This is a genomic window from Cupriavidus sp. 2SB, from assembly GCF_005503625.1.
Lineage (GTDB): Bacteria > Pseudomonadota > Gammaproteobacteria > Burkholderiales > Burkholderiaceae > Cupriavidus.
This window is the reverse complement of the sequence record NZ_SCMX01000027.1, coordinates 1-57,671: the sequence shown is the minus strand read 5'-3', so window position 1 is coordinate 57,671 and position 57,671 is coordinate 1. Positions and strand designations below refer to the sequence as shown.

The following is a 57,671-nucleotide window of genomic DNA, read 5'->3' as shown; positions in this document are numbered from 1 at the left end:
TTGCCATCGAACAGGATCTCGCCGCGATCGATCGGGATCAGGCCGGCAATCATGTTGATCAGCGTGCTTTTGCCGCAGCCGTTGGGACCGAACACCGAGACAATGCGGCCCTTCGGAATATCGAGATCGAAGTTCTCGTACAGCGGCCAGCCCGCGAAGTATTTGGTGAGTCCGCGAATGGTGATGTGTGTGCCCGGCGGCCCCGGCCGGAACGCCGGCACGGGAACGTCGACATGACGGGCAGGTGTCTGGATTGCGCTCATGATTTACCTCCCGCTCCAATGGACGATGCGTCGTTCCACAACAAGAAACACGATATTGAGCAGATAGCCCAGCGCACCTGCGGCCAGAATCGCGGCGTACATCGTCTTGACGTTCAGCACCTGCTGCGCGTCGATGATGGCGTGGCCCAGACCGTTCTCCGAGCCGATAAACATCTCGGCCACGATGACGATCACCAGTGCCATCGACACCGCCGAACGCAAACCCACAAAGCTCGGTTGCAGGCTTTCCCAGATCAGCACGTCGCGGAACACGCGCCAGCGCGAGGCGCCCATGACACGCGCCGCCATGACGCGCTGCTTGCGGGCGTTGATGACACCGTAGGCACTGTTGAACACCACGATCAGCATGGCGCCGAATGCTGCAATGGCAATCTTGTTGATATCGCTGACACCGAAGATCAGCAGGAACAGCGGGATCAGCGCGGACGACGGCGTGGATCGGAAGAAATCGATCACGAACTCCACACTGCGATAGGCACGCTCGTTGCTGCCCAGCAGCACGCCCAGCGGCATGCCCACCACGGCGGCAATCGCAAATGCCTGCAACGTGCGCAACACCGTGACCACAAAATCGGTCAGCAGCGGACCACCGGCCAGGCCGGTCATCAACGCGGCAATCGTGTCAGCAGGACTCGGCAGCAGAATGGCCTTGATCCAGCCCAGACGCACCACGGCATCCCAGATGATCAGCAACACCAGCGGGCCCACAGCGGGAAGCAAACGATCCGTGAAAGGCCGGCGCGGTGCGGCATCGGCTGACGCCGGCGGCGACCACGGCTGCTGGGCGATGCCCGCAGCGGGCACCTTGGAAGTGGAGGCTTCGGACATGACTTACCCCTTGTAGAGCATGGTGCTGACATCCACCTTGCGCGAGAAGATGCCCTTGTCCGAGAACAGGTTGTAGAACTGCTGGAAGTAGGCGACGTCGCTGGCCTTGAACTCGTCGTAGAACAGGTAGTCGGACATCGGCACCTCGGTCGTCAGCGGACCTTCGATGGCCGTATAGCCCTTGAGGAAGGGGCGTGCCTCCTGCGGCGACTGCTTCACGAGGTTCACACCGCGCCGATAGGCCGCCATGTAGCGCTTGGCGACATCGGGCTGCTTGGCGAGGAATTCGGCCGTCAGGCTGGCCGAGCCGCCATGCCATGGCGCCATCGGGTCACCGAGGATGTAGCGCGCCACCACACCAGCTTCCAGCGTGCGCGTCACGCCCTTGAGGCGCCCCACCGTGCCGGTGGGCTCCAGCGTGTAGATGCCATCGACCTGGCCAGCGGCCAGTGCCGCCACGTGCTGACCGATCGGCAGTTCGGTCACGCTCATCTGCCCTGCTCCCGCGCGTTCCAGCATGGTCTTGGCGAGCACCACGTTCTGCACGCCAGGGCCGCACGCCACGCGCTTGTCCTTGAACTCGGCCACGGACTTGATCGGACTGTCCTTGGCCACGATGAACTCTTCGAGCACGAACTTGGCGTTGGTGGGGTTCGTGCAGAAAATCTTGAGCAGGCCCGGTTGCGCGATCTCGCCCAGTGCCAGCGCCGCCGAGGCGGTGCCATTGGCGCTACCGTCGCAACGGCCAGCGATCATCGCCTCGATCACCTGTTGCGCGCTGGCGAACTTGAGCGGTTCCACATCGAGCCCGGCTTCCTTGAAATAGCCCTTTTCGATGGCTGCGAAGAACGGCAATGCCGACGCCACGGGCCAGAATCCGACGCGCAGTTTCGGGGTGCCCTGTGCGCGGACGATGGCCGGTGCGGACAGTGCAGCGGCAGCGGCGACAGACGTCTTGAGCAGGCGTCGGCGCGTGGCGGAAACCTCGGAACGGAAAGGGGGCAGCTTGGACATGGGCATTTCCTCGTGAATGTTCGACTCGCATCCAATCTTGAATACAAGATGGTTTATGCGAGTACAGCAAAGGCTGTGCCATGGAACATTCGCCGTCCGTCACGAACAGCCAAGGAAAACCAATCTCCTTGTAAATCAACCCACTAAATAAAAAACCTCCAGCAGTACTGGAGGTTTTTTACATGACATCGACCTCGTGCATCGCGCCGGCTTTGATGCACCGCCAAAGCGCGCGGCCCGACGCTGGTGCAGGGTTGCGCACCAACTAGCGCAAGCCGAGCTGCCTGATCAAGAGCAAGGTTGCAACGCTGATGGCTGCGGCGGCGCTCAGGTAGAAGCTTGGGGCGAGCGGGTTGCCGGTCACGCTGATCAGCCCGGTCACAATGAATGGCGCGAAACCACCGAACAGCGTGGCCGCGATGTTATAGCCGAGGGACATCCCCGTGGTACGGGTCGCCGTGGGGAACAACTCGGTCAGCAGCGCCGGCAGTACGCCGAAATACGCGCTGATGATGGCGCCGATGCAGAGCTGCACGCCGATCATCATGCCGAACGTCGGATATGCCGCCAGCAGCGCATAGGCCGGATACGCCAGCACCAGGAACAACAGCGCCGCGCCGAGCATGATGCCGGTGCGTCCCACGCGATCCGACCAATGGCCGAAGATGGGTGCCCCGATCAGTTGCATTACGCCCGTGGCGATGGTCGCGGCAAATGCCGCCGAGGGCGGGATGCCAAGCTGCTTCACAGCATAGGTCGGCATATAGAGAATCAGGTACGACGCCACCGTGCCGACCACCACCGCGCCTATCGCCAGCAGCAGACGCTCCGGTTGGTTGGAGAAGGTATCGGACAACGGACGCTGCGAGGTTTCCGTGGCCAGGAACTCAGGCGTTTCGTCGATGTTCCGTCGGATATAGAACGCCACCGGACCAATCAGCAGGCCAAAGAAAAACGGAATCCGCCAACCCCAATCGAGCATCTGCTCGGCTGTGAGTGCCGAAGTCAGGAACGCGCCAAAGCATGCGGCCAGCACCGTGGTCAATCCCTGGCTGGACGCCTGCCAGCTTGAGAAGAAGCCGCGTCGCGACGCGCCATGCTCGGCCAGAAAGGCCGTGGCACTACCAAACTCGCCGCCTGCAGAGAAGCCCTGGATCATGCGCGCGATCACGATGCCCACCGGCGCCAGCACACCAATCGAGGCATACGTCGGCATCACCGCGATCATCAGCGTGCCCACCATCATCAGCAGGATCGACAACGTGAGGGCTGCCTTGCGCCCCGCCTTGTCGGCATACACACCAAGCACGACAGCACCGAGCGGACGCATGAAGAACGACACACCGAACGTGCCAAGCGTCATCAACAAGGAAACGGTGTCGCTTTCCGCCGGAAAAAACAGCGTGGCAATGGTGACAGCAAAGAAACCGTAGACCACCAGATCGAACCATTCCAGCGCATTGCCGATGGAAGCCGCGGCAATCACACGCCATGAATGGGATGTCACGCGGGCAGGCGCAGGTTCAGGGGCGATGGCCGGAGATGTGGCGTGGTGCAAGGGGACTCCTTCGGTGCTGGGTATGGGCAATGCGTAGGAAGAGGCGAACCGCCCCTGCCACGAAAGGTCCCGATGGTATTCAATCCGCCTGCCAAAAAACAGTGAGATTCTGCGGCGTCATGCGCAGTTTTTGCGCTGCTTCAAAGGAATCCCGGGGAATCCGGCCCGGACGCTGGCGGGATTGCTGAGAAACGTCAAACCTCGCCACTTGTATCCTGCTCGTTGTCCTAGTTCTGCTGGGTCATACCCAACCAGTACCAGATCACCTGATTGCCCCCCGCGCTGGCTGCCGGTCCCGGCATGACCTCTCCGACCTCTACAAACTCCCTCCTGGCCGACAGGGCACGGGCCAACCACCATCCCGTGCGCGGACACGGTTGACCGGCATGAACCGGCAGCACCCTCTCCTGATTTGCCGAGTCAGTATCAGATTCCTCTGACGGCGTTGGCACCGCGGCGAGAACCGCCGGCACTTGTGACGCGTCGCTACCAGACTGCAACCAGGGCGGCGGCCAGATGCCCGGCGCATCGAAACGACGCATCCAGAGATTGCTGGTCTCATGTGTAAAGCGCGTTTCTCCCCCGATTGAACCAAACGCGAAGCCACCGACCTCCGGCGCGCGCACCGGTTCGAGTGCGCCATTGACCTTGACATACAACTCTGGATACGGATTGCGCTGGACCCACCCGAGTTCCGGCCAGTCACCCGCGCGGATGCCCAGGCCGTGCCGATTGGGCAGAAAGACAATGCGCGGATCGTCCAGTTGAGAGCGGAGTTGTTCCACGCCACCCAGTTGATCGACCCACTTCTTGTCGAGGAAGGTGTACCAGTTGATCGTCTTGAAGCCCGCCTTCAGAAACTCTTCGGCCAGCAGGAACGACATACGCGGAGCCGCATCCAGACCGAGAAAATCACGGGCGATGCCAAACTCCAAATGCTGATAGTTGTACTGTTCGTTGCTGCCTTGTACTCCCAGCCCGGCATAGCCATGCAAGGGCTGCACGGCATCGCAGATCTCGGTCAGGAAGCGCTCGAATGTCGACTTGCCACCGCCCTTGAGCCGTTCAATCGGCAGGAAGAAGCAGATGCTCGACATGGTTCGATGCACTTTTTGATACCAGTCCGCATCCGAATAAACCGAAATGAGTTCACTATCGGCATAAGAATCACCGGGTCCTGACATCCACTTCAACATCATGGCGGCATCCATTTGCTGCGTCACGATGTCCAGATAGTCGGCCGCTTCGCGTTGCCCCTCGTAGTCATACGAGGTATTACTGTTGCTATCGTGGACGATGCCCCAGCGCAGGTTATCCCCGTACAACTGGCAGTACCGCTCGATGACGTGTCGCATGCCGTACCGCTTGTCGGCGAGCGACTGCCCCATCTCGATAAAGAACACCCCCACCAGCCCCGCCTGGAGCACGTTTTTCTCGGGTTCATGGTGATCCCCGATGGTGAACTCCCAGCTTGCATCGTCGAATTGTTCGAAAAAATCCATGATATTCAGCTCCTCGTTTTCCGTTTAGTCCGGCCAGTACAGGTACTGCACCTGTACTTCACGTTCCGTCTCCCGCGCCGATCGGTTGCGCTGTACCTGCGCCGCCAGCTTTTCCGTGGCAGCGGCTGCGGCGCTGCCGGCCGCTATGGGCCGCAACACACGTGGGAATGGAATGATCCTGGCGGCCTGACCAGCCGCGTTGCGCGCCGCACCCAGGGCAAGGCCGATCTGCGCGTCGGCCGCCAGCAATCCCGTCGCGCCCACAGCAAACGTCATGGCCCCGGCGACCATAAATGGCGCAGCAAGCGTCATCTCCATCTGTTTTCTGAACTGTCGCTCGCGCCGGTCCAACTCATATGACGGAATGGGATAGATGGGTTTTATGACCGGTGTATCGGCTGGCATGGGCGCTGGCGTCAGAATGCGCCGAACTTCCTCGTGCTCCCGGTCAATTGCGTCGATCAGCAATTGGTATTCCGGGATAAATGCCAGGCTATTGCGCCGCTGCTCGACCTGTTCCATGACTCTGGACAGCGGCTTGTAGACGGGCTCGCGCTGGCTGGTTCGAATCCAGTCACGCGCCTTACGCCGCCGCATTGAGCAGACGCGGGGATCGAGCAGTCGCAGGGTGGTGGCATGCTTTGGGCCTGCAATTTGCCGGTAGGCCCTCAATTGGCCTTCCCTGAATCGATCGCCTGGAAACTTGATCTCGATGACGAACTCGAGATTGTCCTGTCGATACTTTTCAGCGCCTGTCCTATTGACGTCCTTGACCCGCAGCACATCCGGAATGCGCAGAAGCGGTTGAGACATGCCATTGACCCTCACCATCTTCCCCTCTCGGATTCTCGGGTCCAGCGTCCGCTCCAGTTCGTCCTTCGATACCAGTGCCTCTTCAGTCCGAAACTCGGTCGGCACGTCGATACCGTTCAAGGGCAGATAGCCGCGCCGGATTTCCGAATAGCGCGATAGCGGAAACATCGATGGTCTCCAGCTTTCGGTCTTGCTCATGATCGCCCTCGGTGGCGATTGGGTCATGTCGAAGCCGACCTCGCCGTGATACGGGAAGCGGAAATCGAAATTCCTGGCATCCTTGCGCACCCATCGCGTGACGGACCGTTGATACATCGCCACGCCGTTCTTGTTGCGTAACGGGTGTTGCTGCGCATAGCTGCACTTCTCGCACAGATACCAAAGGTCAATTGGGTCAGTGACCGGCAGGATTTCTCCCTGCGCTTTCGGTTTCGTCGTCGTATTGATGCCGGGAAGGGCAGGCTCTCCGGTTTTCTTCGGTTGTTTCGCCATAGGAGGTTCAGATAGTCTTTCTGGGTTTCACAAAATCCAGCGGATGGGCAGTGCCCTGATCCCAATAGCAACCCTCGACGATCTCCAGCAGATCCGGATTGGGTAACGGCTCTGCACGCACGGGCTGCGGATCATCGGTACGGACGACGCTCGTTTTTCCCGCGGCGTCCGATCTGCCAGTCAATGTGGCGCCATCCGGCGTGGTGATCTGATACGGGTAGTTCGCCAGCGGTTTGCCGGTATCCGCATCACGCAGCACGACGTACTCTTGATGCTTGCCTGTCACTGGCAAGGTCGGCAGTTCGCCGGCCGCTTTTTTGGGCCCCTCCCAATCCCTATCCGCCGCAAAGACAATCCACTGACCCGTGGTGATGTTCTGGATGCCTTCCTGGGTAATGCAGATCTCGGTGCCCTGGACATGCAGGCGAATGCCCTTGCGCGCCATCACCTCCACCCAGTCGTCTGTGGACGTGATTTGAATCACCTTTCTTGCGATCAACTCGATGGCGTCATCCTGTGCCTGGATCTGAACCTTGCCTCGCCGGGCGAACCATTTCATTCCGCCTCGGTGCACCATTACGCGCACGGTGTCCGCAACACTGGCGAACAGGCTCTTGCCGGTACTGACCGACAGGTGCTTACCCGTCGTAAGTTGCGTGTGGTCAGCGCTATGAATATGGGTAGATGTGCCAGCGGTGCAAACGACCCCTGCCGGGCTGGCTGCAACGACATGCGGAACGCTGAAATCCTGAAGCTCGCCGCCGCCTTCGATCTCGGCAATTTGCTGCTTGAGCGTCCTTGCGATGTCCTGCTGCTCGCCGGCTTGTGCCTGCGCGGCGTCAGCGCTCTCTGCGAGTGTCGTTGTCACATCCAGTGCCTGCTGCATCTGATGAACGATATCCCGCACGTTCATCATCTCGCCCTCTGCTTGGGCGCGCGAGAAAGTTGTCAGCAACAGGCCAAGCGCCGCCCGCACTGCGGCATGACCGTCGGTGCGGGCTTCCAGCCCTTCGCCGCGCTTTTCCTGCCTTCCGCTCTGATCAGAGACACGGCGGATATGCCCCAGATTGATTTGCGACAGCAGGTGGTCCGAGGAGAGTTGCGTCTGAATGCGCTGCTGCGTGTCGTCGAATAGCAGATGACCAGCGCGGCTACCGCCGACTTCCTTCGAGCGCATGCCGGATAGCACCGCCTCGTTGGGCAGCTCCCACGGCGGCATATTGAGTGCGTTGTAGGCGCGACCCACCACCACGGGACGATCCGGATCGTCGCTATAGAAGGCAACCATGACCTCCTGACCGATGCGCGGCACTTCCACGGCGCCGAAACCATTCCCGGCATTCGAGTAGTTGACCCGCATCCAGGGCGACGAATCGGCATCGAACGTTCCCACACGGTCCCACGGGAATTGCACCTTGATCCGTCCGTACTGGTCGGTCCAATGTTCCGCCGCCGACTCGGGTCCGACCACGGTAGCTGGCACCGGCCCTCTTGCGCGCGGCTTTTCAAGGGTGCGTTGAGGCCGGAACACCTCGGACGTGCGCTGCACCTCGAACTCGACATGACACAGCCACGAATCGGCAGCACCGGATTCTTCGCCCGTTTCACGTAATTCGGTGCGGCTTCGGGTCACAAGGTATTCGCCGTTATGACTGTCCATCGGATGACCCGCCAGCAGGAACGTCGTACCGGTGGTGACGCCTCGCAGATTGCCGCAGGCATTGGCTCGCTGCCCAAGACAGCGCTGCGCCTGCATGCGCATCCGGGCGCGCATCCCACCATCTTCATCGCCAGCGTTCAGATAATCGCCGGGCCATTCATAGCGCGGATAGCTGGCGCGCGACGTGTCACGCGGGGCGCCATCGCGCGTGGTCAGATCGGCCTTGGGACGCGTAAAGTCATAGTCGCTCGTTACCCACTCGCCGGATCGCAGCGTCTCCGTCAGCGCGAATCGGTTCAGATGTTCTTCATCGATACGCACACCCGGTGGGTACATGCGTAGCGTGTGGTAGGCAGCGCTGTCATTCCGCCGAAAAGCGCCCATGCCATCGACCAGTACCAGCCGGTGACGGTCGAGACCGTGCTCCCAATAGTGCGTGATTCCCCATTCCTGCATCAGCCGGACCACAAAGTCGTAGTCGGTCTCGCCGTATTGGCACTGATAGTCGCGAACGGGATAGATCTCGGAGAGACGGTACTCCACCGGAAAGATGTAGTCCGACAGCACTGCTTCGATAATCTGCGGTGCGGTACTGCCGTGAAAACGCCGATAGTGACTGGCGCGTTTGGCTATCACCAGCCACGGCTCGATACGAAACTGATAGGTGATGTGACGCTCGTCACTGTGGACGCGTCGTGCTTGCGTGACGACGCCACTCAAGTGGCGCGTTCCCGCGCCTATCCCGCCTGACAGCCCGGTTCCAATCCCGTCCAGCTCAATAGCGACGCCCAGTTCCGTACCAACGAGCGCCTGCAAATTCAAGCTGCTGGCAGCCGCTAGCGCCAATGGATTGTCCGGGGAACGCGCGGAGATGTCGTAGGCGTACTCCGCCCCGAGTGCTTCTTCACCCTCCAGGTGAACAAAGGTTAGACAAGGATCATCGATGGGAAGCTGCGGCAATGCCCGGCTTACGAGGCTTACCGTGCGGCGACGCGCCGCAAAAAAGGAGTACTGGTCGCGCGATACCATGAAAGACACGTCTCGGGTTGAACACAACCGCGAGACCAGCAAAGCTGTTTCATGGCTCGCGAGGCAGCAAGAAAGCTACCCGGCAAGCGACGTGTTTTCTATCACACAAATCCTAAAAAAGACGCGATCTGCGTGATCAAAAGATTGCGAGCCAACCGGCGAAATCCAACCGTTGCCCCGACGCCATCCGCTGATTTCCGAGTCGATGTCAGACGGATCGCAGACAGGTATCAGACCTCTCCGCCTGCCCCCGCCAGTTCGCGCCGCAACCGCATGGCCGCGCCGATCCCCCGAATGGGCTCGGGCGGAATCCAGTTGGGATGGCTGCCGGCCGCGATGTCATCGATGGCTGCGCTCGGCATGCCAGCCATGAACTCGGCCATGTAATGCCCGAGGTAAGTGCCCTTGGCCACGCCCACCCCGTTGCATCCCACCACGCTAAACAGGTTGTCCGATTCCCGGCGGAACACCGAATGGTGGTTCAGCGTCATGCTGATCAACCCGCCCCATGTATACGCAAATGGCTTGCGCGCCAGCATCGGAAAACGCGCTTCGAACGATTGGCGATGATGCGCGGCGGCGGCACGCAGGTCGGCATCGCTCGCATGCAGCGACGGACGGTAGTGGAACGTATTCCGCACGAAGATGCGGCGATCCGGTGTGTAACGCACCGTGGTACCCGCCGGATGCGCGGAAGTGCTGCCCCACGGCTGGACATCGGAAAAATGCGCGGCGTGCTCGGCATCGCTCAAGGGCTCGGTCAGGCTGGCATAGGTAAACAGCGTAGCCAGCCGGTTGCGCACGCGGCCAAATGCCTCGCTGAAGCTGCCCACTGTGAGGACGAGCTTGTCCGCGCGCAACGTGCCATCGGCAAACGCCAGCACATGTGGCGCACCATACTGGCAGGCCGTCACCGGACTTCCCGTGAACACGCTGACGTTCTCAGGCAACGCCGCCGCCAATCCCCGCACCAGCGACGCCGGATTCACAAGCACATTGCCCGGCGTATAGATCGCCGCCTTGTAGTAGTCAGTGCCAAGGCGCTGCGAGAGCGCCGCACCTTCCAGGAATTCATACGCGAATCCCGCGGCCTTCAGCCCGCCCGCAAATGTTTCGAGCGCGCTGATATGCGCGGATTCATGCGCCGACATGTACTTGCCGGCCTTCTGCCAGGCGCAGTCGATACCAAAGCGATCCTTGAGCCCACGCAGCCGGTCAATCGCGAACATGTTCAGCGCATGCAACTTGCGGCTCGACGCGGCATCCGCCTCGCCCCCATCCACGTTGTGCGGAATATCGATGATGAACCCGGCATTGCGCCCCGACGCGCCCTGCCCCACACCCAGCGCCTCCACCAACGCGATACGCGCCTGCGGATGCAACTCGGCCAGCCGACGCGCCAGCGCGACACCGGTAAATCCGGCGCCAATCACGGCGAAATCAAACCGATGCTGACCTGTCAGGCGCTGGCCGATGGAAGTGTGACTGGAAGGGGAAGTCTCGAACCAGCCAAGCTGGCCGTCGATGGCGGGGCGTTTGCGAATGGAATGCATGGACGGGATTTTAGCGCGGCGGCGTTTTTGTTTGATCTGATGGGACCGCCTTGCACGGACGATAGACCTATGATTTCAGCCGGTGCCACAACCTGCCTTCGAAATCGTCATGCGTCGTCGCTTCAAAATACTGCTTCTATCGTGTGCGTGTTGCGCGCTCTCGATCCTCTCACTGGGCGCGCACGCAGCCTGGATCGATTGCAACAAGCAGCCGTCGGAATCTGCAAAGGCAGCCTGCATCGCCGCAGATTTTCCCAAGCTTGAGCGCGAGATGGCCGAAGCTCGTAAAGCGGCATCGGAAAGCGTATTCGGCCCGGCCCTCGATCCATCCTCCGAGTGGCAATGGATGGAGAAGCGGAGCCACTGTGGGCAGGACGTCGCGTGTCTGGAGGCGCTCTACCAGGCGCGGATCGCCGAATTGCAGAGCTTTCAGTTCGCCGTGAAGACCGATCGTGCGGGTAACCGGATGGAGCCCTTGATCGACAACAGCTCAGGTGTACCCGATGCACCATTGCTGGAGGGCTGTACACCAGACCAGCAACTCTGCGTTCGCGTTTCGCCCAAGGCAGATCTCGACGAAGCATGGCAATGGGTCGAGATCCAATATGCGGGGACGAATCCCGCCACGTATCGGTTCAAGTTCCCCACCGCTTCAACGAGCAAAGGCGCAGTGTCGGCCTTGCCATGGGCTACCGTCCTTCGCACAGACAGCAAGGACAACAGCATCGTGGTGGGCTTGCGCGCCATCACGTCGGACATTTACGTGACGTGGGACAAGAGGGATCGCACCTGGCAAACGCATCTCTTCCGGATCACACGGCGCGGCACAACGTTCCAGTCCCGGGAAATCCTGACGCTTCCCAGCGCGGTCATACGAAGATTTCCCGACTGCAAATCGGATAGTGCCGAGGACCGGCGCAAGAAAGCCTGCCCGGACCATTACTTTTTTTCGACACTGACACTGGATCGCAATGTGGAATCCGGCTTTCCGCAACTGGTCTACGACACGGAAGCATCGAAGGATTCCGGCAGCCCCTTGCCAACAGAGAGTGCTACAGCGAAGGCAACCAATCAACGCGAAGGCGCCGACGCCAACGTCATCGACCCCGTCTGCAGCTTCACACGCACCTTCCGGCTAGACGATCGCGGAGTTTATGCGCCGGATTCGCCAATGCCCGATTGCAGCCGGTACATCGGACCCTAATCGCCTCCCACCGGATTTACTTGCCACCAAGCGCCCCCATTGCCTCCTGCATCGCCTCCCGTGCTGCAGCAACTTGATTCACCACGACTTCGATAGCGCACCGATCCCGCGCCAGTTCATCGCGTTGTACCGCCACCTGCTCGCGCACCCGCATCGGAGCAGGTCCACCCTCCGACAAGCGCGCCGCCACCCCCTGCTCCGGATCGAGGCAGCGCGTTACCGCTTCAGCATCCACGCCCACGGCACGGCCAGTCACTTCCAGCGCAGCGCGGTCCACCATGTCGCTGTCGATTTCGCAGGCGGGGATGTGTCGATCGAGTGCTTCGCGCACGACTGCGCCCACTACATGATGGGCTTCGCGGAACGACATGCCGGCGTCACGCACGAGCATGTCGGCGAGATCGGTGGCGGATGAGAAATCGCGCCGCGCCTTTGTCAGCATGTTCACGCGCTGCGGTTCGGCATGCTCCAGCACCAGTTTCAACAAGCTGGCGCAGCGCCTGCCTTCTTCCACAGCGTCCCAGAATCCGCGCATGCTTTCGCGGTTGCCGTCGCCGGAATGCGTGAAATGGGTGCCTTTCAGCGCGCCGAGTGCGCCGGTCAGCAGGCCCAGCATGTGGCCTCCCTTGCCTTTCAGGTATTCGAGAACAACCGGGTTTTTCTTCTGCGGCATGATGCTCGATGTTCCCGCCACGCTGTCGGGGAAATCGATCAGGCCGAATTCCGGCGTGGCCCAGACATAGAGGTCTTGCGCGACGCGGCCCCAGGTGACTGCGGCAATCGTGATCGCGGAGAGAATCTCCCAGGCAAAGTCGCGCGAGGCCACGGCGTCGAGCGCGTTCGGGGCGGGACGCGAGAACCCTAGCCAGCGGGCCGTGGCATGGCGATCGATCGGAAACGCCGTACCGGCCAGTGCGCCGGCGCCGAGCGGGCAGGCATCGAGCAATTCCAGCGCCCGGTGCAGGCGGGCGATGTCACGACCGAGCGCTTCGCCAATACCGCAGAGGTAATAGCCATAGGTGATCGGCTGCGCCGCCTGCAAATGCGTGTAGCCGGGCATCACGGTATCGGCATGGGCGGCGGCCTTGTCCAATATCGTTTCGCGTGTGTCGAGCATCGTCGACAAGAGTTCGAGCACGGCGTCACGGGCACGCAGTCGATCGAGCGTCGCGAGGATATCGTTGCGGCTGCGGGCTACGTGCAGGCGTCCGCCTGCATCGGCACCTGCTACTTCCATCAGTCGAGCCTCGTAGTTGAAGTAGGCGTCCTCGCGTTGCGGATCGAGTGCCACGGCCTCCGGACCTTCCTCCGTCATACGGTGCAATGCGCAGGCGAGTGTCGCCGCCACGTCCGACGGGATCAGCCCGGCGCCGCTCAGCATCAGCAAATGCGCCGCGTTGATATCCGTGAGATAGCGGAAGCCCGGTGCGAAGTCGCGGTCAAGGCGCGGCTGGTAGATGAATTGGCACACCTCGGGGGCGGTGGGCTGGGTCAGGCGGCGGCTGACTTTCGATTCCATGGGGCGATTTCCTGTTCGTCTTGTGCGATGGAAACCAGTATCGGAATCGGCAGCCCATACCGTCAAATCACAATATCGCGGGTGACCATACGGATTTGATATACCATCGGCCCATCATTGCCGAACGATTGCCGAACGCCCCCACCCCACAAACGGTATGAAATTCAAGGAAATCGACGCCTTTCGCGCAGTCATGCGCTCGGGCTCCATGACCGCCGCCGCGAGCGAGCTCTATACGTCGCAGCCCAATGTCAGCCGTCTGATTGCGCAGCTCGAATACACCACCGGCCTGACGTTGTTCACGCGAAGCGCGGGTCGCCTGACCCCTACCGAGGAAGGACTCGCGTTCCTGCGCGAAGTGGATCGCGCCTTCGTCGGCCTCGATGCGCTCAAGGATGCGGCGCGCAACATTCGGCAGTTCGGCAAGGGAAGGCTGCGGATTGCCACGGTGCCTTCGCTGGCGATGACGGTGCTGCCCACCGTGTTGCAGCACTTCCACGCCGATCATCCCGATGTCTACGTGGCGATGGAAACCGGCAGCACGCAACTGGTGGCCGACTGGGTGGGGAGCCGCTATTGCGACCTCGGCCTGGTGTCCTACCTGCCACCTGCGGCCGTGACCGAAGCCCAGCCCATTGCCGATGTGGCGGGCTGCTGCGTGATGCCGCACGGGCATCGGCTCGCCAGTCTCGACGTGATCACCCCGGCCGATCTGGCCGGGGAATCCTTTATCTCGATGACCCATGGCGACGGCCTGCGTGCGTCCATCGACGCCGCCTTTGCCGATGACGACCGGCGCATCATGCACTTCGAGACGCCTTATGGCGCCACCATCTGCCGGATGGTCGCGCTAGGCATGGGGGTGGGCATCGTCAATCCGCTGGTGGCGCGGATGCATGGCAACGACCTCGTCATTCGCCCCTTTGCGCCCCGCATTCCGTTTGTCAGCTACCTGTTGCTGGCGCGCAACCGGCCTGCCAACGTGCTGGTGGAGCGATTCAACGCGCGGATGATCGAAGTCCTCGCCACGGAAACCGGCGCGCTGCCGGGCTGAAACCTGTGTTGATCCTCCCCCCATACGGTTTTCGTATGGACGCCTGACAGACTCGTATTTGCGCAAGTCGGGGCGGCTCCGCATACTCGTCCGAACGATTCAGACGAGTCTCCCCATGACGCATAACAGGGCCGAAGGCCCGCTCCCCCCTCACCGGAGGCCCGACTGATGGCCGGCGCCTCCACTTCCGCCCTGCCGGTCTTCGACGTTGCCGTAGTTGGCGGTGGCCTGGTCGGCTCGGCCATCGCCTACGGACTGCGCGACCGCGTCGGCTCCATCGCCGTGCTCGACGAGGGCGACGTTGCGCTGCGTGCCTCGCGCGGCAATTTCGGGTTGGTCTGGCTGCAGAGCAAGGGCTTCGGCATGGGTGCGTACAGCCGCTGGACGCTTGGTTCCACGCGTCTCTGGCCTGGACTCGCAGACCGTTTGCAGAAGGAAACCGGCATCGATGTGGCGCTCGAACAGAAAGGCGGCCTGACGCCCCTGATGGGCGACTACGAAGTGGAAGCGCGCCTGGCCTGGGTCCAAAAACTCATGGCCCAGCCCGGCGTGGAGCCGTACGAGTGGAAGCTGCTCGACCATCATCAAGCCGCATCGCTCGTGCCCGGACTCGGCCCAGACGTGACCGGCGCCATCTGGACGCCGCACGACGGCATCGTCAATCCGCTCAAGCTGCTTCGCGCCTTTCATACGGCGTTTAGCCGGGGCGATGTCCAGTACCTGCCTTTCCACGGCGTGACCGCCATATCGCAGTCGTCATCGGGCGAGTTCTCGCTGAGCACCCCGAATGGCACGGTGCGCGCCCGCAAGATCGTGCTGGCCTCGGGTCTGCGCAATGGCGAACTGGGTGCGATGGTCGGCATCGACCTGCCCATGGCGCCGCAGCGCGGTCAGATCCTCGTGCTCGAACGTACGCGCCGTCTGCTCGATACACCACTGGTGACCCTGCGCCAGAACGACGAAGGTAGCTGGCTGGTTGGCGATTCGCAGGAGGATGCGGGCTACGCCGACCAGATCACCACGCTGCCGATCCTGGCTACGCTGGCCGACCGTGCCGTGCGTACGTTGCCCGCCCTGCGTGATGTCCGCGCGGTGCGAGCGTGGTCGGCGCTGCGCGTACGCGCACAGGATGGCTTTCCGGTCTACGAGCAGTCCACCAGCCATCCCGGCGCGTTCATCGTCACCTGCCATAGCGGCGTGACGCTGGCCGCCGCCCATGCAGAGACCCTCGCCCCGATGATCGCCGCTGGCGCGCTGCCGCGGGAGCTGGACATTTTTTCGACCCGGAGATTCCATGTTCAGAAGACTTGACGCCACCGCCGCGCAGACCGCCGGCCGCACGGTGCGCGTCACCGTGGATGGCGCCACGCTGGAATGCCGCGAGACCGATACCGTCGCCGCCGCACTGTTCGCCGCCAACGTTGCGGCCTGCCGCGACACCGCCGTATCGGGCGCTGCGCGCGGACCCTTCTGCATGATGGGCGTCTGCTACGACTGCCTCGTCAGCATCGATGGCCGTCCCAACCAGCAAGCCTGCATGACCCGCGTGCGCGATGGCATGCGCGTGGAACGCCAACTCGGCGCACGCGAGGTGGCCGTATGACCATGACGAACCTGCCTCCGCTCGAAACATCTGACATGCTCGAACGCGACCTGCTCGTGGTCGGTGCCGGACCCGCCGGTCTCGCTGCGGCCACGCGTGCCGCCGAACTGGGACTGAGCACGATCCTGCTCGATGAACAACCCGCACCGGGTGGCCAGATCTATCGCGCCATCAGCACGACGCCAGTGCAGGAGCGCAACATTCTCGGTGCCGATTACTGGCACGGGCTCGACTTGCTAACGCCATTCCAGCGTAGCGGCGCGCAATATCTTGCTTCGGCCACGGTGTGGTCGATCAATCCTCGCGAGCCGCAAGCCGATGGTCTGGGCTTCGAAGTGGCTTACTCGGTGACCGGTGCCAGTGCCGATCCACAAGCCGGTCTGCTCCACTGCCGCCACATCATTCTGGCAACTGGCGCGCAGGAGCGCCCCTTCCCGATTCCGGGATGGACGCTGCCCGGCGTGATTACCGCAGGTGCCGCGCAGATCCTGCTGAAGACATCCGGCGTGGTGCCCGAAGGCCGCACGGTGCTGGCCGGTGGCGGCCCGCTGCTCTACCTGCTGGCGTATCAGTACCTCAATGCCGGCGTGAAGATCGAGACCATCCTCGAAACCACGCCGTCCGGCCAGTGGATGCAGGCGCTGCCGCACGCGTGGGGTTTCCTGCGCTCGGCCTATCTCGGCAAAGGGCTGAAGATGCTGCGCGCGGTGCGCAAGGCCGTGCCGATCATCAGCGGCGTCAGTGCGCTGGAAGCCGTGGCCGGTGCCAACGGACAGGTCGCCGAACTGCGGTACACGGCAGACGGCCAGCCTCGCACGATCGCAGTCGATCAGTTGCTGCTGCATCAGGGCGTGGTGCCCAACACGAATCTGTCGCGCGCCATTGGCGCGGAACATGCGTGGAACGAGCGGCAGGACTGCTGGGAGCCTGCCGTCGATGCATGGGGCGCCACATCGGTGCCGCACCTGACCATCGCCGGCGATGGTGCGGGCATTGCGGGTGCGATGGCTGCAGAGCATCGCGGTCGACTCGCCGCCATCCAGGCCGCCGCATCGCTGGGCCGCCTGGACAGCGCAGCACGCGACCGCGAGGCCGCGCCGCATCGGCTCGCCCTCGCCCGCGCTACGCGTGGCCGCGAATTCTTCGAAGTGTTGTATCGCCCGCAGCCGCAATTTCGGCGACCGGTGGGCAACACCATCGTCTGCCGCTGCGAAGAGGCGACCGCCGAGCAAGTGCGAGAAGCCGCTCGCATGGGTTGCCAGGGGCCGAACCAGCTCAAGGCATTCCTGCGCTGCGGCATGGGCCCCTGCCAGGGCCGGTTCTGCGGACTGACGGTGACCGAACTAATCGCCGATGAGCAACAGCGCCATCCGCGCGACGTTGGTTACTACCGCCTGCGTTTCCCGACCAAGCCGGTGACGCTTGGCGAGATCGCAACGTTGCCGCAAACGCAGGCATCGCGCGAAGCCGTAGTACGTTTCAAAAAATAAAGGACGGAGACTGAAGCGAGACCCGGACGGTGACAGCCAGGCACAAGACCTGACGCAGCGCCCGGGCATCTCACCCACCATCCAGCACAGCGACACCCCCGAGAGGACTCTCCCACTTATCTGCAATCTGCATCGAGGATCAACCATGTCGTTTTACAAGATCGTTCCCGCTGTTGCACTGGCGTTGTTTGCCACGCAGGCCCTGTCGCAGGAACTGCCCCCTGCCCCCATCCGCATGCTGGTCGGCTTTGCGCCGGGCGGCGGTAACGATGCCATCGCACGCACCGTCGCCACGCAGTTCCAGATCAACACCAAGACGACGATGGTGGTGGAGAACAAGCCCGGCGGCGGCAGCACTATCGCCACGGCCGAAATGGCGCGCGCCAAGCCCGATGGTTCGGTGCTGCTGCTGGGCTCGGTAGGCGGACAAGCCATCGCGCCATCCGTCTACAGCAAGCTGCCCTACGACCCGGTCAAGGGGGTGCAGCCCGTGTCGCTCGTGGCGAAATCCGCCAACGCGCTGGTCGTCAACGCCGCGCTGCCGGTCAAGAACGTGCAGGAGTTGCTGGCCTATGCCAAGGCCCATCCCGGCGAACTGAACGTGGCCTCGCCGGGTAACGGCACGATCTCGCACCTGTCCGCCGAACTGTTCAAGAGCATGGCTGGGGTCTTCATCACCCACATCCCGTATCGCGGTGACGCCCCGGCGATGCAGGACGTGATGGCCGGCCAGGCCCAGATGACCTTTGCGAGCCTGCCGTCCGCCAAAGCCGGTGTGGATAGCGGCAAGGTACGCATCCTGGCCGTGACCAGCGCCAAGCGCGTGGCGACGATGCCGAACGTGCCCACCGTGGCGGAATCCGGCGTACCGGGCTATGAAGTGGTGTCGTGGTACGGCGTGTTCACCACAGGGGGCACCCCCATGCCCACGGTCAACCGACTGGCGCAGGAGATTGCCGCCGTACTCGCGCAACCCAACATCCGCGAGACCATCACCAAGCAGGGCATGGAACCTAGCGCGCTGGGGCCGAACGAGTTCTCCCAGATGGTGAACAAGGATTCGCAGAAATGGGAAAAGGTGGTGAAGACCGTCGGCATCAAGCTCGACTGACCTGCCTGTGAGAAGGAATCTGTGAAGTCGAATTCGTGAAGCCGAATTTGTGAAGCGGTACTGCACGGGCGCCTTGGTGGCGCCCGCTTTTTTTTATCGATTCAATGCACCGTATCGCCGCGAATCAGCAGTACTGGCTTGGCCGACTTGGCCACCACGCCTTCGGACACGCTGCCCATGATCATGCGTCGCACACCGCGTCGACCGTGTGTGCCCATCACCACCAGTTCGGCAGGCCATTGCTCGGCATGGCTGACGATGGTGCCCGAGATGTCGCCCGGCGACACCGGCTTCTCGGCCAGTTCCGTCAAGGCACGCACCCCGGCGTTTTCGAAGCGGCGCGCGGCGCGGGCCAGGGCCTGTTGACCTACCTCAAGCATGCCGCGCAGCACCTCTTGCGGGTTGACGTAGGCCGGCTCGAAGAAAAATTCGCTGTCATCCACCACGAACAGGATCTTGACCTCCGCGCCCAGTTCCTTGGCCAGGCCCACAGCCTGGAAGATGGCCTGCTCGGACGACGGACCACCGTCTATGGCGATCAGAATGCGCTTGTACATGGAGCAATCCTCACTGTGATGTTGTCGTGTTGAAGACAGCATAGGCGCGCACAGCGCGCAGCGATTGACATGAATCAAGTCATCGCGCAATCGCAGAATCTTTATTTTCAGCAAGTGCAACATAACGGACGCAACCGCGTCATCGGCTAGGATATGCGACGGAGACACTCTTTCGACGCCATGCCAATGACTGTTGCCACGACCGCCACGCAATCCATTCCCGCTAACGCTACCCGCAAGACTCCCCGCTCAAGGGCGTCTTCCGTCGTGTCCCTGCGCCAGCTCGGCGCGGCATTGGTGCTCTGCGGCGCCGCGAGTGCCTGGGCCCAGCAGACGCCGCCGGCCCCGCTGTGGCTCGTCGATGGACACCCATCGCAGGCCGCACAGGCTGCCATCAAGACGCTGGCCGGTGCCAGTGCCGACGGCCTCGAACCGGCTGACTACGGCGCCGAGGCGCTGCAGCGCACGCTGACGCAGGCAATCAACGGCCCCGCGCCGTCGCCCGAGGCCATGCAGCGCTTCGATGCATCGCTGACCACGGCGATGACCCGCTACCTGTCCGATCTGCACGTGGGCCGGGTCGATCCGCGCAAGGTCCATGCAAATTTTGCAAAGACCGCGCCCGCGCCGTTCGACGCCGAAGCCTATCTGCGGCAGGCGATCGCCGCGAACCGGCTTGTCGAAGGTTTGCGAGAGGCGGCGCCATCGTTCCCACTCTACGGCACGTTGCGCGATGCGCTGGCGCGCTACCGCACATTGGCCAAGCTGCCTGACTGGGAAACCGCGCTACCGCCTCTGCCCGGCAGCAAGCTCAAGGCGGGCGATACCTACAAGGGGCTGCCGCAGTTGTCGCAACGGCTGGAAGCGCTCGGAGACTTGCCGAAGGACACGCCCGTGCCTGCACGCTACGAAGGCGCGATCGTCGATGCGGTAAAGGCTTTCCAGACGCGCCATGCGCTCGAAGCCGATGGTGTGATCGGCGCGGGCACGCTGGCACAACTCAACGTTTCTCCCGCGGCACGCGTGCAACAGATCGAACTGACGATGGAACGCGCGCGATGGACCCCGCTTGCCGAGGGTCCGCGCATGATCGTGGTCAATGTTCCTGAATTCATGCTGCGCGCTTATGAATATCAACCTGAGAGCGGCGGCAAGCTCGACATCAAGCTTGAGATGAAGGTGATCGTCGGCAAGGCGCTGGACACCCGCACGCCGCTGTTTGCCGAGGACATGCGCTACATCGAGTTCAGCCCGTACTGGAACGTGCCGTCGTCAATCGCCAAGAAGGAAATCATTCCGAAGCTGCAACGCGATCCGAGCTATCTGACTCGGCAAGGTTTCGAGTTTGTGACTGGCAGCACGGCCAGCACCACCGTGAGTCCGGCGAGTCTGGACGCCGTGCTCAATGGGCAGTCGCGCATCCGCCAGCGACCGGGGCCGCTCAATGCGCTGGGCGACATCAAGTTCGTTTTTCCGAACAACCAGGCCATCTATCTGCACCATACGCCGTCGCCGCAACTGTTCAAGCGAGACCGACGCGATTTCAGCCATGGCTGCATCCGCGTGGAGGCACCCGTCGAACTGGCGAAGTTCGCGATGCAGGGCATGCCCGAATGGACGGAGCCGCGCATCCGTGAGGCAATGACGGCTGGCAAATCGAAGACCGTGGCACTCCAGCATCCCATTCCCGTGGTGCTGGCGTATGGCACGGCCATCGCTCGCGCCGACGGACGGGTACACTTCGTCCCTGACATCTACGGTCAGGACAAACTGCTGGACCAGGCGCTGCGGCAACGCGCTGGGGCCAGACCTGCCGCACGGCCCTCCTGAATGCCGCACCCGTTGTAAAAGTTTCCATGTCCGAATCCAGCTTCAACCCGCGTCGCCGTTTTTTGCATTGCGCCAGCGCCATCGCGCTCGGCGCAGGGCTCTCCACCCTGGCGCCACGCAACGCGCTGGCAGCAATCGGGCCCGACGCCCGGTCGCTGTCGTTTGATCACACGCACACTGGCGAGCATCTCGCGCTCGTCTTCGCCCGCGGCGATGACGTCCTGCCGCAAGCGCAGCAGTCGCTGAATCATTTCCTGCGCGATCACTACTCCGGCACCGTCGGCCAGATCGATCCCACGCTGTTCGGCGTACTATTCGCCCTGCGCCAGGAACTGAAAACCGACACCCCGTTCCAGGTCATCTCGGGTTACCGCTGCCCCGCCACGAACGACCGCCTGCGTCGTACACGCGCGGGTGGCGTCGCAAAACGAAGCCTGCACATGGATGGCATGGCCATCGACATCCGTTTGCCCGGTGTAGCGCTCGCAGACCTGCGCGACGCCGCCGAATCGCTTCAGGCGGGCGGCGTGGGCTTCTACAAGTCGGATAATTTTGTGCACATCGATACGGGACGGGTACGGCGCTGGGGGTGAAATGGGCAATGGCTGGATGACAGTTCGATGAAACAAATGTCGAGCTAAACATCCAACCAAGTGCATCAAAGTACATATTTCCGCAACATTGTTTGATCAAACTGCGTCCTTTTCGACGGCCATTGCCGTCTTTTAAGGACCCAGCATGTCTTTCTCCACCCCCGGAATGCCCTCGGCCATCGCGGTCGCCTGTTTTGCCCTGCTGCTCGGCGCCTGTGGCGGCGATGACAACAACACTACGCAGAGCAGTGGCACGACGACCACGCCGCTGGCCGTGCCTGCCGCGCCGGCAGATCCGGCTTTCGTGGATAGCGCGCCCGTCAAAGCTTCGGTGACCCCGTTTGTGGACGACATCGCGTCGAACCAGCGCGGTGTAGCGAAGTACGCCACGCTGGAGACGAATTCCGGTGTGCGGCTGATGGAAGGATTCCTGAACGTGTGGGAGCCGCTGACGCGTATCGTCGATGCCGCGCAGACGGCGCCGGCTGACGGCGCGTTCCCGGCGGTGGTGGCTTCGTCATGGACGGGCTTGCCAGGCGATGGCACCCCGGGCGGCACGGTGGTCAACGCTGCCATCCACAACGCGAACGTCCAGTACGTGATCGACGCCACCACGGCACGCACGGCTGCGCAGGCCGAGGCTGCCTACTACGACGACCGCCGCGGCAAGAACTACAGCGTGACCGATGGCATGGGTCCGCTCACTGCTGCATGGCGCGCCGCCGCCCAGCAGACCACCACGATCACGAGCATCCCGGCTGACGCCACAACCATCAAGTACGACGATGGCGGCAACAACGTCGGTGTGGCCGGCTCTGCCAATGCCACGTTCGGCGATGTGATCACGATGGTCAACAAGGTTGGCGACAATGCCTCGACCGAGCCGAACAAGCGCTTCTACAAGTACGCACGTCCGTACCGCTGGAGCAGCAGCGTGGTGGTGGCGCCGACCCTGGTGCCGGCTATCAGCCCGACTCCCAACAACGACGGCGGCTTTGTCAGCGGCCATACCGCCGAAGCGCTGCGCAATGCCGTGGTCATGGCCTACCTGGTGCCGGAACGCTTCCAGGAAATGCTCACGCGCGGCATGGAACTCGGTGAGAACCGCATCCTCGCCGGCATGCATTCGCCGCTCGACGTTATCGGCGGCCGTATGCTCGGCATTGCTTCGGCTGCCGCCAACCTGTACATCCCGGCCAACGCCGCGCTGAAGGCCAGCGCTTATACGCAGGCCCACACGGCGCTGATGGCCGCTACGGGCACCACGCCGGCCACCTTCCGCACGTTCGCGCAGTCGGGCACGGCGGCCAATGACCGCTTCACCGACTACGCCACCAACAAGGCCAACTTCAATCGCCGCATGACGTTCGGCTTCCCGCAGATCGGCTCGGCCACGCTGGAGCCGGTCGTACCCAAGGGGGCGGAAGTCATGCTGGAAACCCGTTTCCCGTACCTGAGCGCCGATCAACGCCGCGTGGTGCTGAAGACCACTGAGATTGCTTCGGGTTATCCGGTCATGGACGATGCCGAAGGCTGGGGCCGCCTGAACCTGTTCGCTGCTGGCGATGGTTACGGCGCCTTCAACGGCAATGTCGTGGTGACGATGGATGCCACGCTCGGCGGCTTCCACGCGGCCGACCTCTGGCGCAACAACATCGGCGGCTCGGGCAAGTTCACGCTCAAGGGCACCGGCAACCTGAAGCTCGGCGGCACCAACACGTATTCCGGCGGCACGCAGGTGGCAGGCGGCGCGCTCGAAGCGGCTTCGGTGAATGCCTTCGGCACGGGCGATGTCTACCTCGCCGCCGGCTCCGTCATCATCAACGCCCCGGCCAGCGTGGCCATCGCCGGCAAGTACACCCAACTGGCAAACACCACGCTCGACCTGCGCGTGGGCCCCAACGGCCAGGGCCGCATGACCGTGGCTGGCCTGACGACGATTGCTGGCGGCACGCTGCGCGTGGCGTTCGTCAACGGGTATGCGCCGAAGGCCGGCGATACCGTCGCCATCATGACGGGCAGCAGCATCAAGGGCCAGTTCACCGCCGTGGCCGTCGACGGCTACAAGGTCACGCCGATCTACACCGCCAATGGTGTGCAGGTACGTATCGACGGTTGATCAGGCCGTCAGCGTACATACGTAGAAAAAAGCGCGCGGTGCTCAGCCGCGCGCTTCCCGCCTTACTGCCTGCGGCGGCAAGCCGAATCCGCGCACGAATGCTTCGCGCAGGTGTCGGCGATCCCGGAAGCCGGTTTCCTTTGCCACCACGTCCAGTGGATGACGACTCTGCTCGATCATCAGCCGCGCCGCCTCCAGCCGCAGTTTTTCGATAGCCTTGGCGGGCGGCTGTCCTGTCTCGGCCGTAAACACGCGGCTGAACTGGCGTGGACTCAGATGCACCGATTCGGCCAGATCCTCCACAGTCAATGGCCGATGCAGGTTCTTGCGCGCGAATTCGAGCGCACTCTGGATACGGTCGGACTTCGGCGCAAGCTCCAGCAACTCCGAGTGCTGCGACTGCCCGCCTGACCGGCGCTGGTACATCACCAGCTTGTGCGCCACCGAGCGCGCCATCTCGGCACCGAAATCCTTCTCCACCATCGCCAGTGCCAGATCCAGACCGGCGGTCATCCCGGCCGAGGTCCAGATCGGCCCATCGACGATGTGGATGCGGTCCTCCTCCACGCGAACGTCGGGGTGCAGCCGCTGCAAATCGCGCGCAAAGGCCCAATGCGTGGTGGCACGGCGTCCAGCCAGAAGGCCGGATTCCGCCAGCACGAACGCGCCCGTGCAGATCGACGCCACACGACGCGCCTTGCCCGCCACCTTCCCCACGAACTCGCGCATCGGCTCGGTACTCTGGGTGGCAACGGGATCGCCCACACCGGCCACGATCCAGGTGTCCACGGCCAGGCGCATGCTGGCGGGCCGCGTCTCCACGGCCATGCCCAGCGATGACCGCAACATGCCGCCCTGCATCGAGTAGTTCTCGATCCGGTACACCGGCTCGCCAAGCGACAAATTGGTGTACTCGAAGACGGCTTGCGCGGCCAGCGTCATGACCTGGAAGCCATCCGGTAACAGAAATCCAACGCGATGCATGACGAGCCTCCAGAGCGCCAAAGATCGGCAATGACCGAAAACATGACTATATACGTCATTTCGGTCACGCGCTTCCCGCCCTACCATGCTTCACATGGATGCCACGCATCCGAACCACCTGAAACCCCAAGCATGGAGTCTCGATCATGACGCAGCAAACCAGCACGCAACACCTGGGCACCGCACTTGTTACCGGCGCATCGTCGGGCATCGGCGCCATCTACGCCGACCGACTTGCCCGCCGCGGCTATGACCTGATCCTGGTGGCCCGCAGCCGCGACAAGCTCGACGCCCTCGCACGCCGCATTTCCGACGAGACCGGCCGCGCCGTGGAAGTGCTGCCCGCCGACCTCAACGACCGCGCCTCGCTTGCCACCGTCGAAGACAAGCTGCGTACCGACGCCAGCATCACGCTGCTCGTCAACAATGCCGGCATCGGCACACATACGCCGTTGCTTGACAGCGACGTGGAACAGATGACGCGCATGATCGAACTGAACGTGACGGCGTTGACGCGCCTGACCTACGCCGCCGCGCCGGGCTTCGTCGCACGCGGCAAGGGCGCGTTCATCAACATCGCGTCGATTGTCGGCATCGCGCCGGAAGTCTTGAACGGCGTCTATGGTGCGAGCAAGGCGTACGTCCAGGCATTCAGCCAGTCACTGCATCACGAACTCGCCAGCAAGGGTGTGCGCGTGCAGGCCGTGCTGCCGGGCGCAACGGCGACGGACTTCTGGGAAACCGGCGGCCTGCCGGTGGAACACCTCGACCAATCAATCGTGATGCCTGCGGCCGATATGGTAGATGCGGCGCTGGTTGGCTTCGAACGTGGTGAACTCATCACGATCCCGTCGCTGCACGCGATCGAGCACTGGCAAGCTTATGAGGCAGCGCGTCAGGCAATGTCCGGGGTGCTGTCGCAAAACACCCCGGCGCCGCGCTACCTCGCGTGAACCTCGCCGGCATACGGCTCAACTGCTTGACGCCGATGATCGCCTCTCCCGCTTGCGGGAGAGGCGATCATCGCAACCCTTACTCCCGCTCCTTCCCCTCCGCCCTCTCCAGCATCGCTTCACCAATCTCCGTTTTGCCCAGCGCCACCAGCGCCTCGCCCGGCCCGCGGATATCCCTTGCCTCCTTGTGCTGACCAAGCTTGGATTTGCCTTCCATCCGCGTGATCTCGATTTCGATGCCGACGATGGACTTGACCATCGTGTCGATGAAATCGCTCGGGGCGTCCGACATGCGCCACGGTTTTGGCTGCGTCGCTTCGTGAGTACGGGTCAGTCGCGCCACCACGCCGCGCACGTGGCGTTCGTCGTCGTGGATCGTGATGCGGCCATGGGCATGGACGACCTGGTAGTTCCAGGTGGGCACCTGCTTATGTGCCTCGTGCTTGCTCGGATACCAGTTGGGCGAGATATAGGCGTCGCCGGCGCGAAAGATCACCAGGACCTCGGCGCCGTTCGTCACGTCCTGCCAGACCGGATTGGCGCGCGCCACGTGGGCCTTGAGCAGGCCGTGGGTGCCATGGCTGGGTTCAAGTTCGAACGGGATGTGGTTCGCGTCGAGACCACCCTTGCCGTGGGTGACCAGCGTGCCGAACGGATGGCTGGCGATCAGCGCGTGCATCGCCTCGAGCGTGGGGATTTCAAAATGGGCGGGGATATACATGACGAATGGCGGGTCGTGGCCTGTGTGTTCTCGGGGACAGGAGACATTCTGCAAGCAAACTGGCATGTCGCACAGGGCCAGTTTGTGGCAGTTTTGCCGGACCACTTCCTCCCACCCTGGTCGCCATCCGGCCCCATCGCCTATCTTGAAAGACACCCCCGCGATGGAGCCGCCCCATGCCGACCCGCCGCCACTTCGTTTGCGCCCTGCCCGCTGCGTGGCTGTCGCTGACTATCTCGCCGGTCCGCGCGCAGACCACGGCTTTGTCGGCGGCACTGGGAAAGCCAGACACCGTGCTGGTCCTGCGCCACGCCCGCGCACCGGGTGTCGGCGATCCTGATCAGTTCAAGCTGGGCGACTGCGCGACGCAGCGCAATCTCGACGCGCAGGGGCGCAGCCAGGCCAGGCTGTCTGGCGAGCGCCTGAAATCGGCAAGATTCCGGCCCACGCTAGTCGCCAGCAGCGCGTGGTGCCGCTGTCAGGACACCGCACGGCTGATGGACCTCGGCCCGGTACACACCGAGCCGCTTCTGAACTCGTTTTTCAATGCCGACCGCGCCACGCGCGATGCGCAGATGCAAAAGCTGTCGCGCTACGTCGATGGACTCGATCCGCGCGGCGGACCCTACCTGTTCGTCACGCATCAGGTGGTCATCACCGCCCTCACGCGGCACGACGCCGAGAGCGCCGGGGGCGTGTTGATCGAACTGCCATCCAAAGGCGGCGCACGAAAGGCCACGGTGTTTCCCGCGCTCACATCGGGTTCGTGAAACGCATCGCCGCCGTCAGGTCGACTCCCGCTCCACAATCCTGAATCCCACATCCACCACGGGTGTGGCCACCGTCTCTCCACGGCAGCGCGTCAGCACCAGATTCGCCGCAAGCTGGCCGATGGCCGCGCCGTCGATCTGCACGGTGGTGAGCGCTGGCGCCATGTCCGCCGCAAAATCGGCATCGCCGAAACCACAGATTGCAAGGTCTTGCGGCACACGCATGCCGCGTGCGCGGGCTTCTTCCATCACGCCTTGCGCGAGTTGGTCGGAGCTGCAGAAGACCGCTTCGATCCTTGGGTCCTGTGCCAGCAGTTCGCGCAGCGCCTGGCGCCCCAGTCCGAGACTGCTGGGCGATGGCACTCGCACGGTGGGCACATCATGGCCGAGCGTCGAGACAAAGCCTTCGCGGCGCACGGCCGCGCGATGATCGTCGCCAGTGGCAATGCCGAAGCGCCGCCACCCCTTCCCCAGAAAATAGCCAGCCACCGCACTGCCCACCTTGAGATGCGAAAAGCCCACGGCCATATCCACGGGCCGATCGCTCAGGTCCCAGGTCTCGACCACGGGAATACCGGAACGCCGCAGCAGGTCGCGCGATGTCTGCGAATGCACCAGGCCCGTCACCACAATGCCATCGGGTCGTCGGCTGATCATGGTGCCCAGCAGCGCTTCCTCGCGCGCATGGTCGTATCCCGTCTGGCCCAGGATCAACTGATAGCCAGCCGTATCGAGCGCATCGGTCAGCGCCTTGACCGTGGGAATGAACTGCGCCACGGCGATGTTGGGGACGAGCGCCGCCACGGTCAGGCTGCGGCGGGACTTCAGGCCACCCGCCAGCAGATTGGGGATGTAGCCGGTTGCCGCCACTGCTTCCTGCACGCGGGCGATGGTCTTGGCCGACACCAATCCGGGATTGCTGAGCGCGCGTGACGCGGTGATCAGCGAGACCCCGGCCTCGCGTGCCACGTCGTGCAGCGTGACGGACTTGCCGCTGGATGTTTCAGACATGCCTGTTCAGCGGGTCTTCCGACCCGGTTTGCGCGCCACTTCCAATCCGGGCGTCGCGGGTAAACGATGAGGCCAAGTGCCGCGATAGCGATTGACCGATGAAAATGACAACGTTAGCATTCTCCGGACCTGCTGTCTTCCCGGTATGGGATCTGAATGGCAGATCGAGAGATTTACCGTATTTTGTGCGCTGCACCAGCACCCAAACGCCACCGAGTCGCCACACACGAAACGGCGGCGCCGCAGTATAGCAACGCACACTGGCCGATTTCCGGCCCTTTTTTGACAACGATGTCATACGATGTCGGAAGTCTCAGACATCGCGCTGATTGATTACAGGAAGCAGATATCCCATGACCGCATTGCCCGCCGCCGACGCCATCACATCCATTCGCCTGTCGTCCTGCTACCTGCCGCTGGCCACGCCGATCAGCGATGCCAAGGTGCTGACGGGCCGTCAGAAGCCGATGACCGAGGTAGCCATTCTCTTCGCCGAGATCCGCACGGCGAATGGCCATGAGGGGCTGGGCTTCAGCTATTCCAAGCGTGCCGGTGGCCCGGGCCAGTTCGCGCATGCGCGCGAGATTGCTCCGACGCTGATTGGCGAAGACCCGAGCGATATTGCCAAGCTCTGGGACAAGCTGTGCTGGGCTGGCGCCTCGGTGGGCCGTAGCGGACTCTCCACGCAGGCCATCGGCGCGTTCGACGTGGCGTTGTGGGATCTCAAGGCCAAGCGCGCGGGCCTGTCGCTGGCCAAGCTGCTGGGTTCGCACCGCGATTCCGTGCGGTGCTACAACACCTCGGGCGGCTTCCTGCACACGCCGCTCGATCAATTGCTGGTCAACGCCGCGGCGTCCGTGGAGCGTGGCATCGGCGGTATCAAGCTCAAGGTCGGCCAGCCCGATGGAAAGATCGATATCCAGCGCGTGTCCGCCGTGCGCGAGAAGCTTGGCGATGCGGTGCCGCTGATGGTCGATGCCAACCAGCAATGGGATCGTCCCACCGCGCAGCGCATGTGCCGCACCTTTGAAGCATTCAATCTCGTCTGGATCGAGGAACCGCTCGACGCCTACGACCATGAAGGCCATGCCGCCCTCGCCCAGCAGTTCGACACGCCGATCGCCACGGGCGAGATGCTGACGAGCGCCGCCGAGCACTGGGACCTGATCCGCCATCGCGCCGCCGACTACCTCATGCCCGACGCGCCGCGCGTGGGCGGCATCACGCCGTTCCTGAAGGTCTGCGCACTGGCCGACCACGCGGGCCTGATGATCGCACCCCACTTCGCCATGGAACTGCACGTCCATCTGGCCGCAGCCTATCCGCGCGAGCCTTGGGTCGAGCACTTCGACTGGCTGGAACCGCTGTTCAACGAGCGCCTCGAGATCGGCAATGGCCGGATCAAGGTGCCCACCCGCCCCGGCCTGGGGCTGACTGTCAGCGAACAGGCCCGCGCCTGGACGCGCGAGCAGGCCGAGTTCAACGCATAAGCCAACACCACAAGAGGAGACAACCCATGAAGAAACTTCTGGTATCGCTGCTGCTGGGCGCCACAATGGCCGGCGCCCACGCCGCATGGCCCGAGAAGCCGGTCACGATGATCGTCCCGTTCCCGCCGGGGGGTTCCACCGACAACGTCGCGCGCATCCTGAGCGCGAAGTTCCAGCAGACGTTCGGCGGCAGCTTCGTGGTGGACAACCGCCCCGGCGCAGCCGGCATGATCGGTGCCGCCGCCGCCAAGCGCGCGCCGGCCGACGGTTACACGCTGTTCGTCTCGTCGCTGGGCCCGTTCGTGATCGGTCCGCACCTGACCAAGACCGCTGGCTACGATCCGACCAAGGATTTCGATTACATCAGCGTGGCTGTGCAAGCGCCCAACGTCCTGGCCGTGCCCGTGGCATCGCCACACAAGTCCCTGCAGGACGTGATCAATTTCGAGAAGGCCAATCCGGGCAAGATGACCTTCGCCTCGGCTGGCAATGGCACCAGCGATCATCTGACCGCCGAACTGTTCTGGCAGCAGACCAATACCACCGGCACCCATGTGCCGTACAAGGGCGGCGCACCGGCGCTGAACGACCTGCTCGGCGGCCAAGTGGATGCCACCTTCATGAACATCAACACGGCCGTGCCGCATCTGAAAGGCGGCAAGTTGCGCGCGCTGGCCATCACCAGCAGCAAGCGCTCCCCGATCCTGCCGGATGTGCCCACCATGGAAGAACTCGGCTACAAGGGCGTGACCGTTTACTCGTGGCAAGCCATCGCCGCTCCCAAGGGCCTGCCCGCCGATATCAAGGCCAAGCTGCACAGCGCCACAGTGGCTGCGTTGAACGATCCGGCGGTCAAGCCCAAGCTGCTCGAACTGGGCTTTGAAGTGGTGGCCAACACGCCGGAGCAGTTCACGGCGTTCCAGGCGTCGGAGTTCGCGCGCTGGAAGAAGGTGATCCAGACCGGCAACATCACGGCGGATTGATTGGTTGATGGATTGACGCCGCTGGATTGAGCGGCGGCAACGCGGACGCGGCTGGCGGATGCCGACGCGTCTGCGGCGTTGCGGCATGGCGCTGCAACGCCTCCGCCAGTGGCTTGCCATTCCACACATCTGATTCGGACCTCGCGCCGTACAGGTGTCGCTGAAGTGCTGTCACCGTCTCCATGAGCGAGGCATCGCCCGTCGAGGCTGCCCAGACGTCGAGCGGCATGCCATGTGCCGCACGGGTCCAATCACCGAGTGCCAGATAGGCCGCTGCTGCATCGCTTGCCGCACAGGCCCTTAGCACCGAAGCCAGCCGAAACTCGGCACTTTCTGCGCGACGGCGCGAACGTTCGGCCTGCCACTGGCGCCATCGCGCCAGCATCGGACGACCATGCCGATACGCCAGCATGGCCACCATCGCGGCCAACAGCACACACACGCATCCAATCACGATTCGCCAGAACGAGCCGCCTTCGCCCAGCCACCCGAAAGCGGAGCCATCCGGCGCCAGCGCTCCGTCCGCGTGCCCCGACGATACCTCCACCTTGATGGCCGCCGCTTGCGAAGTCGCGGGGCGGCCCGTGGCCGGGTCCAGCCAATCGACCGTCACGGGTGGCAGCACATAGCTGCCGGTGCGTTCGAAGACATAGGTGATGGTGTCCACGCGCGTACCGCCCGGACCCGCCGTGGTTCTGGCGTTGTCCGATAGGCGCGGATCGGCCTGAAAAACGCGCACACCCGATGGCGCCGGCGCATGCGGCGGCTGGATCAGCATCGCCTGCGTCTGTGGCGCGAAGGTCGTGACGGTACGCACCAGCGCATCGCCCTTGCGCAGGGCCACCGAGCCCTTGTCGAGCGCGTGGTCCAGTGCCTGCGTCACCACCAGCCGTGATACCGGGACCAGCGGCTGCTTCGGCCCGACTGCGTTCACAGTGCCGCCAGCGCCCGCGCGTATGCGGGTTGGCGGAAAGCTGACGCTGCCTTCGCGCGGTGCGCCGTTGTCGTCCGCATAGGTGAACTGCACCGTCGTGGCTGGCAGCTCGAAATCGCCATCCTGTTCGGCCGTGAATGCGTAGGACTTGCGGATGCCCGCATAGGCCACACCGTTGATGGTTTCCGTGCTGTTCAGCGCGCGCTCGTCGGGCATCGTGACCACCGCGCCTGGCACCTGCAACACCGGGAAGGCCGGCGCCGACATGAAGAAGTTGGGCGCGAGGATGGTGACATCGATGCTGACCTGCTGGCCCACGCGCACGGGTTGCTGCGCGCCGACCTCGACGCGGATGATGGGTTCGGCAGCGGCAAGCGCCACGATGGGCAGCAGGCATGCGATCACGATCAGGAGCAGCGCGGCGAGATGTCGTTGCATCACGGTTTCGGCTCAGGGGCGGGCTGCCCGCGTTGCAAGGCGAACTTGCGTTGCAGCAGATCAGTCGGCGTGACCTGGATGGCGCGCATCCACATTTCGGCGTCCTGCGCCGGGCCAATGCGCATGGACTTTCCACCGTGCTGCGGCGGAGGCTTCTCGGCATCGAGCTTGACCGCATCCGGCGGGATGTCGGGGGGTTCCTCCTGATCGTCGGGATCGGGCTTGTCCTTTGGTTTCTGCTGATTCAGCAGCGTCTCCATCAGCGCCAGATTGGCTGTGGCAGCCGGCCACTGGGGCTGGCGTTTGAGCGCCTGTCGATAACGCGCCGCCGCCTGTGCGTACTGACCCAGCCGTGCGAGCGCATTGCCCTGGTTGTATAGGGCTTGCGGAGAATCGACCCGTGCAAAGCTCTGCACCGCCTCAGCGTATTGGCCGGCGCGGTACTGGGCGATGCCACGCCACATGGCATCGTCGAACAGCTTCGCAGCGTGCGCGAAATCGCCTCGCTCGAAGGCCAGGCGGCCTTGCTGATCGTGCGTGAGCCACAGGTCTGCGAAATGCCACTGGCGCCTGGCTTCGGCAGCCTCTTGCGCGTGGAGGCCCTGCTGCGGCGCAGCCAGTACAACGGCGAGAAGCAACCCGGTGATCCAGCGGACAGTCCAGCCTTTGCGGAACCAGAGCATCGCCAGCAGCGTGATCGGCAGCATCAGCCACCAGCCCTCATCGGCCCAGCGCGTACGGTCGCCAGCCTGCACACGCTCCAGATGCGCCACCACATGGCGCTGTACCCAGGCCACGTCATCGTCGCTGCCCGGTGTAAACGTGGCCACGGGTATCCCGCTGTCATCGCCGAAGCGCTTGAACGCCGCCACGTCCAGCCGTGCGAACATCGGCGCGCCATCCTGTTCGACAACACTCCCCTCGCCTCCCCCGACATTGCGCAGCGGGCCGCCCTGCTCCGTGCCGATGGCCAGCAACACCGGCTGGCTGCGACCGCTGCCGGCCTGCGCACGGAAGGCTGACGCAGCGGCAGGGTCCACCTGATCGGTGATGAAGAGGATGGTCCCAGGCACGGGTTCGCGCGCCAGATCGGCGTCGATGGTGCGCAGCGCCTGAGCCATGTCTCGTCCCGGCACTGGCATGATGCGGGTCTGCAAGGCATCCACAAAGGTCTGCAGCAGTTGGGCATCGTCCGTCAGCGGAAGCACCAGATGCGTCGAACCCGCGTATGCATAGAGCGACGTACGGCCACCGTCACGGCGCTTGAGCAGCGCCTTGATCTTGAGTTTGGTGCGCTCCAGCCGCGTAGGCGTTACGTCCTCGGCATCCATGCTGCGCGACAGGTCCACGGCAATCGCCAGCGGCGCGCGATCATCAAGGAACGGCGGCCTTTCCTGCTTCCAGCTCGGGCCCGCCAACGCCACCGCGCCAAGCACGAGCAGTAGCGCAACGAGATGCACGGGCCGCCATGTCACCCGGTGACGCTCGCCGATCATCAGGGCATCGAGCAGGTGCGGCGCGATGGTCTTGCGCCAGCGCCTGCGCACATCGCCACGACGTTGCACCGTCCACACCAGCAGCACGGCGGGTACGCACACCAGCAGCCACCAGGGACGCAGGAAATGAAAGTGCGAGAGCGTATCGAGCATGGCTGGCATCATTCCAGCGCGCGACGCGGGCGCGATGCCCACATCGAGTATCCGAACATCAGCGCCTGATAGAGCAGCACCAGCGCCAGCGCGCCGCCCAGCGGCCACATGAACAGTTCGCGTCGCGGGCGCCATGACAGCGTTTTCTGCCGATGCGGCGTGATTTGATCGAGCGTTGCATAGATGGTCTCCAGCGCCGCCTGATCGGCACCGAAGAAATACCGCCCGCCCGTCTGCGCGGCCACGCGCTGCAACACGCCGAGATCGACCTTTTCCTCGCCAGTCGCATTGGGGTCGCCAATGCCGATGGTATGCACCACCACCTTGCGTGCTTTCGCGATATCCCCGGCGCGCTCCGGCGGCATGCGGCTGGCGGTGTCGTTGCCATCGGTCAGCACGATCAGCACTTTTTCAGGGGCGTCGCTGTGCTCGAACATCTTGATGCCCAGCCCGATGGCGTCGCCCAGTGCGGTGCTTGGTCCCGCCATGCCCGGCAGCAGATCACCGATCAGCGTCTGCACCAGCCGGTGGTCCATCGTGAACGGCGCCAAGGGATATGGCGCGTCACCAAACACGATCAGGCCGATGCGGTCACCGGGCCGCCTGCTCACGAATCCGCTCACCACTTGCCGCACCGCCGCCACGCGCGGAATCAGCGCTCCGGACGGATCACGAAAATCCTTCGTATCCATGGATTGCGAGAGATCCAGCGCGATCAGCAAATCGCGCGCCGGCTGCACCTTCTCGATGGGCGCCTCCAGAAACTGCGGCCGGGCCAATGCGGTAATGACCAGCACCCACGCCATCGGCGCCAGCACCCATTGCAGCCGGTTGCGACGCGGCACCACCGCGCCACTGGCGGGGGTCAGGCCGGCGGCACGCGCCACCTCGCCAAAGAACGGCAGGCGCACCGACGGGCTTTCCTCGCGATACGGCGGCAGCCACCACCACAGCAGCCATGGCAGCGGCAGCAGGACAAATGCCCACGGATAGTCAAACTGGTACATGGTGTTCCGCAATCCAGCGTCGGCACGCGCCAGCCACGGCCTGCACTTGGGCGACGGGCCACTGCGCGAGCACGGTGTCATCGCGATACTCCGCGTCGTGGACCAACGCCGAAAGCACTGGCACCGCGTCCTTCGCCGATCCGGCGTGCGCCTGCAGGAATGCCACCCAACTCGTTCCGATCAAACTGGCCACCTCCGTGCGGGGCCACGCGGCCAATGCCGTGCGCTTGAGCAATGCCGCCATGTGCCGCAACGTAGCGGCCTGCATGGCGGGATCGAGCGTGCCCAGCTCGGCCAGTGCCTCGCGGCGATAGCGATTGGCGCGATAGCGTCGCCACGCCCGCCAAGCCATCCACGCCAGCAGCAACAGCAGCAACAGCAGCAAGACACCCACAATCGGCCAACCGATGGTCTGCGGCATCCACGATGGCGGCGGCGGCGTGACCACATCGGCCAACGTCGCAAGGGTCGGCACTTCCGCGCCATCCGCCGTGCTGTGCGTGAGACTCATCGCGCCACTCCCATGCGTTGCCGTGCTGGCGCCTGCTGCAGCGGGCGGCCCAGCAGACGCCGCAGTTGCAGCGCGGTCTCCTCGGCAGCCGAGAGCGGCAACAGCGGCACGCCGATGGCGTGGTGCCAGTCGAGCAGCGCCCTGGCATGTTCATCGACGAATCCCGCAATGCTGCGTCGCGTAGCGGCATGGCCGAAGCCCAGTTCCACCTGCAATTCTCCGTCGCTGACCACCAGTTGGCCCGAGGCCGGCAACTCGCTCAGGAACGGATCGTGAATCAGGATGGTCAGCAAGTCGTTGTGCGCGGCCATTTGCAGCATCAGGTCACGCGTGCGGGCATCGTGGCCGTCGAAATCGCTGATGACGATGATCAGCCAGTCGTGGCGCGCCATGCTGACGGCGCGTTCCAGCGCCGCATTGAGTTGCGCTGCCGAGCGCCCTGCCCGGGCATCGGCGCGCAACAACTGGTTAAAGCGCGCGATGCCGCCCAGCAATTGCTGAACGGCATCGCGGCTGCGGCGCGGCACGAATACCTCGGCCCCCTCGTCGCCGAACACGATGCCGCCCACGCGGTCGCCCTCGGCCAGCACGCGCCACGCGGCAAGCGCCGCTGCTTCGGCTGCGCTGACAGATTTCATCGCCCGCCGGCTGCCAAAGAACATGTTGATGCGCTGGTCCACCACCAACAGCACCGGGCGATCCTTCTCCTCGGTGTAGACACGCACATGCGGCTGGCCGGTGCGCGCGGTCACGCGCCAGTCCATGCTGCGGATATCGTCACCGGGCAGGTAGAGGCGCAATTCCTCGAAGCTCAGGCCACGTCCCCGCACCTTGGACGCGTGACGCCCGGCCAGCACGCTGTGGCCGGGCTGGCGCGACTGAAAATGGAAGTCTCGCGCCGCAGCTTCCAGCGCCGCAAGCGCAGCCACGTCCACGCTGACACCGGCTGCGGGCTGGGATACCTGCGAGACCTCGCCATGCCTGGCGGCGGGCGCGGCGCGGGCGATGGCACGGAAAGGCAAGCGCATCGGCATCTCCCTGCCTTCACGCCACCGCCACCCGCTGCACCAGGCGGTCGAGCACGGCATCGGCACCAATGCCAGCGGCGTGCGCCTCGTATGACAGGATGAGCCGATGCCGAAAGACGTCGTGCACCACCGCCTGTACGTCCTCGGGCGTCACGAAATCCCGTCCGTGCAACCACGCGTAGGCACGCGACACCTTGTCCAGCCCGATCGATCCGCGTGGACTCACGCCGATCTGGATCCACTTGTCGAGGTCGTCATCCACCGGCGCGGGGGTACGCGTGGCCTGCACCAGTGCCACCTCGTAACGCGCCACGGCGTCGCTGACATGTACCTCGTGGATCTCCGCCCGCGCCGAGAAGATCGTGGCCGGCGCCAGCCGTATCGCTTGCGCCTGACCACTCGCCCCGGCCCCGGCTTCCTCCTGCCGCGCCAGCCGGACGATATCGGCCTCGGCATCCGCCTCCGGATAGCCCACGCCGATATGCATCAGGAACCGGTCCATCTGGGCCTCGGGGAGTGGATAGGTGCCCTCCTGCTCGATCGGGTTCTGCGTCGCCATCACCAGAAACAGCGGCTCCAGCTTGTGCGTGGTGCCGCCCACCGTGACCTGACGCTCTTCCATGGCTTCGAGCAATGCGGCCTGCACCTTGGCCGGTGAACGATTGACTTCGTCGGCCAGCACCAGATTCGCAAAGATCGGACCGCGCTGGAAACGGAACTCGCTCTTGCCGCCCTCGGAGACATACACCTCGGAACCCGTGATGTCCGCAGGCAGCAGGTCCGGCGTGAACTGGATGCGCGACAGGCTGGCATCGAGGTTGCGCGCCATCATCTTGATCGCGCGAGTCTTGGCCAGACCGGGCAGCCCTTCCACCAGCAGGTGTCCGTCAGCCAGCAAGCCCAGCAGCAGACGTTCGATCATGCGCTGCTGGCCCACGATGGATTCGCCCATGCGCTGTTGCAGCGCCAGTACATCGTCGCGCGTAGTCATGGCTTCCTCCCCGGCTCTGCCCGTGCGGATCTGCCGCCCACGAACCACGCGTAGTAAGGGTTGTCGGGATCGGCCCGCACGGCCTGCGTGATATGGCTGGCCCACGCTTCGCGGTCGCCACGATAGGCATCGAGCCCAGCGCGGTAGAAGGTGTGCAGCACTTCGCGCTCGTGCCGCAGCGTGCGCCAGAGGTTGTCATCGGCACCGGCCAGCGGCGGCTCGCTCTGCAACGCCAGCAGTGCCGATAACGTTTCGGGGAACGCATCCCGCCGCACCCAGCCCGCGTACTCGATGCGGGGACGGTCGTCGGTCACGGCGGGGGCATCGGCCGCGTACCAGTCCAGTCCGGCACGATCCGTCACCCAGGTTGCCAGTAGCGCCTCGGGCGAGCGTATGCCCACGGCCTGCAACGCCGCCGCCACCTGCGGCTGCGCAAAGCGCGCGCGAATCTGTGCCACATCCAGCGTGATCGGCGACATCGAACCCACCAGCATCATTTCGTGCAGCTCGGTGGTCCAGAGCATGGCGTGGGGAAACACGTCCAGAAAACTGCGCACCAGCATGCGCGTGTCTTCGTTGTTCTGCGTCGGCAACGGCAGCCACTGCGCTACCAGCCCGCCCGGTTGCAGCCGCGCGGCCGCAAGTCGATAGAAATCGGTCGAGTAGAGATTCACCACGCCTGCCGCCGACGGGGGCGGCGGCTCCAGCGTGATCAGGTCATATTGCTGGGCGCTGCGCAGCAGTTCGCGCCGGCCATCGCGCAAGCGGATGTCCATGCGTGGATCGTCCGCCACGCCAAAATTACCCGCGAACTGTGAAGCCGCGCGCGCCACAGGCGGCAGCAGCTCGGCCACCACGCGGTGATCCAGCCCCGGCCACGCCAGCGTGGCACCCGCCGTGATGCCGGTGCCCAGGCCGATCACCAGCGTGGATTTGGGCGTGCCGTTGTGAACGATCAGCGGCAACAGCGCCTGCAATCGCATATAGCGCAGCGACGTCATCGCATCGCCGGAATTCGATACACCCTGGATATAGAGGCGCTTGAAGCGATTCTGCGAAGACGTCTGCTCCACCACCGCCACGGTGGCGCCGCGCCCTTCCTCGTAGAACACCAGTTCGCCGCCGCGAGCACGCGCCAGCAACGAGGCGAGCCGGTCCACCGGGGCCATCGCGGCGGCGATCACCGCCAGTACGCCAAGCATCGGCACTGCCCAGCGTGCCATGGGTCGCACGTCACGGCCCAGCGCAACCGCCGTGATGCCGATGACCGATGCCGCCACCGCCAGCACCGACATCGTCCTGACCAACCCGAGTTGCGGCACCAGCACGAAGCCGGCCAGCACCGTGCCAGCGATACCACCCAACGTATTGAGTGCCACGACGGCGCCCACGCCTGAGCCGACGCGACGGGCGTCGACACTGACCCGCAGCACGAACGGGAATGCCGCGCCCAGCAGCAAGGTGGGGACGAACACCACGGACACCGCTGCCAGCGCAAAGCTGGCGCAAGCCGCCATCAACGGGCTGGCCGTCAGGCCCTGCACCCAGGCGGACAGGCTGCCCTGTGCGCGCAGCAACCACTCGCCCAGCAGCACGAATTCGAGCAGTGCCACCAGCCCGGCAGCGGCCACCAGCAGGCCGAACACGCCCCACGGATCGCGCACGCGCCCGGCATGACGTGCGGCCAGCGCGCTGCCAATCGCCAGCCCGGCCAGATACGTTGCCAGCACCACGGTAAAGGCGAAGGTCCGCGTACTGAGAAATTGCACGATGGCCTGCGACCAGACCACCTCGTAGCCCAGCGCAATCCCGCCAGCGGCGGCATACAGGAGCAGCGCCAACTTCCCGCTGGCAACGTCGCCCCTCGTGACGCCCGCCACCGACGGATCTGCCTGGACGGGGGCCGTCCCTGCATGAGCGCGCCCGGCCAGTCGCCATGCCACCAGCGCAGCTACCCCATTGAGCAAACCCGCCGCCACGGCGCTGCCGAGGATGCCCAGTAGCGGCACCAGCACAAACCCGGCCAGCAGCGTGCCGGCAATCGCGCCCGCCGTGTTGGCGGCATACAGCCGGCCGCCATGCGTGCTGACGCCCGAGCCATCCCGCATCACCACGCGCATCAGGGCCGGCAGTGTCCCGCCCATGGCGGCAGCGGGCAGGATCACCAGAACGAACGGGATGACCCACGCGAACCAGCCCGTGCGCTGCTCCAGCCACGCGAACGGCATGGCGGCATGCGCCAACGCCACCGTGGCACCGATGCCCAGCACCAGCACCGCTACCTCCAGCCAGGCATAGAGCCGCATCGGATCGGCGTGGCGATCGGCGATTCGGCCAATCAGCCATCCGCCCAGCGCGAGACCGGCAAAGAACGCGCTCACCGCCGTGGTCACCGCGTGGACATCGACACCGACTACCAGTGACAACTGGCGAATCCACACGATCTGGTAAGTCAGTCCGGCCGTGCCGGACGCAAACAGGAGGACGGTTGCCCAGCGCCACATCGGATCGGCCGTACCGTCCCGCCGCACCGCCGTGGATGTCCGTATATCGGCGCCTGCCGATTGCCCCCGCCGACCACGCTTTCCGTGGAGGCTGCCCGCCGCCGCATGGGATTCGATCATGAACTGGATCATTCGTGCGAAGGCCCGCGCAAGCGCGGGCCTTCGCCTGTTTCAACTGCCGTCACGACAGGACGGCCCGATGACGAACACGCAAGCCATCATTTCTTCTTGGCCCCCTCCGCGATCCTCCGGTCGACATCTTCCCGTATCTGATCGATGCTGAAGCTGGCCGGACGCTGGCTCGGCGGATAGGTGACGAAAGTCTCCAGGAACGCCGCAGCTCTCATTGTCGCGATCTCCGTCAGATAGACATTCTTGGCGAGCCAGTCGTTGTACTGATCAGAGACGATATCCGCGCGCTCGTACGGGTCCATGCGCAGGTTGAAGACCTTGGGCACGCGCAGGCATTTGAACGGGTCTTGCCAGACCTGGAAGCCGCCCGGCGTAGTCTGCTCGCAGAACACGACTTTCCAGTTCTGGTAACGCATCGCCACTAGTACGCCGTCGTCGTTGAAGTAATAGAACTCGTTGCGCGCACCCGTGTTGGTCTGCCCCGTCAGGTAGGGCAATTGGTTGAAGCCATCCAGATGGACCTTGGCGTTCTTGCTGCCCAGCGAGGCGCCCTTGAGCAGCCGGTCCTTGACATCGCCATCGCCCACCGCAGCCAGCAGCGTCGGGAACCAGTCCAGACCCGAGAACATCTCGTTGCTGACCGTGCCCGGCTTGATCTTGCCCGGCCACCGGACCATGGCCGGCACGCGGAACGCGCCTTCCCAGTTGGTGTCCTTTTCGCTGCGGAACGGCGTGGTGGCAGCGTCTGGCCAGGACCACTGGTTAGGACCATTGTCGGTGGTGTAGATAACGATGGTGTTATCCGCCACCTTCAGGTCGTCCAGCGTCTTGAGCAGCTTGCCCACATCGCCGTCGTGTTCCATCATGCCATCGGCATACTCGTTGCCCGGCATGCCGCTCTGGCCCTGCATCGACTCCCGCACATGGGTATAGGCGTGCATGCGCGTGGTGTTCATCCAGACAAAGAACGGCTTGTCCGCCTGCACCTGCTTGGTGATGAACTTCTGCGCCGCGTCCGTCGTCTCGTCGTCGATGGTCTCCATGCGCTTGGTGGTCAGCGGCCCGGTGTCCTCGATCTTGCCGTCTGCCGTGGAGTGCAGCACGCCACGCGGCGAGAAGTTCTTCACGAACGGATCGTTCTTGTCCTTGGGCCAGTACGGGCGCTGCGGTTCTTCCTCGGCATTCAGGTGATACAGGTTGCCGTAGAACTCGTCGAAGCCGTGCTTCGTGGGCAGGTACTCGTCACGATCACCAAGGTGGTTCTTGCCAAACTGTCCGGTGGCATAGCCCAGCGGCTTGAGCGCTTCGGCAATGGTCACGTCCCGTGCCTGCAGGCCCACGGTGGCGCCGGGCGCGCCCACCTTGGACAAGCCGGTGCGCAGCGGGGACTGGCCGGTGATGAACGACGAGCGGCCCGCCGTGCAGCTGTTCTCGGCGTAGTAGTCCGTGAACATCATCCCTTCACGGGCGATGCGGTCGATGTTCGGCGTACGGTAGCCCAGCACGCCCATGCTGTAGGCGCTGATGTTGGTCTGGCCGATGTCATCGCCAAAGATCACCAGGATGTTGGGCTTCTTGCCCGAGGTGTTGAGGGCAGTGGGCGCGGAGGCCGCATCTGGCGCGACTGGGAGATTGGACTGCGCTGGCGGCTGGGCCGGCACGGTGGTCGCGGGAGTCGCCGGCGCGGTAGCAGCGGCCGGGGTTGGCGACTGCGCGGCCGGGGCCTGTTTCGCGGACTCGTCCGCCTTCTTGCAGCCGGCGATTGCCATGATGGCAACCGCAGCGGCCACCATCGCAAGGCGCGCCCCACTCCTTGCCGAGGATGTCACCATTCGTCTTTTCAATTCATGCTCCCGGTAGTCCAGCGGTTTCAACCTGCATGCAGCATGCGAGGCGTGGCACAGCGCTAACGTTCCGTCGGCCCCGCCCCTGCACCCATGGCAATCGGCGCCTGCCTCTGCATCTCGGCCCAGCGCCCTTCGTCGAGCACCAGACGGAACCCCAGGTGCGACATGCTGTTGTACGGATCGGTCCCGCGCCGCGCGCTGGGTCGATAACTCAGGCAATAGTCTTCGTTGCAGAGGAAGGAGCCGCCCCGCGTCACACGCTTGGGCGCGGTGACCGGCACACCTGGCTCGGAAGGGTCCCATGACGCCCCTGGGCCGTCTGGATTCGATATGGGCTGCGCCCTGACGGCTTCGCGCCGGAACTGGTCGGCGCGATACCAGTCGGCCACCCATTGCCACGCATTCCCCGTCATGTCGGACAGGCCATAGCCGTTAGATGGGAACGTGCCGACGGGGTTGGTGCCAAGGGCACCGCCGGCCTTGGGGCTGATCACAGGAAACGGCTGGCTTTGCTGGCCCTGCCAGACATTCGCCATCTGCTTGCCATCGGGCGCGAACTGGTCGCCCCAGGCGTAGGTGGCCTGCTCCAGCCCGCCTCGCGCGGCAAACTCCCACTCCGCCTCGGTAGGTAGTCGCTTGCCGATCCATTTGGCATAGGCTTGCGCATCCTCGTACGAGACTTGCACCACGGGATGGTTGTCCTTGCCTTCGATGGAGCTGCCGGGGCCCGCCGGATGACGCCAGTTGGCGCCCGGCACATAGCGCCACCAGCGCGAGTAGTCCTGCAATGGCACAGGCCGTGCCGTGCCGACAAAGACCATGCCGCCTGCCACCATCGCGCTATCGGGCGGACGGGGCGTGCCGGGAGGCAACTGGACGCGCAGCGTTTCCCAGTCAGGCTTACGCTCCGCCGTCGACACGTAGCCGGTTGCCTCGACGAACTTGCGGAACTCGGCATTGGTGACGTGATGCTGGTCCATCCAGAAGGCGTGGACCTGCACCTTGTGTGCGGGTTTTTCGTTGGGCTGCGCCATCTTGCTGTCGCTGCCCATCAGGAATTCGCCACCGGGCACGCGCACCATGCCGGCCGGCCCCGTCTTGCCATCGCCTACAAGGATGGCCTGCGCCACTGGCGTCCGGCCTTGCGCATACCAGTAGCTGGCACCGGCGCCCGCTGCGACGCCGAAGCAAAGCAGCGCGCCGACGAGAATGCGCCGACTGCGGCTACGTCCTGCGTGCTGACCACCCTCTACAGCGCGTCCCCTCATCGGCGAAGCCTCCTGACGTACAAGCCACCTGCCCCTGTGCGGGCAAAGAAATCATGTCAGATGACCAGCACAATCAGAAGTCACACTTTCTTGAACGTGAGAGCGAGTGAATTAAATTATTTGGTAAATCGCGCGCGGCAGGCGCTACGCTTTTTTTGTGGAGGATTCCGCACCACATGCCGCGCCTGGCCCATCGCTCAGGGTCGCGCAGCCGGATAGATCTGGCTCCAGTCCTGCTTCATGCTGATCACGGTCCAACCCTTCTTGCCGGCTTCGTCCAGCGCCTTGTCGAGCGTGCCGATCGAGGTCTTGCGGTCATAGGCAAACTCGCGCTGGGCGTCGTCGTGATGCACGAGCACTGCCATGCGTGGCCCGGCACCGGCCATGGTGTACTGCAGCATCTGCAGGTCGCCGTCCGAATTCCCGACGGCCAGGATCGGGCGCCGGCCAATATGTCGATAGATGCCCACCGGCTTGCCCGGGCCATCATTGATGAATTCGATCTTTGGTCCGCGCACCAGTGTCATCTGGCCGTCGCGCATGGTGTAGGTGATGCCGTAGGTCGAACCCACCACCTGCTCGGGCGGAATGCCGTACACCCGCTCGGACCACGGCCGCATGAATTCGAGCGTGCCGCCCGACACGATGAAGGTCTTGAACCCGTTCGCGCGCAGGTAATTCATCAGTTCCAGTTGCGGCTGATAAACCAGATCGGTGAAGCGACGATTGAGCGTGGGATGCCGGGCAGTGTCGAGCCAGTTGCGGATGGTCTTGTCGTACGCATCCACGGTCATGCCGCCGCTGACTTGCGCAATCAGGCTCAACAGGCGTTTTTCTTCCTTGGCGGCGCCAGCGATATCGTTCGCCATGATCGCCTTGAACGCCGGATCGTTTTTCCATTCGGGATGCTGCGGCGCGGCAGCCTTCACCTGGTCGAGCAGGAAGAAATACTGGAAGTACAGCGGATGCTCGCTCCAGAGCGTGCCGTCGTTGTCGAATACGGCGATGCGCTCGGCGGGCGGCACGAAGTCAGGCGAGCCCTGCCGCGTGACCCGTTCCACGAAATTCACGATGTCCTGACGGGATTTGCTATCGCGCCAGGACGGCAGCGCCGTGGCACTCGCGCGTGCGGTGGCCTGAATGGCCTGGCTTTCGCTCGCGCTCGTGGCATCCGTGCCCGATGCACAACCGCCCAGTGCCCCAAGCAACGAAGCGGCGATTGCCGCCGCTGCCAGCGCGCCCGACCTACGCGTTGTCCGACCCTTCATCCAACCCAGCGCGGCCTTCCCATTTCCGTCCATGACCATGTTCTCCATTCCGTACCGTTAACAGCGCCGGCGCCAATGCGGCGCGCCCGGCCCATATGACTCGCAGAGTATGGGCGGCAGGCCCTTGCGCAGGGAATGAAAAGTTTTCGATGGAGATCTAAAAGAAATCGTGGCGACGACGCGCCCGCTCAGTGCAATGCGGGGTCCGCATAGGCTGCGGTGGTCGTTATCGACGCGTGGCCAAGTTGCTGCTGCACGGCTTTGCGGCTCATGCCGCGCGCCAGCGCATGTGCGCCGGCCGTGTGACGCAGCCAGTGCGCGCTGGCCTGTGCCAGTTGCGCCGCGCCCTTGGCATCACCAGTCGCCAGGGACTTGCCGGCTTGTGCAAAACAGCGCTTCCAGATGGCCGCCACCTGCGCCACTGACAGCGACGCATCGCTGAGGGCATCTTTGATACGGCCGATCAGCGGGGTCGTCGCCGGCAGGCGTTCGATATCGCGTCCCAGGCCGCGTGCTTCCATGTGGTCGCGCAGGGCATCGATCACGGTTTCTGGCAGCGTCACGGTACGCGTGCGGGCGCCCGGCACGTCGAGCGTCCAGCCGTCATTCATCCGCAGATCGGCCACGGTCGCCCGGGATTGTTCCGATATCCGCAAGCCGGTGGCGTAGGCAAATCGCAGCATGAAACGCAGGCGAACCGTGCGAGGATCGTCGGCGTCGAGGGTTGAGACGAACGTTTTCAGGTACTGCCACTGCACCGCACTGAAGCTGCGCTCTGCGCGGATGCGTGGCGCGGGCTCCGGCGCTGGCAGCACGGACTGGAACGGGTTGGCTGTCAATCGCCCCTGCTCCACCAGCCACGCGCATAACGCCTTGACGATCTTGACGGCATGGCGGACGCTTGCTGCCGACAGCGGCCCCTCGAACGGACGCCATTCGGGACGGTCGCGCGGTGTGCCACGCCTGCCCACCCATTGCGCGGCAGGCTGCGGATCGGCAAGAAAGCCGGTGTAGGCGCTGCCATCCTCCGCAGTCAGGTCGGCCAGTGCCCGGCCCCGCGCATGCACCGTCCAGAGCAGGAAGCGCTCCGCCTGCGTGCGATAGGCTCGCCACGTATGACTTGTCTCGGGCAGATAGTGATCCAGCCAGGCTTCCATGGCCGCTGCATCGGCCTGTGCGGGTCCCTGCCGTAGCGTCTCCAGCGGTGCCACGGACGCCAAGCCCATCGTCGACACGGCGAATGATTGATCCTGCAGCCACGCCTCGATGTCTTGCGCGGTGGCTACGCCGATTCCGCGAGCATGGCGATACCACTGTCGCGGATCGTCGGAGATGGCTGCGCGCAATGCATCAAGCGTATGCCAACCGGCGGCAACGAGCTTCTCGGCAACAGCAGGGATAAACCAGCCAGCCACGGCGTCGCCCGGCAGCGGACGCACCAGCAGCAAAGGCTGCAAGGCATCGAGCGCGCGCAGCAGCTTGCGCTGGCGAGCCTGACGCGCCGTTGCCGTTTCCTGCGGCCGGGCGCGGATCAGCGCCAGCCAAACCGATTCCGTCAGCAAGGTGGCCTCGCCATCCTGACGGGGCCGTGTGGCCAGACGCCTCACGCCGCGCGCCAGTTCATCCTCGATCCAGCCTAGCGTCGAGCGAGCCTGGCGCAGATCAAGACCCTGCCCGAGATACCGGGCAGACAGCCGCCCAAGCTCCAACCCTTGCAGATGACCGCGATAGAACGCGAAATGATGGGGACCTAGTTGACGCGCGGGCGCAACGGCCGGGCGTTGGCGCCGGCGGATCGATGTGCCGGCATGAGGTACAGCTTGTGACAAGGCGAAACGGCAGCGACGCGCGAAGAAAAAACGAAAGGCGCGATGATACCCGAGGCGCGCCGCCGCCATGCCCGCCCGATGCCGTGGCCTTATCCAGCCGGCTTGCGGGCTTTTTCCAGTTCGTGGCCCCACGCGCTGAGCGGTTTCAGGTCGCGGGCGTCGTACTCCAGTTCGGCAATGGCGCCATTGGGGAGCACGATTTCAACCTCGTAGGTCCAGCGGCCGTGATCACGATCGAGCTTGATTTCAATGACGTCGCCGTTGTACTGACGCGTCACCGTATCCAGCACCCGCGAGATCGGCACGATGTCTCCGGTGCGCAGCGCGGCGCGAGCGCCGTATCCATCGCTATCGGCATGTACCACACCCGCAAATGCGGTGGCGCCCGCCAGCGCGGCGACAGACACCAAGTGGGAAAATCGAAAAACTTTCATGGCAATCACCCTATGCAGCGTCAGAAAAACCCTGCATTCGATGATGCCAGCGCGGTAGATCGCCTCTTTGTTTCAGGTCACAAGGCGCGCTCAGAATACGAGTGTAGCCGTCGCCTGTACCGTGGCCGTGCTGTCCAGCCGGTTCTTGCTGCTGACCGTGGGCACCCAGCGCAGGCTCAGGGACAACGGCGCCTTGCCACCGAGCTTGGTGTCGTAGGTAATGATCGGACCCAGCGCGAAGTCATGTCCCCGGAAGCCGTTCAGGCGATCTGCCACCGGACCGGAATCGTTGCCGAGTTGCTGCACCGTGCCCATCACGAGACCGGCACCCCAGTTGCCGAATTTCTTGACACCCATGACATCGAACGTGAACAACGGCGCGTTCTGGTAATCGGTCGCCGAATTGCGGGTGTAAAACTGGAACGCGGCCAGTGCGTTGAACTCCAGTCCGTATTGCGGCATCAGGTGCGTGTATGCCACCTGGGGCACGAAGGTCCAGGTGTTCAAGCCGGGATTGGCCAGCGCGTTCTTGTCGTAGTGCCCGGTCGGCGCCCACACGTTGAAGCTCAACGCCATGTGGCTGGTCTTCGAGAAGTGATAACCCGCGACGATGGGACTGAAATAGATGTCGTAGAGATTCGATGCACGATCCGACGACCCGCGCGAGAACGACCCGCCACCAGGGCCGGCGAACGTCGCGCTGGTATGCACGGTGGTCCACACATAGGGAAGCGTGAAGCTCGATGCAAAATTCCACGCGCCGGGGCCGGTATCCCAGACCTTCATGATGGTGGCCAAGGTCAACGCGACCTTGGCGTCGATACCGGCCGTGGTACGTCCGCCAATCGGAATCTGGCGCGCCCCGTCGATCGAACCGTCCAGATAGATCTGCTGGAGATTGGCAATCCAGACCGGCTGGTCCGGAATCACGCCCGCATTCGCCGACACATTGGTCCCGGCCACCGGCCGACCCAACGCCCCTTCCGTCGCGTGTGCAATCGGGGACAGCCAAAGTCCGCCTGCGGCCATTGCGCCGAGAATCGCGGTACTTACGCGTTTCATGCTGTCTCTCCTGAAGGGGCTGCGTCGGGCGCCAGGCGCCCGTTGTGAGGCGAATACAGCATCCTCGCAGATTCACGGGCAATTGGAATTCAGTCTTCTTTGCCCGTGATGTAAAAGATTTCAGCCGCGTCCGCCGTCGCCTTCCCCTTCGGAATCAGACTGCTCCCCGGGTCTCCACATACAGCGCGTACACCGAGTGGCTACTGGCCATATAGAGCCGGTTCCGCTTGGGGCCGCCGAAGCACAGGTTCGGACAGCGTTCCGGCAGGTGAATATGTCCGATGGCCTTGCCCTGCGGATTGAAAATCCGCACGCCGTCCAGCTTTGACGGGTCTGCGCCCGCCGCGCCGTTGCTGCCCCAGCCTGCCCAGATGTTGCCGTCGATATCGACCTTGAAGCCGTCCAGCGCCCCCGGACCGTTCGCATCGAGCAACCGGGTCTTGTTGCCCAGGCGGCCGTCCGCACCCACGTCGTAGGCCCACATGAGCCGGTTAGGCTGGGCGCGCGACTCGATCACGTAGAGCTTCTTCTCGTCAGGAGAGAACGCCAGCCCGTTCGGACCGTTCAGGTCGCCAATCACCTGCGTGACGCTGTTGTCGCTCGGATCGATCCGGTAGACCGCGTGCGGCAGTTCCGATGCGGCCTTGTCGCCTTCCCATTCCCCCGAAATGCCAAACGGGGGATCGGTGAACCAGAGCGAGCCGTCCGACTTGCACACGATATCGTTGGGAGAGTTGAAGCGCTTGCCCTGGTAGCGATCAGCCAGCACGGTGATCGAGCCGTCGTACTCGGTGCGCGTCACGCGGCGCGTCAGGTGTTCGCAACTGATTAATCGGCCCTGCTTGTCCCGGCAGTGCCCGTTGGTGAAATTGGCGGGCGAGCGGAACACGCTCCACTGGTTCGACGTTTCATCGAACTTGATAATGCGGTTGTTCGGGATATCGGAGAACAGCAGATACCGGCCATCGGCAAAATAGACCGGGCCTTCCACCCAGCGGAAGCCGGTAGCCACCTGCTCCACCGTCGAGCTGAACAGCCGGTACTTTGCGAAACTCGGGTCGAGGATCTCGACGGCAGGATCGGGATAGCGCTGCGCCGCCTTGAACTCGAAGCTCTGGGCCAGTGCGGAGCCGCTTGCGACCACCGCGCCCAATGCGGCGCCAGTCTTAAGCAGACGTCGGCGGCCTGCGTTGACGCCTTCGGCGTCAGTCATGAATGCATCCATTTGGCTTGTCTCCTGATGTCTGGGGTCTGTGCCCCGCTTGAATTGTTGTCAGACATCCTATGATGAAAGTCTATGCTTAGCAAGCACTTGTACGATGACAGCGGCGAGCCTTTCGTGCCCTTTCGCCATGACCCCTTCATCAGCACGGATTTCGCGGGGTGCTATCGTCTGGCTTCGCGCGTCCGGCACAGGACGCCAGACCAGCTATCTCAACTCCTGAAGCCCGCCCAACCACCCATGGCAAGCGCTCTCCTCCTAGAAAACATCCACGCCAGCGGCCAGCAATTGCTGACCCGCCATCAGATCGATATCGCCACGCAGCCCAAGGCTCTGGCCGGCGACCCGCTGTTGGCTGCCGTGCGCGACCATGAACTGCTCGGCATCCGCTCGGCTACGCACCTGACCGCCGAGACTTTTGCCAACGCCAAGCGGCTGCTGACCGTGGGCTGCTTCTGCATTGGCACCTCCCAGGTAGACCTGGGCGCTGCCGCCCATGCCGGCATTCCCGTCTTCAATGCACCGTTCTCGAATACCCGTTCCGTGGCCGAGCTGGTCATCGGCCAGGCCATCATGCTGATGCGCCGCGTACCCGAGAAAAGCCGGGCCGCGCACGTGGGCGAGTGGCAAAAAACGGCCAAGGGTTCATATGAAATCCGGGGCAAGACCATGGCCGTGATCGGCTACGGCAATATCGGTGCACAGGTCGGTATCCTGGCCGAAGCCATGGGTATGCGCGTGGTGTTCTACGACATCCGCCCACGCCTGTCGATTGGCGGCGCAGTGCCGATGCACTCGCTCGAAGACGCCGTGGCCAACGCCGACGTTGTCACACTGCACGTTCCCGCCACGCCGCAGACCAAGAACCTGATGAACGCCAAGGCGCTGGCATCGATGCGTCAAGGCAGCATCCTGATCAATGCGTCGCGCGGCACGGTCGTCGATATCGACACGCTGGCCAAGCTGATCGACGAAGGCCACATCGCGGGCGCCGCCATCGACGTGTTCCCCGAGGAGCCGCGCAGCAACACCGACCCGTTTGTCTCACCCCTGCAAGGCAAGGCCAACGTCATCCTGACGCCCCACGTCGGCGGCAGCACCGAGGAAGCCCAGGAAAACATCGGCGTGGAAGTGGCCACCAAACTGGCCAATTTCCTGGAAACCGGCGCCACCATCGGCGCGGTCAATTTGCCGCAGATCCAGCCGAACCCGCTCGATTCCCCGGCGCGCGTCCTCAATATCCACTACAACCGTCCCGGCACCTTGTCGCACTTCAACCAGGCGCTGGCCGAAATCGGCGCGAATATCGAGGCGCAGCAGCTGCAAACGGAGGGGGATATTGGTTATGCGATTACCGATATCAGCCTTGTGCCGCCTGCGGGATGGGCGGAAAAGCTGATGCAGCACGACGCGTTTATCCGGTCGCGGGTAATCGTTAACGGCTGAGGGAAATCCCAGCCCATTGCCGGGCGCCGCAATGTGTGCCGCGCCTGGCAATGGTTATACCTCTCAAGACTTAAGTCCAAGCACGCGATCCAGCACAACCGCGCCGGCATCGGGACGTCCCAACGGTGCGATCCTGTCTCGCATTCCCGCCAATAGCGCGGGTTCCCGGAGCAGCCTGGCGATACGGTATTCAAGCGCGGCGGCGTCGATGGCCTTGAGCGCAACGCCCTGCTCCAACAGAAAATCGGCATTGCGATCCTCCTGTCCGGGGATGGGCGAGTTGACGATCATCGGCAACCGCATCGCCAGACATTCGGATGTGGTGAGTCCACCTGGCTTGGTGATGGCGAGATCGGCGCAAGCCATCAGTCGCTCCACCTCCAGCATGAACCCTTGCGGAAACAGCCGCCCCGGAAATTGCGCCGCGACACGCTGGAGCGACTCCAGCAGTTGTTGATTCTTCCCCGCCAGGGCGACGAGCTGAAAGTCGCCTTCCATCGCCAGCAAACGGGCAGCCAGGACATCGATGCCTCCCAGCCCGGCACCTCCCGACATCATCAGGAAAGTCGTGCGTCCCGGATCGATACCAAATGCTGTGGCGCAGGCACCGCGATCGAGTGGCTTGCCAAATGCAGGCATGATGGGAATACCGCTAACGTGTACCGATGCGGCATCCACCCCGCGTTCGCGCATGCGCCAGGCAATTTCCTCATTGGCGACGAAATACCCTCGCATATTCGGTACGACCCACATGCTGTGCAAATCGAAATCCGTCACCTGCACCCAAACCGGTACATCCAGACGCCTTATTGCTATCTCGCGCGATAGCAGCTCGGCTGGCAGGAAGTGCGTGCAGATAATCGCGTCCGGGCGCTGACGCCGGATTTCAGCCAGTAAGGCACGGCAATTCAAGCTCTCGACCGCGCGGCGCATTTTCTGGCCCCAGGCGTCGGACGCCGCTTCATCCGTCTTCTGGTACAGGTAACCCCACAATGCGGGCTGATTGCTGACCAGCTTGATATAGAAATCGGTGTACAAGGCACGGAAGCCGGATGGTACGAAATCCATCACATCAAGATGTTCAGCGCCGATGCCGGTGGGCAGTTCATTGGCAAACGCGCGGATGGCTTCCGCCGCGCGCATGTGACCCGCGCCGGCACTGACACTCAAAAGCAGGATTTTCTTCATGATCGCGGTGTCGGGCACGTCGAATTCACGTGCAAGTCCCGAACTGTGTCTTCGTGGCAGGCGGGGAATGTAGCACCACGAAACCCTGGTGCAATGCACGTTCGTCACATGGCGTGACGACGGTCAAGGTAGGTACAGGTATGGACGCTACCTGCCTCGCATGGGAAAGCGACTTCCTCCCCACTTAAGAAGGGCAGCTTCCGTTAGAATTCGGGCGCATCTTTCGTCCCTCGAAAGTCGCAAGCGTTCCTTCGGCACGTTTTCACATTGTTCGACCTTGCCCCCTCGTTTCCCGTATCTGGTTGCCGCCATGTGGATCGCGATGATTCTGGTGGCCCCTCCAGCCGCAAGCGCGGTTCATACAGCCTCGTCGACCCAGACGCCGGATACCGTATCGGCGCAACTGGACAGCGACCCACGCCTGGCGGTTTCGCGTGTGGTGCTCAATCTCGTGAGCTACGCTCGCTGGCCGACAGGGGGACCTACCGTACGCGTCTGCGTGGATAGCGCGGCAGACGACGTTTATGCCGGGGTCAACGGACAGCCCATTTCAAACGGGCGATTTATCGCAGCGCAGATTCTCAATACCCTGGACACGCCTGCGGTATCCCAATGCGATGCCGTGTATCTGCTCGATCTCGCGGACAACCGGCGAAGAGCGTTGGTCTCCGAACTTATTGGTAAGCCTGTTCTGATTATTGTTGAGCGAGACCAGGCCTGTGAGGTTGGCAGTATGTTTTGTTTAGACATCCGCGAAGATCACACATCGTTCCGCATCAATCTTGACTCGATCGCCCGTAGCGGCATTCGTGTACACCCGGGCGTGCTGCAGTTGGGTCGGCGCACCACGAAGGCGCGATGAGAATCTTCCGCCGGACACGGACCCCTGAGCGTTCCCCTCCCTCCCGGGCCGTGGACGCCGGCCAGGCAGAGCGCCCTACCTTGTATGGCGCGCTACGGCGTGCCCACCTCAGTGTCGCGCTGATTGCCGTGCTGACAGCCGGCATTTCACTCACGATCGTCGGCCTGACCGCGCTACGTGCCTACGCGGACCACAATCTGCAACTGGTGGCCCGCTCCATCAGCTACACGGTGGAAGCCGCCGTGGTCTTTCGGGACCAGGAGGCCACCCTGGCTTCCCTGACGGCCATTTCTGCCAATGAGAATGTCGCTGACGTCCTGGTGCTGGATGTTGACGGGAAGGTGCTCGCCGATTGGCACCGAACGCCTGGAACGTCTTCGTCCCCCGTCCGCCAGATACTTGGAAACTGGCTGACACCCCGGCCCGTTGAACTCACTGTTACGAGCGCAAACCAGCCCGTGGGCACCGTGCGCGTGTCAGGCGACCCGACCGCATTCGTATTCTTCCTTCTGCAGGGGGCTCAAGGCCTCTTGATTTGTCTGCTGTTGACGGCCGTGGCAGCGCATTATGTGTCGCGCCGGATGATGCGCGATATCGTGGCACCCCTCAAGCAGCTCATGCACATCGCACATGCCGTACGATCGGAACGCGCATTTGCACGCAGACTTCCCGCGGCGCGCATCGCCGAATTGAATGAGCTGTCTGCAGACTTCAACGCATTGCTTGCTGAACTCGAAAGCTGGCAAAACCAGTTGCAGAGTGAAAACAGCGCGCTTGCGCTTCAAGCCACCCGCGATGGACTGACCGGCCTGCTGAATCGTTCCACATTCATGCAGTCGCTTGAAACCGCCATAGCGACGGCGGCAGACGAGGCGCATTTCAGCGCCGTCCTCTATCTGGACAGCGACGAATTCAAGTCGATCAACGATCTTCATGGCCATGCAGCCGGCGACACCGTGCTCGTCGAGATTGCCAAGCGTCTGCACAGCTGCGTGCGCGAGAGCGATGCCGTCGCACGCCTGGGCGGCGACGAGTTCGCGGTGCTGATCCGCACGCTGCGCCAGCCTCAAGACGCGGTGAAAGTGGCCGAGAACATTATTTCCGCGATGAGCGCGCCATTTTCAATTTCGCCAACCAAAACGGTTCGGGCTGGCCTGAGCATTGGCCTGGCGGTATTCCCCATTCACGCCCGGTCCGCCGAATCGCTGCTGGACGCCGCCGACGCCGCCATGTATGAGGCTAAACGCGATGCGCGGGGGACGTGGCGCAACGCTACCTCCTCTTCTGCAGACGTATAAAATAGCGCCGCATCGATTTTGCTCAAACCGAATATGCCCCTTCGCTTGACCTCGTCACCACGTCGCCGCGCGTTGTTATCCATCGTGTCGTTGACCGTCCTTCCGCTGATTGGCTGCGCGACACACGAATCGCAAACCGGGAAGCTGACACCCGTTCAGATTGCCCTTTTGCAGAATGAAGGGTTCAAGCTCACCGAGAACGGCTGGGAACTGGGGCTATCGGAAAAGGTACTTTTTGGTTTTGATGAGTACACCATTTCCTCCGAACATCAGGCGCCGCTGTTACGGCTAGGACGTCTACTCGCCGATGCCGGAATTTCCGATCTCCAGATCAATGGCCATACGGACGATGCCGGGAGCGAGGAATACAACCAGAAGTTGTCGGTGCGTCGAGCCACGGCAGTGGCCCGCGTGCTCAACAGCGTCGGATACTCCCAGGAGCGGATTCACGTGCGCGGCTTCGGCAAGACAATGCCCATTGCGGACAATCGAACCGCTTCCGGCCGCGCAGAAAACCGTCGCGTGGCCATCGTCGTTTCGGTGGACTAGGACCAACAGGCCATCCGACGCGGTCCCCGATCAAGTTCCATTTTTTTGAAAAAAGTGCAGCCTGGCACTCGTTTCGCCGCCGAGCACCCCGACTTCCGCCGCGCGGAATGCCGGAGACAAATTGGGGCGCATGGACCGGGTAGCCGGGACAAAACATGCTTCCGACGTCACCATATGTGGCGCCGAACTGATGAATAAAGGGGCTGCCCGCTACCGCTTGTTGAAATTCGTGGGAAATGCCAACAAGACTTGACGCTTTATCCACACCCATATTGCACTGCATCATCCCGACCAGTATCATGCGCGATTCCAATTTTTCGCGCACACTGCAGAACCTGCAGAAAGCCCCTCGCCTTGCTGACCCCGTGCAGCGGTAGGTGGCCCGCGACGTCGAGCACCGACGTACACCGCGAAACTATCTGGCGCCCGCCTAGGAGTATGTATTGACTCATCCGGATCGTGACGTTGACGCTTCGAACTCGATTCCAAGCAGCGCACAGCCCAGTCGCCGCAAGACTGCGGGCAAGGCCCAGGCGGTAGCCACGCCTGCGGACAGCGCATCCAGCGCCCGCCTGGACGCGGAGCGTCAGAGCCAGATGCGCACGCTGATCGCCCTTGGACGCGAGCGCGGCTACCTCACCCACGCGGATATCAACGACCATCTGCCGGACAACGTGACGCCGGCAGCGATGGACACCATCGTCAGCACGTTCAGTGACATGGGCGTGGCCGTCTACGAACAGACGCCAGACGCGGAAACGTTGCTGCTGAGCGACGCCGCCCCGACTACCGCATCCGACGACCAGGCGGACGAAGAGGCGGAGGCTGCACTGTCGACCGTCGACTCCGAGTTCGGCCGCACCACGGATCCCGTCCGCATGTACATGCGTGAAATGGGTTCCAGCGAATTGCTGACCCGCGCGGGAGAGATTGAGGTCGCCAAGCGGATCGAGAGCGGTCTGCAGGACATGATTCAAGCCATCGCGGCCTGCCCGTCCGTGGTGTCCATGATCCTGACCGATGTGGACCGCGTCGTCGCCGGCGAGTTACGCATCGACGAACTTGTTGACGGTATCACCGACGCCACGGACGCGGGGGACATCACGACGCTCGCGTCCGACGAGTCGTCTGCCGAAGTCGATGCCGACGCCGATACCTCCGAGTCCAGCGACGACGCGTCGGACGACGACGATGACGATGCTGGCGCCGGCGATTCAGAAAAAGCGAACGCCGCCCGCCTGGAACAGCTTGCGACCGACAGTCTCGCCATTTTCGCGCGCGTGCGTGCCTTGTTCGATCAAGTGCCCGACGGGGTGGTCTCCGGTAAAGCGCGCTCTGCAGCCATTGCGGACTTGCGCGCGGAAATCCAGCGTGAACTCGCACCGATCCGCTTTACGGCCAAGATGATCGACCGTCTGTGTGCGAGCGTGCACGACAAGGTTGCCGAGGTGCGCACCATCGAACGCAGCATCCTGGAAATTGCCGTCGAACGTTGCGGCATGCCCCGTGAAGCGTTTATCGAGTCCTTCCCCGGTCATGAAACCGACCTCGAATGGACTAGCCGCGCAGCCGCTTCGTCCAAACAGTTTGGCCCAGCGCTCGAGCGCCACCTGCCATCCATTCAGGCGAACCAGCAGAAACTCGTCGACATCGAAGCGCAGGTCGCGCTGCCCCTGAAGCAGTTGAAACAGATCAACCGCCAGATGAGTGCCGCCGAGAAGACAATGCGGCAGGCCAAGCGCGAAATGATCGAAGCCAACCTGCGGCTGGTTATTTCCATTGCGAAGAAATACGTCAACCGTGGCATGCAGTTCCTGGACCTGATTCAGGAAGGCAATATCGGCCTGATGAAGGCGGTGGACAAGTTTGAATACCGGCGCGGGTGGAAATTCTCGACATATGCGACGTGGTGGGTTCGCCAAGCCGTGACGCGGGCGCTTGCCGATCAGGCACGCACCATTCGTGTGCCCGTCCACATGATCGAGACGATCAACAAGCTCAACCGGATTTCGCGCGAAATCCTGCAGCAGACCGGTCAGGAACCCGATCCCGCCGTCCTCGCCGAACGCATGGAAATGCCAGAGGAAAAGGTGCGCGGCATCCTCAAGATCGCAAAGCAGCCTATCTCGCTGGAAACTCCCGTGGGCGAGGAAGGCGATACGACGCTGGGCGACATGATCGAGGACAGCGCAACCAGCTCACCAGCAGAAGCCGCAGTGCTCTCCGGCCTGCGCGCACAGATCGAAGCGGCGCTCGCCGAATTGTCGCCGCGCGAGGCCAAGGTCTTGCGCATGCGCTTCGGCCTGGATACCAACACCGAGCACACGCTCGAAGAGGTGGGCAAACAATTCGACGTGACCCGTGAACGGATCCGCCAGATTGAAGCCAAGGCAATGCGCAAGTTGAAGCATCCGACGCGCGCCGACAAGTTGAGGCTGTTTCTGGAACGTTAAAAGAAGGCGGGGCAACCCGCCTTCCTTGGCGATCTCTACGAGACGGATCACGCCGCACGCGGCAGCGTGATCCGGCAGCCTTTCGAAAAGTTCTGACAACCCCAGAACAATCGCCCTCTCCCCTCTCGCGGCAGCAACTTCACGCCACAAGCGACACACGTCGGCGTGCGATAGTCACCTTCAAATGCCCTTGCCAACAAGGCGGCCTGCTTGTCCTGATCAAGTGCCCGGATCCGCTCGACAATGCTGGCGCCGTCCAGTAACTGGATACGAGCTTCGGCAGCATAATCCCTGACCGGCTGACCTACGAAACCGGCCAGCGACCAGAACACTCCCCGCTGAACCTGCTTGGCGTGCCGTCTCAACCTTCACCGGCGACCGCCATGCCTTGCATTGGACAAGAGCGACGGGGACAGCCACACCCTACTTACTCAACGTCGCATCGATCCCGCCATCCGCACCATGCGGAACCGTCGTCACCGTAAAACCCATGGCTTCGTAGTACCAGACGCATAACAGCTCAAACCGTTTCCATTCGAGTTGCTTGAGTGCGTCCAGGGACCATTCGGTGGGTTTCTCTGGTGGAGTTTGCGGATAGTGGCTTGTAGGCGCGTAGTCGTCAGCGTTGGCGGTAACCGGCGGAGTTGGATTAGCAATGCGCCTGATGCCTCGGGTAGCTTGAACGGGGCGACCTTTCCTTGAATCGCTAGCATTGCCAGTCGACGAACGCACTACCGATTGAAACTTTCGGGCACGTAGAAAGGCTAGCAGCCCCAGAAAGCTGAACACAGCGGCAGGCACCCATGCCAGGGATTGGCAGGCTATGGCAATCGCGCGCAGATATGGGCTAGATGCAAAGACGGCAGGAATGACCGTGTGGAGCCCAATATAACTAGCTAACGCAAATAAGGCGGATACCCACCAAGGGGAATCCAGCAGAACCGTGCTGAGCGATGGCGCCCTTCTTCTTCGACCCATTGACCCACCTTTTTATGTTCACATCGTATGGGCGGGAATTTTGCAGGG

48 protein-coding genes (1 of these 48 running past the window's edge) are annotated in these 57,671 nt (G+C 63.4%); 18 read left to right on the top strand and 30 right to left on the bottom strand.

The window, feature by feature from the left end:
* From FFS21_RS14945 to FFS21_RS14910, 8 genes are all read right to left on the bottom strand, one after another.
* On the bottom strand, positions 1-263 hold the 5' portion of the coding sequence (locus tag FFS21_RS14945; protein WP_137925568.1) for an ABC transporter ATP-binding protein. 559 nt of this gene lie to the left of the window's left edge; the window shows 263 of its 822 coding nt (coding positions 1-263); it begins with the start codon at positions 261-263; its stop codon lies off the left edge, out of view.
* Positions 264-266: 3 nt separating this feature from the next.
* Positions 267-1,112: an ABC transporter permease gene (locus tag FFS21_RS14940; RefSeq protein WP_137925567.1), complete on the bottom strand. Its 846-nt coding sequence runs from the start codon at positions 1,110-1,112 to the stop codon at positions 267-269.
* A gap of 3 nt (positions 1,113-1,115) precedes the next feature.
* On the bottom strand, positions 1,116-2,132 hold the full coding sequence (locus tag FFS21_RS14935) for an ABC transporter substrate-binding protein (protein WP_502705177.1): 1,017 nt from the start codon (positions 2,130-2,132) through the stop codon (positions 1,116-1,118).
* Between the two features lie 259 nt (positions 2,133-2,391).
* Positions 2,392-3,660 (bottom strand): MFS transporter, encoded by a 1,269-nt coding sequence (locus tag FFS21_RS14930; protein ID WP_249359411.1) that lies wholly within the window; start codon positions 3,658-3,660, stop codon positions 2,392-2,394.
* A gap of 251 nt (positions 3,661-3,911) precedes the next feature.
* Entirely contained in the window at positions 3,912-5,186 is a 1,275-nt protein-coding gene (locus FFS21_RS14925; RefSeq protein WP_137925564.1) for a type VI immunity family protein, read from the bottom strand.
* Positions 5,187-5,210: 24 nt separating this feature from the next.
* Positions 5,211-6,491, bottom strand: coding sequence for a VRR-NUC domain-containing protein (locus FFS21_RS14920; protein ID WP_137925563.1), 1,281 nt, complete (start codon positions 6,489-6,491; stop codon positions 5,211-5,213).
* Between the two features lie 7 nt (positions 6,492-6,498).
* On the bottom strand, positions 6,499-9,180 hold the full coding sequence (locus FFS21_RS14915) for a type VI secretion system Vgr family protein (protein WP_137925562.1): 2,682 nt from the start codon (positions 9,178-9,180) through the stop codon (positions 6,499-6,501).
* Between the two features lie 230 nt (positions 9,181-9,410).
* The gene (locus tag FFS21_RS14910) at positions 9,411-10,733 is read right to left on the bottom strand and encodes an NAD(P)/FAD-dependent oxidoreductase (RefSeq protein WP_137925561.1); all 1,323 of its coding nucleotides are present in this window, start codon (positions 10,731-10,733) and stop codon (positions 9,411-9,413) included.
* A gap of 109 nt (positions 10,734-10,842) precedes the next feature.
* Here FFS21_RS14910 and FFS21_RS14905 point away from each other — a divergent pair, with 109 nt between their 5' ends.
* Positions 10,843-11,937: a lysozyme inhibitor LprI family protein gene (locus tag FFS21_RS14905; protein WP_137925560.1), complete on the top strand. Its 1,095-nt coding sequence runs from the start codon at positions 10,843-10,845 to the stop codon at positions 11,935-11,937.
* A 16-nt stretch (positions 11,938-11,953) separates the two neighbouring features.
* Here FFS21_RS14905 and argH read toward each other — a convergent pair whose 3' ends face one another.
* Positions 11,954-13,456, bottom strand: a complete 1,503-nt coding sequence (gene argH / locus FFS21_RS14900; RefSeq protein ID WP_137925559.1) for an argininosuccinate lyase — start codon at positions 13,454-13,456, stop codon at positions 11,954-11,956.
* A 157-nt stretch (positions 13,457-13,613) separates the two neighbouring features.
* Here argH and FFS21_RS14895 point away from each other — a divergent pair, with 157 nt between their 5' ends.
* From FFS21_RS14895 to FFS21_RS14875, 5 genes are all read left to right on the top strand, one after another.
* Positions 13,614-14,510 carry a LysR substrate-binding domain-containing protein gene (locus FFS21_RS14895; protein WP_137925558.1) on the top strand — a complete coding sequence of 299 codons (897 nt, stop codon included), beginning with the start codon at positions 13,614-13,616 and terminating at the stop codon, positions 14,508-14,510.
* 168 nt (positions 14,511-14,678) lie between these two features.
* Entirely contained in the window at positions 14,679-15,821 is a 1,143-nt protein-coding gene (locus FFS21_RS14890) for an NAD(P)/FAD-dependent oxidoreductase (RefSeq protein ID WP_137925557.1), read from the top strand.
* Complete coding sequence (locus tag FFS21_RS14885; RefSeq protein WP_137925556.1) at positions 15,805-16,113, top strand: (2Fe-2S)-binding protein; 309 nt, start codon at positions 15,805-15,807, stop codon at positions 16,111-16,113. Before FFS21_RS14890 ends, FFS21_RS14885 begins: the two co-directional genes overlap by 17 nt.
* Positions 16,110-17,603: an FAD-dependent oxidoreductase gene (locus FFS21_RS14880; protein WP_502705176.1), complete on the top strand. Its 1,494-nt coding sequence runs from the start codon at positions 16,110-16,112 to the stop codon at positions 17,601-17,603. Before FFS21_RS14885 ends, FFS21_RS14880 begins: the two co-directional genes overlap by 4 nt.
* Before the next feature lie 145 nt (positions 17,604-17,748).
* Complete coding sequence (locus FFS21_RS14875; protein ID WP_249359405.1) at positions 17,749-18,714, top strand: Bug family tripartite tricarboxylate transporter substrate binding protein; 966 nt, start codon at positions 17,749-17,751, stop codon at positions 18,712-18,714.
* A gap of 101 nt (positions 18,715-18,815) precedes the next feature.
* Here FFS21_RS14875 and FFS21_RS14870 read toward each other — a convergent pair whose 3' ends face one another.
* A complete protein-coding gene (locus FFS21_RS14870; RefSeq protein WP_137925555.1) occupies positions 18,816-19,271 on the bottom strand; it encodes a universal stress protein in 456 nt (151 codons plus the stop codon).
* A 180-nt stretch (positions 19,272-19,451) separates the two neighbouring features.
* Between FFS21_RS14870 and FFS21_RS14865 the strand changes: the two genes are divergently transcribed.
* From FFS21_RS14865 to FFS21_RS14855, 3 genes are all read left to right on the top strand, one after another.
* Positions 19,452-21,101 (top strand): L,D-transpeptidase family protein, encoded by a 1,650-nt coding sequence (locus FFS21_RS14865; RefSeq protein WP_502705175.1) that lies wholly within the window; start codon positions 19,452-19,454, stop codon positions 21,099-21,101.
* Between the two features lie 26 nt (positions 21,102-21,127).
* A complete protein-coding gene (gene mepK, locus FFS21_RS14860) occupies positions 21,128-21,694 on the top strand; it encodes a peptidoglycan L,D-endopeptidase MepK (RefSeq protein WP_137925553.1) in 567 nt (188 codons plus the stop codon).
* A 145-nt stretch (positions 21,695-21,839) separates the two neighbouring features.
* Complete coding sequence (locus tag FFS21_RS14855) at positions 21,840-23,813, top strand: phosphatase PAP2 family protein (protein WP_137925552.1); 1,974 nt, start codon at positions 21,840-21,842, stop codon at positions 23,811-23,813.
* A 42-nt stretch (positions 23,814-23,855) separates the two neighbouring features.
* Here the strand turns inward: FFS21_RS14855 and FFS21_RS14850 are convergent, their stop codons facing one another.
* The gene (locus FFS21_RS14850) at positions 23,856-24,797 is read right to left on the bottom strand and encodes a GlxA family transcriptional regulator (RefSeq protein WP_137925551.1); all 942 of its coding nucleotides are present in this window, start codon (positions 24,795-24,797) and stop codon (positions 23,856-23,858) included.
* Between the two features lie 146 nt (positions 24,798-24,943).
* On the opposite strand from FFS21_RS14850, the gene FFS21_RS14845 reads away from it, so the two are divergent.
* Complete coding sequence (locus tag FFS21_RS14845; RefSeq protein WP_137925550.1) at positions 24,944-25,750, top strand: SDR family NAD(P)-dependent oxidoreductase; 807 nt, start codon at positions 24,944-24,946, stop codon at positions 25,748-25,750.
* 79 nt (positions 25,751-25,829) lie between these two features.
* Here the strand turns inward: FFS21_RS14845 and FFS21_RS14840 are convergent, their stop codons facing one another.
* The gene (locus FFS21_RS14840; RefSeq protein WP_137925549.1) at positions 25,830-26,471 is read right to left on the bottom strand and encodes an FMN-binding negative transcriptional regulator; all 642 of its coding nucleotides are present in this window, start codon (positions 26,469-26,471) and stop codon (positions 25,830-25,832) included.
* Positions 26,472-26,647: 176 nt separating this feature from the next.
* Between FFS21_RS14840 and FFS21_RS14835 the strand changes: the two genes are divergently transcribed.
* Positions 26,648-27,241: a histidine phosphatase family protein gene (locus tag FFS21_RS14835; protein WP_137925548.1), complete on the top strand. Its 594-nt coding sequence runs from the start codon at positions 26,648-26,650 to the stop codon at positions 27,239-27,241.
* A gap of 15 nt (positions 27,242-27,256) precedes the next feature.
* On the opposite strand, the gene FFS21_RS14830 is transcribed toward FFS21_RS14835, so the two are convergent.
* Complete coding sequence (locus tag FFS21_RS14830) at positions 27,257-28,252, bottom strand: LacI family DNA-binding transcriptional regulator (protein ID WP_137925547.1); 996 nt, start codon at positions 28,250-28,252, stop codon at positions 27,257-27,259.
* A gap of 353 nt (positions 28,253-28,605) precedes the next feature.
* On the opposite strand from FFS21_RS14830, the gene FFS21_RS14825 reads away from it, so the two are divergent.
* Positions 28,606-29,742: an L-talarate/galactarate dehydratase gene (locus FFS21_RS14825; protein WP_137925546.1), complete on the top strand. Its 1,137-nt coding sequence runs from the start codon at positions 28,606-28,608 to the stop codon at positions 29,740-29,742.
* A 26-nt stretch (positions 29,743-29,768) separates the two neighbouring features.
* On the top strand, positions 29,769-30,725 hold the full coding sequence (locus FFS21_RS14820; RefSeq protein WP_137925545.1) for a Bug family tripartite tricarboxylate transporter substrate binding protein: 957 nt from the start codon (positions 29,769-29,771) through the stop codon (positions 30,723-30,725).
* Here the strand turns inward: FFS21_RS14820 and FFS21_RS14815 are convergent.
* The 14 genes from FFS21_RS14815 to FFS21_RS14750 all read right to left on the bottom strand — a co-directional run bounded on the left by FFS21_RS14815 (position 30,712) and on the right by FFS21_RS14750 (position 48,852).
* Positions 30,712-32,097, bottom strand: coding sequence for a BatD family protein (locus tag FFS21_RS14815; RefSeq protein WP_137925544.1), 1,386 nt, complete (start codon positions 32,095-32,097; stop codon positions 30,712-30,714). The genes FFS21_RS14820 and FFS21_RS14815 overlap by 14 nt on opposite strands.
* On the bottom strand, positions 32,097-33,755 hold the full coding sequence (locus tag FFS21_RS14810) for a VWA domain-containing protein (RefSeq protein WP_137925590.1): 1,659 nt from the start codon (positions 33,753-33,755) through the stop codon (positions 32,097-32,099). The genes FFS21_RS14815 and FFS21_RS14810 overlap by 1 nt, the downstream gene beginning before the upstream one ends.
* Positions 33,755-34,753, bottom strand: a complete 999-nt coding sequence (locus FFS21_RS14805; protein ID WP_137925543.1) for a vWA domain-containing protein — start codon at positions 34,751-34,753, stop codon at positions 33,755-33,757. Before FFS21_RS14805 ends, FFS21_RS14810 begins: the two co-directional genes overlap by 1 nt.
* A complete protein-coding gene (locus FFS21_RS14800; protein WP_137925542.1) occupies positions 34,740-35,264 on the bottom strand; it encodes a DUF4381 domain-containing protein in 525 nt (174 codons plus the stop codon). Before FFS21_RS14800 ends, FFS21_RS14805 begins: the two co-directional genes overlap by 14 nt.
* Entirely contained in the window at positions 35,261-36,292 is a 1,032-nt protein-coding gene (locus FFS21_RS14795; protein ID WP_137925541.1) for a DUF58 domain-containing protein, read from the bottom strand. Before FFS21_RS14795 ends, FFS21_RS14800 begins: the two co-directional genes overlap by 4 nt.
* A 16-nt stretch (positions 36,293-36,308) precedes the next feature.
* Complete coding sequence (locus tag FFS21_RS14790; protein WP_137925540.1) at positions 36,309-37,283, bottom strand: AAA family ATPase; 975 nt, start codon at positions 37,281-37,283, stop codon at positions 36,309-36,311.
* On the bottom strand, positions 37,280-39,907 hold the full coding sequence (locus FFS21_RS14785; RefSeq protein ID WP_137925539.1) for a fused MFS/spermidine synthase: 2,628 nt from the start codon (positions 39,905-39,907) through the stop codon (positions 37,280-37,282). The genes FFS21_RS14790 and FFS21_RS14785 overlap by 4 nt, the downstream gene beginning before the upstream one ends.
* Positions 39,908-40,005: 98 nt before the next feature.
* Positions 40,006-41,751 (bottom strand): arylsulfatase, encoded by a 1,746-nt coding sequence (locus FFS21_RS14780; protein ID WP_249359403.1) that lies wholly within the window; start codon positions 41,749-41,751, stop codon positions 40,006-40,008.
* Positions 41,752-41,825: 74 nt separating this feature from the next.
* A complete protein-coding gene (locus FFS21_RS14775) occupies positions 41,826-43,034 on the bottom strand; it encodes a formylglycine-generating enzyme family protein (protein ID WP_137925538.1) in 1,209 nt (402 codons plus the stop codon).
* 197 nt (positions 43,035-43,231) lie between these two features.
* Positions 43,232-44,302: an HAD family hydrolase gene (locus tag FFS21_RS14770; protein ID WP_502705178.1), complete on the bottom strand. Its 1,071-nt coding sequence runs from the start codon at positions 44,300-44,302 to the stop codon at positions 43,232-43,234.
* 188 nt (positions 44,303-44,490) lie between these two features.
* The gene (locus FFS21_RS14765) at positions 44,491-46,131 is read right to left on the bottom strand and encodes a site-specific integrase (RefSeq protein ID WP_249359401.1); all 1,641 of its coding nucleotides are present in this window, start codon (positions 46,129-46,131) and stop codon (positions 44,491-44,493) included.
* Between the two features lie 89 nt (positions 46,132-46,220).
* A complete protein-coding gene (locus tag FFS21_RS14760; protein ID WP_137925536.1) occupies positions 46,221-46,565 on the bottom strand; it encodes a PepSY domain-containing protein in 345 nt (114 codons plus the stop codon).
* Between the two features lie 90 nt (positions 46,566-46,655).
* Positions 46,656-47,627 (bottom strand): SphA family protein, encoded by a 972-nt coding sequence (locus FFS21_RS14755; protein ID WP_137925535.1) that lies wholly within the window; start codon positions 47,625-47,627, stop codon positions 46,656-46,658.
* A gap of 154 nt (positions 47,628-47,781) precedes the next feature.
* Positions 47,782-48,852: an SMP-30/gluconolactonase/LRE family protein gene (locus FFS21_RS14750; RefSeq protein ID WP_237380532.1), complete on the bottom strand. Its 1,071-nt coding sequence runs from the start codon at positions 48,850-48,852 to the stop codon at positions 47,782-47,784.
* Positions 48,853-49,089: 237 nt separating this feature from the next.
* Between FFS21_RS14750 and serA the strand changes: the two genes are divergently transcribed.
* A complete protein-coding gene (gene serA, locus FFS21_RS14745) occupies positions 49,090-50,295 on the top strand; it encodes a phosphoglycerate dehydrogenase (RefSeq protein ID WP_137925534.1) in 1,206 nt (401 codons plus the stop codon).
* A gap of 63 nt (positions 50,296-50,358) precedes the next feature.
* Here the strand turns inward: serA and FFS21_RS14740 are convergent, their stop codons facing one another.
* Positions 50,359-51,483 (bottom strand): MGDG synthase family glycosyltransferase, encoded by a 1,125-nt coding sequence (locus tag FFS21_RS14740; protein WP_137925533.1) that lies wholly within the window; start codon positions 51,481-51,483, stop codon positions 50,359-50,361.
* A 310-nt stretch (positions 51,484-51,793) separates the two neighbouring features.
* Between FFS21_RS14740 and yfiR the strand changes: the two genes are divergently transcribed.
* The 4 genes from yfiR to rpoD all read left to right on the top strand — a co-directional run bounded on the left by yfiR (position 51,794) and on the right by rpoD (position 56,645).
* The gene (gene yfiR / locus FFS21_RS14735) at positions 51,794-52,345 is read left to right on the top strand and encodes a regulatory sequestration protein YfiR (protein ID WP_171020416.1); all 552 of its coding nucleotides are present in this window, start codon (positions 51,794-51,796) and stop codon (positions 52,343-52,345) included.
* An 80-nt stretch (positions 52,346-52,425) separates the two neighbouring features.
* Positions 52,426-53,643, top strand: a complete 1,218-nt coding sequence (dgcN, locus tag FFS21_RS14730; RefSeq protein WP_249359399.1) for a diguanylate cyclase DgcN/YfiN — start codon at positions 52,426-52,428, stop codon at positions 53,641-53,643.
* A gap of 33 nt (positions 53,644-53,676) precedes the next feature.
* Positions 53,677-54,192 carry an outer membrane lipoprotein YfiB gene (yfiB, locus tag FFS21_RS14725; protein WP_137925530.1) on the top strand — a complete coding sequence of 172 codons (516 nt, stop codon included), beginning with the start codon at positions 53,677-53,679 and terminating at the stop codon, positions 54,190-54,192.
* A 596-nt stretch (positions 54,193-54,788) separates the two neighbouring features.
* The gene (rpoD, locus tag FFS21_RS14720; protein WP_237380535.1) at positions 54,789-56,645 is read left to right on the top strand and encodes an RNA polymerase sigma factor RpoD; all 1,857 of its coding nucleotides are present in this window, start codon (positions 54,789-54,791) and stop codon (positions 56,643-56,645) included.
* Between the two features lie 47 nt (positions 56,646-56,692).
* Here rpoD and FFS21_RS32495 read toward each other — a convergent pair whose 3' ends face one another.
* Together FFS21_RS32495 and FFS21_RS32490 are read right to left on the bottom strand one after the other, a co-directional pair.
* On the bottom strand, positions 56,693-56,977 hold the full coding sequence (locus FFS21_RS32495; protein ID WP_249359397.1) for a hypothetical protein: 285 nt from the start codon (positions 56,975-56,977) through the stop codon (positions 56,693-56,695).
* 91 nt (positions 56,978-57,068) lie between these two features.
* Positions 57,069-57,137 carry a restriction endonuclease gene (locus FFS21_RS32490; protein ID WP_249359409.1) on the bottom strand — a complete coding sequence of 23 codons (69 nt, stop codon included), beginning with the start codon at positions 57,135-57,137 and terminating at the stop codon, positions 57,069-57,071.
* Positions 57,138-57,671: the final 534 nt, after the last annotated feature.

Excerpts from the sequence above, each read along its gene's own strand:
- FFS21_RS14815 (WP_137925544.1), bottom strand. The coding sequence starts at position 32,097 with ATGCAACGACATCTCGCCGCGCTGCTCCTGATCGTGATCGCATGCCTG.
- FFS21_RS14895 (WP_137925558.1), top strand. The coding sequence starts at position 13,614 with ATGAAATTCAAGGAAATCGACGCCTTTCGCGCAGTCATGCGCTCGGGC.
- FFS21_RS14875 (WP_249359405.1), top strand. The coding sequence starts at position 17,749 with ATGTCGTTTTACAAGATCGTTCCCGCTGTTGCACTGGCGTTGTTTGCC.
- FFS21_RS14880 (WP_502705176.1), top strand. The coding sequence starts at position 16,110 with ATGACCATGACGAACCTGCCTCCGCTCGAAACATCTGACATGCTCGAA.
- FFS21_RS14795 (WP_137925541.1), bottom strand. The coding sequence starts at position 36,292 with ATGCGCTTGCCTTTCCGTGCCATCGCCCGCGCCGCGCCCGCCGCCAGG.
- FFS21_RS14750 (WP_237380532.1), bottom strand. The coding sequence starts at position 48,852 with ATGGATGCATTCATGACTGACGCCGAAGGCGTCAACGCAGGCCGCCGA.
- FFS21_RS14910 (WP_137925561.1), bottom strand. The coding sequence starts at position 10,733 with ATGCATTCCATTCGCAAACGCCCCGCCATCGACGGCCAGCTTGGCTGG.
- FFS21_RS14915 (WP_137925562.1), bottom strand. The coding sequence starts at position 9,180 with ATGGTATCGCGCGACCAGTACTCCTTTTTTGCGGCGCGTCGCCGCACG.
- FFS21_RS14890 (WP_137925557.1), top strand. The coding sequence starts at position 14,679 with ATGGCCGGCGCCTCCACTTCCGCCCTGCCGGTCTTCGACGTTGCCGTA.
- FFS21_RS14810 (WP_137925590.1), bottom strand. The coding sequence starts at position 33,755 with ATGCCAGCCATGCTCGATACGCTCTCGCACTTTCATTTCCTGCGTCCC.
- FFS21_RS14855 (WP_137925552.1), top strand. The coding sequence starts at position 21,840 with ATGTCTTTCTCCACCCCCGGAATGCCCTCGGCCATCGCGGTCGCCTGT.
- FFS21_RS14905 (WP_137925560.1), top strand. The coding sequence starts at position 10,843 with ATGCGTCGTCGCTTCAAAATACTGCTTCTATCGTGTGCGTGTTGCGCG.
- FFS21_RS14870 (WP_137925555.1), bottom strand. The coding sequence starts at position 19,271 with ATGTACAAGCGCATTCTGATCGCCATAGACGGTGGTCCGTCGTCCGAG.
- FFS21_RS14830 (WP_137925547.1), bottom strand. The coding sequence starts at position 28,252 with ATGTCTGAAACATCCAGCGGCAAGTCCGTCACGCTGCACGACGTGGCA.
- FFS21_RS14760 (WP_137925536.1), bottom strand. The coding sequence starts at position 46,565 with ATGAAAGTTTTTCGATTTTCCCACTTGGTGTCTGTCGCCGCGCTGGCG.
- FFS21_RS14840 (WP_137925549.1), bottom strand. The coding sequence starts at position 26,471 with ATGTATATCCCCGCCCATTTTGAAATCCCCACGCTCGAGGCGATGCAC.
- FFS21_RS14935 (WP_502705177.1), bottom strand. The coding sequence starts at position 2,132 with ATGCCCATGTCCAAGCTGCCCCCTTTCCGTTCCGAGGTTTCCGCCACG.
- yfiR (WP_171020416.1), top strand. The coding sequence starts at position 51,794 with ATGTGGATCGCGATGATTCTGGTGGCCCCTCCAGCCGCAAGCGCGGTT.
- FFS21_RS14770 (WP_502705178.1), bottom strand. The coding sequence starts at position 44,302 with ATGAAGGGTCGGACAACGCGTAGGTCGGGCGCGCTGGCAGCGGCGGCA.
- FFS21_RS14775 (WP_137925538.1), bottom strand. The coding sequence starts at position 43,034 with ATGAGGGGACGCGCTGTAGAGGGTGGTCAGCACGCAGGACGTAGCCGC.
- FFS21_RS14885 (WP_137925556.1), top strand. The coding sequence starts at position 15,805 with ATGTTCAGAAGACTTGACGCCACCGCCGCGCAGACCGCCGGCCGCACG.
- rpoD (WP_237380535.1), top strand. The coding sequence starts at position 54,789 with ATGCGCACGCTGATCGCCCTTGGACGCGAGCGCGGCTACCTCACCCAC.
- FFS21_RS14940 (WP_137925567.1), bottom strand. The coding sequence starts at position 1,112 with ATGTCCGAAGCCTCCACTTCCAAGGTGCCCGCTGCGGGCATCGCCCAG.
- FFS21_RS14755 (WP_137925535.1), bottom strand. The coding sequence starts at position 47,627 with ATGAAACGCGTAAGTACCGCGATTCTCGGCGCAATGGCCGCAGGCGGA.
- FFS21_RS14825 (WP_137925546.1), top strand. The coding sequence starts at position 28,606 with ATGACCGCATTGCCCGCCGCCGACGCCATCACATCCATTCGCCTGTCG.
- serA (WP_137925534.1), top strand. The coding sequence starts at position 49,090 with ATGGCAAGCGCTCTCCTCCTAGAAAACATCCACGCCAGCGGCCAGCAA.
- FFS21_RS14740 (WP_137925533.1), bottom strand. The coding sequence starts at position 51,483 with ATGAAGAAAATCCTGCTTTTGAGTGTCAGTGCCGGCGCGGGTCACATG.
- FFS21_RS14920 (WP_137925563.1), bottom strand. The coding sequence starts at position 6,491 with ATGGCGAAACAACCGAAGAAAACCGGAGAGCCTGCCCTTCCCGGCATC.
- FFS21_RS14780 (WP_249359403.1), bottom strand. The coding sequence starts at position 41,751 with ATGGTGACATCCTCGGCAAGGAGTGGGGCGCGCCTTGCGATGGTGGCC.
- argH (WP_137925559.1), bottom strand. The coding sequence starts at position 13,456 with ATGGAATCGAAAGTCAGCCGCCGCCTGACCCAGCCCACCGCCCCCGAG.
- FFS21_RS14805 (WP_137925543.1), bottom strand. The coding sequence starts at position 34,753 with ATGTACCAGTTTGACTATCCGTGGGCATTTGTCCTGCTGCCGCTGCCA.
- yfiB (WP_137925530.1), top strand. The coding sequence starts at position 53,677 with ATGCCCCTTCGCTTGACCTCGTCACCACGTCGCCGCGCGTTGTTATCC.
- FFS21_RS14790 (WP_137925540.1), bottom strand. The coding sequence starts at position 37,283 with ATGACTACGCGCGACGATGTACTGGCGCTGCAACAGCGCATGGGCGAA.
- mepK (WP_137925553.1), top strand. The coding sequence starts at position 21,128 with ATGTCCGAATCCAGCTTCAACCCGCGTCGCCGTTTTTTGCATTGCGCC.
- FFS21_RS14925 (WP_137925564.1), bottom strand. The coding sequence starts at position 5,186 with ATGGATTTTTTCGAACAATTCGACGATGCAAGCTGGGAGTTCACCATC.
- FFS21_RS14835 (WP_137925548.1), top strand. The coding sequence starts at position 26,648 with ATGCCGACCCGCCGCCACTTCGTTTGCGCCCTGCCCGCTGCGTGGCTG.
- FFS21_RS14865 (WP_502705175.1), top strand. The coding sequence starts at position 19,452 with ATGCCAATGACTGTTGCCACGACCGCCACGCAATCCATTCCCGCTAAC.
- FFS21_RS14800 (WP_137925542.1), bottom strand. The coding sequence starts at position 35,264 with ATGAGTCTCACGCACAGCACGGCGGATGGCGCGGAAGTGCCGACCCTT.
- FFS21_RS14820 (WP_137925545.1), top strand. The coding sequence starts at position 29,769 with ATGAAGAAACTTCTGGTATCGCTGCTGCTGGGCGCCACAATGGCCGGC.
- FFS21_RS14850 (WP_137925551.1), bottom strand. The coding sequence starts at position 24,797 with ATGCATCGCGTTGGATTTCTGTTACCGGATGGCTTCCAGGTCATGACG.
- FFS21_RS14845 (WP_137925550.1), top strand. The coding sequence starts at position 24,944 with ATGACGCAGCAAACCAGCACGCAACACCTGGGCACCGCACTTGTTACC.
- FFS21_RS14785 (WP_137925539.1), bottom strand. The coding sequence starts at position 39,907 with ATGATCGAATCCCATGCGGCGGCGGGCAGCCTCCACGGAAAGCGTGGT.